Consider the following 57,671-nt stretch of genomic DNA (forward strand, 5'->3'; position numbering starts at 1 on the left):
GTTGCCTACGTGTTACTCACCCGTCCGCCGCTAACCTTCCCCGAAGGGAAGATCCGCTCGACTTGCATGTATTAGGCACGCCGCCAGCGTTCGTCCTGAGCCAGGATCAAACTCTCCATAAAAGTGGCCGAGCAAAGCTCGCCCATTTTCAGGGATGGCTTGTTAGCTCATCGCTGACTTGCTTCATTTTTAAACCTTTTGACAGGTCGCTCATTGTTCAGTTTTCAAGGAACAAATTCAGTTATTTTTCCCATCCGGCTTGCGGCCGGAATTAGAATATATCATAGTTCGAAACCGAATTGCAAGCATTATTTTTAAACTTGTTTTTCGTTTCGACCACAGCTTCGCGTTGCTCTCAGCGGCGGAATTACATAATAGCATACAGCTTATCGATGAATCTACTATTAAAATTTTCCAAAATGTTAGAGGCGTATTTAACCATTTCATATCCTTAAAAGTTTCTCAACATCAAATTGATCGGGAGTTTACATTGCCTATCTATGATGACAAAGTAATAGATTTTAAAAGGAGTGGAGTTAATGATTAGAAAAAAGACAGTATTAGCAACCGCAGCTGCCCTTATGATGTGTTCAGCACTACCCGCTTTTGCCTCAGAGAACGATTCACAGCTAAAGAGCTTCGGTCCTAAAGAGTTCGACCTGCAAGCGCACCGCGGCGGACTCGGACTCACCGTAGAATCAACGATCGCATCGTTCTCACACGCCCTCGAAGTCGGTGTAAGTACGCTTGAGCTTGACGTGCAGATCACCGAAGACCACTATGCTGTTATCACGCACGACCGCAAGATCTCAGCCTCCAAAGTCCGGGATACGGGACCGGCGTTCCCTGGTGACCCAGAGTATCCTTACGTTGGTAAGTACATTAAGGACCTTACCCTCGCCCAGATACGAACGCTCGATGTTGGCACGCAGACTTTGCCGCAATTCCCAGGACAACGTCCGAGCCCCGACGCAAAGATGCCATTACTTAGCGAGGTGTTTGACCTAGTCAAACTCTATAATGCGAAGAAGGTCTGGATGAACATTGAGACCAAAGTCGAAGCCGGCGCACCGGAACAGACTGCCCCCCGTGAAGAGTTCGTGCAAATCGTCGCCCGCGAGGTTCGTAAAGCCGATATGCTCGACCGGGTGTCGATCCAAAGCTTCGACTGGGGCGCACTCATGCGCATGCGCGAGGTTGAACCGAGCTTGCCCATCGTCGCACTGACCAATGGTCCACAGTTTCTCCAACCGGGACAACCGGGCGCCTCTCCGTGGCTCGGCGGCATTGATATAGACGACTTCGGTGGCGATCTCGTAGCCGCCGCCCATTCTTTTGGAGCGGACGCCATCTCCCCCGTGCATGGTTTCCCGCAGGACGGAAAAGTCACACAAGAGAACTACGTGCCTTACGTGACGAAGAGCATGGTAAATGATGCGCACAAGCTTGGCATGAAGGTCGTACCATGGACGATCGATGACGAGCCTACCATGACAAAGCTTATCGACGACGGCGTGGACGGGATCATAACCGATTACCCGGACCGTCTGCGTAATGTCATGGAGCAGCGCGGTTTTAAGCTTCCTAAGCGCTACACGGCTCCCGTGAAATGAGAAATCTAAGTTCAACAGCTCAATAACCAAGTAAAAACCCACCAGCTATGGTGGGTTTTGTTCGATCCATTTGTTTATTTTTGTCGGCCCCGTGCCGTTATGGGTATTGCCCATCGCACGCAACATTTTCGCAAGGTTAACTCGATGGACTTACGGATTCACTTAAAGCGGCGATCCGCTCCTGCGGGTACATCCATTTAGAAAGCAAAGATTGCCCGATTAGTATCAATCCGCCTATGCACCAATATAGCGGCAGCGCAGCAGGCGACGTGAAGGAGAAAATGCCCATCATGACCGGCGACAGGTACATAATCCAGCCCATCCCCTTCGTGCTTTCCGTTTGCGGCATCGAGGATTTGGCAATCAGGGCTTGAATCAGATAAACGCCTGCGGCCAGAAACGGAAGAATCAGATCCGAGGTGCCCAACTGGAACCAAAGAAAATTGTGGCTGGACATTTCCGGGTTAGATCGAATCGCGTAATATAAGCCGGTTAGCAGCGGGATCTGCAGTAGCATCGGCAAGCATCCCAGATTTAGCGGATTATACTTGTGCTTGCTGTACACCGCCATCGTTTCTTCCGTCAGTTTACGCTGTTTATCGGGATCGTTACTGTTCGCGTATTTTTCTTTAATGGCATTAATCTCAGGCTGCATGGCCGTCATTTTGATTCTCATGAGCTGCTGCTGCTTATATTGCTTGATCATGAAAGGCATAAGCGCCAGACGTACTAGGATCGTGATCGCGATCAACGCCAGCCCGAAACTGCCGCCGAACCACGCTGCGAAATGATCGATCAGCCAAGAAAACGGCGAGACAACATATTGATGAAATACTCCAACTTGAGCGTACATATTTAGCATGGTTAATAAAATCCTCCCTGTTGATTAAATGCTTAGTTCATCAACAGGGACATGCACGGGGATGAATCATCGTCAGGCGCTTCTTTGCGTTTCGTCTGCCGCGTTAGGCGGCGGCTCCGCGGTTCGTGCATACCGGATGTTTGGTTGTTTGCCGGTATTAGGTTATCGGCTTCGCGAACATGCGTCCGCCTCATAGCGACTGCTTCGGACGGAATCCAGACCAAGCATAAATAAGCCAACGAGACAAGCGTACAGATCGACATCACATAGAGAAGCGCATCATGAAGCTCAAACAATGAGATTCACCCCCTTTCCGTGGTTTAACTCAACTTTCGAAGCATGAATTTATCTTTGCCAAAGTTGAATTGATAAGTACATCCATTCTAGCTGATATTATACGACAATGGATCGGTCGCGCGACGGACACGATGCACCTAAGCCATTGGTAAATCACACCAGAGCCGGTATCTTGATCGTCGACATCGCTTGTTTCTTTTGATCGTCGTTCACATGCGTATAAATCATCGTCGTTTCAATGGACGAATGGCCAAGCAGTTCTTTGACAACCCGGATATCTACGCCGTTTCGAAGCAGCATCGTGGCAAACGTATGCCTGAGCTTGTGGCAAGACAGCCTCATATCGCTGAGCTCCGGATGTTCCGTTTTGAAGGCGGCGAAGGTTTGCTCTGCGATTTTCTGAATTTGACGAATCGACAGCCGCTTCCCTTTCTGGGAAACGAAGAAAGCCTCTTCCTTTTCCCGGTAGGGAACGATCCTCTCCCGTTCGACTTCGACTAGAACCGACATCAAGACATCAGGCACGGGTATCTCATTCCACTTTCTCCCTTTACCGAACACCTCGATCGTCCTTCTCGTTTTTCTGAGATCGTTTAAGTTCAAGCGATGTACTTCGCCGACTCGCAGACCGCAATAGCTCATTAGCAAAAATATCGCCAGATTCCGGTTTCGATAGCGGCCGTCAACAAACGCAAGGGTTCTGACGAGGTCCTCCTCCTCCAAATAGACCGGCTTCTTGTTTTTCTCCGTCTTGGATTTCTTTACTTCGGTCGCCGGATTCCGCGAGGACAGTTCGAAGTCAATTAACGCGGCATAAAAGGATCGTATTGCTGACAGCGTGCGGTTCCGGGTACGGTCATTGGTATTCTCTTGCTTGGCGACCAGAAACTCGATCACATTCAATTTCCCTGCCTCTTGGACATCGATGCCACTAAGGGATTGCAAATAGGCACTTGCTTCTCTTAGGTATTCCTTTTGAGTCGATGATGTGTATCCGGCTTGCTTCATCCAGAGCTTAAAGGCTTTCAGTTCTGTCTTGTATAGTTCTTCCAGTTCGCAGCTGTTCAGCATGAATCGATCACCTCAATCTTTAAATCCTAATGGATTATGAATAAAAGAAAGTCTGTTAAAAACGAAAGTGCGCAAAATATGTGTTTGGCGTACTTATTATAGCATGCTTGCTAGTAAAACATCATGCGCCATGAACGCGTAGCTTTGCTTGCAATGCGAGAGTACACGGTCTCAACCTCTTCTCCTCCAGTTCAAAAGGCTGCCGTTTAGCCTTTGAAGTCAGATAAATAATTTGCTGCGTGTTTGTCCGACCAATCCGCTCCATTCATTCGTGCATCGTTCGAACATGAATACAACTAAACAAGCCGAATCGATTCGATGCGGCTTGCGTGCTCATTTAAGAACTCCGTTGCTTTCAACCTTAACGTCTACTGACGGATTCATCTGGATATTCGGGTAGACCGTATCCCACTTGATGCTGCTCCATAAACCCGGATAAAAGGCTACGATATGCTCGGCTAGATCGAGCGCATCGCAATTCGCCTTCTGTATCGCTGTAATCACCTTCTTGATGTCTTCTAACAGCTGCTCGGAAGTTAACCGGCGCAACTCCGCATAGGTCGTATCCGTAAAATGGATCAAATTGGGATATTCAACCAAATCCGCTTGCGCGCGAAGGTGAAGGTCAACCGTAATGCGCTTGCCGCTGACATGAATGTTTTTGTCAATATGCGTGTCTTTTACAACCAAAGAGGCCATTCTGATCGTTCCGGTTTCGCGGCTGGGCAATTGAATATCATACGTAATGCCTTGCGTTCGTTTTCCTTGCAGCATGGAAAGGACATCCATTTGATTCATCGTAAGCTTAATGCCTGAATAAGCTCTGTTATGAAACAAGGCTGCGCCCCCGATCTGCAGTTTGCCGCCGGATTGCTCCATATAAGGCAATATAAAATCCTGTTCCGGTCCTGTCATTTCCGTAAGAAGTGATCTTACGTTTTCAGCAGGCAATCCCTTTTTCCGTTCCTCCATGGTTATTAATCGGACAAGGCTGCCCGTCAGTTTCTTGGCCTGTTTGGCATTTTTGGTTAGAGCTTGCAGTGCCGATCCTTTTACAACGGCAACTCTCGCCCCCATATTGGTGTTCACGTTTCGATAATGTACGTCGAACAGCGGGTAAATATCGTGCGATGCGACTTGTTCCCCAATAAGCAGCAAAGATGTTTTGCTCAATTCTATACTTCCTGTTCCTTGATAGGACATAAGCTCTCCTGCCCTTACGAGATTCCCGCTATTCGCCGTAAAAATGCGTGAATTGATTTCGAATTGTCCGCCGCCTTTTCCGGTCACGTCGATGGATGAAACGCCCACTATCAATTTGCCTTCTTCATTCTGATCGATTGAAACCCCGCTAATCATCAATTTATCTCTCAGAAGCTGTTGATCCCAGCAGCCTGAAAGAAAGATCATGGTTACTATCAGGAAAAGCACGCGAAGCCGGCTCATCGCCCTGCCTCCGCAATAGAACTCGCCTTAATCTTCGACAGCATGAGAAGGAGAAGCGGAAAACCTATTACTAAAGCATAGGAAGTCCAAGCCAGATACCGATTAAACGTCTTCAATGTGTCGTGACTGATCGGCAGAGTGACCGTCAAGGCGATCAAGACTGCTGCCCACAACGCAGGTTTCCGGTGGCTTTGAAGGCGAAAGAGAATTTTCAAACCTTGGGAGGAGATATAAATTTGAAGTGAAATGGAAACGATGACTACGCTCAGCCATATCGGGATAAACAACTGGTCTAATCGGTTCACCGTTTGCAAAGCTGTACCCTGCAGGATATACAGCCATGGGTATTCCATGAGCGTTACTTCAAGCTTGCTTAAACATAAGGTGATCGAACAAATAACGAGCATGAAAATTATAGCCGTGCCGAGCAGACTGAGCATGAGCGCTTTGAATGCGTTGCTTTTGCTTGGTTTTACGAACGGAAAAATAATCATTATGATCTGAAAGCCGAGCATATGGATGAACGCGGTTTGAATGGCTTTAGCGAGATCACGGACATCCGATTGAATAAACGGCATAAAACGCAACGGTTCAATCCCGTAGCGCATGTAATCTTTGAACGAGAGCAGTAGAAAGATAAGGAAGATCAAGACGGAAAAACACGTGACAATGGAACAAACACGGGCGATGGCCGAGATGGATTTCTCCCCCAGCAAATAGCATGTTATGCCGATGCAAAGGGATAGAAACCACTTGGGCGTCCATAAGAACATCCAGGATTTCAGCACTTCGCACAGTGACCAGAGCATCCAACCGCCGAATGTCAAAAAATAGATGACGTAGCATATCGTCAGGAATGTGCCGAATGTCCTTCCAGTCAGTATACTGCTGTATTCGTAGATCGACTGTCCGGGGAATTGTCTGGCGAGCATATACATAATGATCGCGCAAGCCGATGCTGCTCCCCATGCTACGATAACGGCCAACCATGCGGAGCCTTTGGCTGCCGTAAACAGCGGTGACGGCATGGCATATATACCGAGATTGAGCTGTGCCGCGAAGACCATGAAAAAAAATTGGATATTCGATATTTTGCCCGCCTTATCCAAATCGGCCACCCTTTCTTTTGCGAGTGTTCAGCTTCCGTGTTTTTGAGGTGGATTTCAGCTTCTGATACTGCTCCAGTCCCGGTAGGTGCAAGATATCTTTCAACGTAAAGTAAGGCACGCCCAGCACTTCGATCGCGCATAAATGAATGAGCATGATGATAAAAACCAGTGACACCCCAAGGAAGCCCGTTAGCGTCGCCGCCAGCATGAAGGTGAACCCCATCAACCGGGAGATGCTGCTCATTTCTGCGATCGGGATGCAAAAGGAGGCAAGAGCTGTAATCGCAATTACGATAATCATCGGCATCGAAACGAAATTAACCTCGACGATTGCGTTTCCGATGACAAGGCCTCCTACGACACCGATCGTGCTGGCTATGCTGGTCGGAAGGCGAATGGCCGCTTCGCGAAGAAGCTCAAGTATCACTTGCATCAATATGGCCTCGACAAGAGGATGGAATGGGACAAACTCCGTGCCTAATTTGAAGTTGTAAAGCACGCTGGCAGGTAAAATATCCGAATGAAATGCCACCACCGATATATATAAGGCAGGCAGCATGATCGAAATCAAAAATCCCAATACCCGTAAATGGTAAAAAAAGTTGCCGATATAGATATTGTTCATGAAATCTTCGGTAGACTCGAAAAAATTGAAGAACGAAACCGGCAGTATCGCGGCGGAAGGACTGCCGTTAAGGATGATGACAGCCTTTCCCTTCCCTAAATGATAAAGAACGCGATCCAACCGTTCCGTAATCATGATCTGCGGAAACGGCGAATAGCGCTTCTCCATGAACATGCGGCTAATCTGCTGGACGGTATTCAAGTCAGTGTCCTTGATATCGGCCAACAGGCTGGCGATCCGGCTTACCGTTTGCGAATCTGCCGCATGCTCCAAGTACAGCAGACCGCCTTGCGTATGTTTAAATTGACCGAAATCCGAGTATCTGACGGCCAGTTTATCGTTCACAATGTATTTGCGAATCAAGGCAATATTGGTTTCCAGCGATTCGACAAATCCGATATGACCGCCTGTAACGCTCTTTTCATTCTGCGGCTCATCCGGCGTTTTGTCCTCGTTAAACGGAACGGGAACCGCGTATGCGCAAGTGTCCCCTTCCAGCAAAATGATGGCATTGCCTTTGACCAACGAGGCCGCGGCATCGGTAAGAACCTCTTTCCGCTCGATTCCCGTTATGGGAATCGCCTGAAGCAGATCTGCCTTATCTTCCGCTTGAAGCAGAGGAGCGAGCAGGTTCTTATGCAGCGTCTTCTTATCGACAGTCGTTGCCAAAAAACAGAGCTGACATCTTCTGCCGCCAAAATCGAATTCATGCCACTTTAAATCATCCGCTTGATTAAACATCGACTTCAACGCTTGCTTATTATCGTTCATCGAGGTTGTAAATGTTGTCATGACCAGCACCCTGCGAATTATACTCGAACCATACGTCTTATAATTTGAGAAAAATAGGGATAATATTCCTTAGTCGGGTCATGTGGATCTCGCGATTGCTAGCCAGGGTACAGGCAATAAACATCTGTTCGACGAACGTTAGAGATTTTAAGAGAAATCAAAAGCCCCACAAAACTGCGATTCTGCAGTTTGTGGGGCTTTATACGAATGCAATTTCTGCGGATTAACCTGATCATCGCTACATCTGTTCACTCGATTGACTCGCAGAAAGTACGTTCAATAGAAACGGCAAATCCTCCGGAAAGCTAAGCGGCAATGCTCTTAATTCGTCAGCGGATTTCCAGGCAATGTCGTGGATCAACCCATCCGGGTCCTGAAAAGCCGGTTCTCCGCCGATAACATCGCAAGCAAAGTAGTGGACCGTGTACTTGATGCCATAAGATTCGCCGCTTTTCACATGAATCTGCTTGCCAACGGCAACCTTGTAGCCGGTTTCCTCCCAAGACTCCCGGAAGCAGCACTGCTCCAATGATTCTCCTTCCTCCATGCCGCCTGACGGAACCGACCAGCGCTTCTCCTCCTCCGGCTTCCCTTGCAAAACCATGAGCAGCTTGTTCTCCTCATTAATACAAACAGCCGCTGCACCTTTCCACATAGTCAACACCACTCCTTCCAATAGTCCCATTATAAGGGTTGGAAGGTTCATTCCCCGCATAACATTGTGGCGGAATAAAGGAATGTGATAACCGACATCACAGACGCTCGACCATGACCACCCAGTCGTAGCCGCATGTCCTGACCTGTGCCAAGTGCCTTATACTGATGTTACGGTAATGGGAGCATCATAGATTTTATTCAGTTCCTGTTTTCCGTTCTCCACGACAAAAGAAGCTCTAGTCGCAACGTGGGCACCCGGACGAGTGATATAAGGAACAACGCGGTAATCGGCCTGCCAATGATCCGGCGTGACGGTGCATCGTACATAACCGCGGTAGTTGTTATAAAACTTAATATGCGGGTTTTCCGCCAAAACCGCGGCGTTTCCGCTATCCGAGCCGTCACCTCCTGACGAAATCGAGGTTCCAACAAACTCAACGCCGATATTTGCCGAATTCGGATTTTTAAAATCCGCTTTCAGCTCATTCGCCCAGCTGTTATGCACATCTCCGGTGATGACAACGAAATTGGAGAGGTTCCGTTCTTGAATGAAGTTCAGAATTCGGTCCCGGTTGGCCGGATAGCCATCCCACGCATCCATACTGAGCTGCTCGCCGACTCCGCTCTTAAAATCCCGGACGGCAAAGAAGACCTGCTGCGCAAGCACATTCCAACGTGCTCTGGATTGGCCCAGCCCGTCCAGCAGCCAGCGCTCTTGCTCCGCCCCCATAAGGGAACGAGACGGATCCATGGATTCCGGAGTAGGCGGTTTTTTTCCATCCCCGTTTGCTTGATCATCGCGGTACTGCCTAGTGTCCAGAATATGAAAGTCAACCAAGTTGCCGTAGTTCAGTCTTCTGTACAACTGCATATTGGCCCCATACGGCAAGGAAGAACGGCGGAGCGGCATATGCTCGTAATAAGCCTGGTAGCCGGCAGCACGCTGCTTAATAAACTCTTCCAACGTATGCTTTTGATCCGGATGCAGGCCCGCATAGTTGTTTTCCACTTCATGATCGTCCATCGTAACGGCCCAAGGAAAAGCCGCGTGGGCCGCTTGCAGATGAACGTCGCTGCGGTAGAGGGCATGACGGTTGCGGTAATCCTCCAATGTTAGGATTTTCGGGCTGTTATGCTGACGAACGGCTGAGGTGTCGACGCCGCCCTCGTAGATGTAATCCCCCAAGTGGAATACCAAGTCAAGATCTTCTTTGGCCAAGTGCTCGTATGCGGTATAATATCCGGCTTGCCAGTTCTGGCAGGAAACGAAAGCAAACGACATCTTAGCTACATCGCTTGCAAAAGGAGGCAGCGTCTTTGTTCGGCCTACGGGACTGGTCTCCGGACCGGTTCTAAATCGATAGTAATAAACGGTATTCGGCTGCAGGCCTTCGACCTCCACGTGTACCGAATGTCCCAACTGGTTTCTTGCAAACTCAACGCCGTGTTTTACGATCTTATTGAAGTCTGCATCAAGCGCCATCTCCCATTTTACCGGAACGTCATAATGGGGCATGCCCCCGCCGTTTAGCGGATCCGGTGCCAGTCTTGTCCACAAAACAACGCCATCCGGCAGTGGATCTCCGGAGGCAACCCCTAGCGTAAACGGGTATGATTGGTGGTTGAAGGGGTTGGATTCCTCCGCAAAAGTTGGCTTGCCGCCCTTCAGGGTGCTTGCAATGGTCAAACCTAGCGAAAGTACCGCTGCCTTTCCGGACAGACGAAGAAATTCGAGGCGGTCCATTTCCTTCAAATTCAGACGGCTGGAATCCAATAGCTTTTCCAATGCTTTCAAATCTTGATCCTTGTCCACATCAGTTCTCTCCTCTCAGGGTTCATTCAATTGAAGTGTAGAGGAGATATGTTAAATCGGTGCAACTTGGAAACTAATATTTTGTAAAAAGCCCTGAAAAAACTAAGGTGTAGATATAAGGCTCTGCCTAACAGGGTCGACCTAAATCCCAATAACAGATACTGATCCTGGATGGTTTGATTCGAAATAAAACGTTAAAAAGCAGCGAAATCGCTGCTTTTTAATGTGAATGTTCAATTTTCTGCTCTCACCAAAGTTTCCTACATTCTAAGACCGGCAAGAACTCCGGCCAGTAAAGGCAAACAAGAAACAATCCCAATCGCCCAATCGATATCGATAAGGTCAGGCAATGTTGCCCATAAACAAAAATAAAAAGACTTGATCGCAACATGCAATCAAGTCTTTTCCTGAAACAACTCAAATCTATGCCTGGTGCCATACGATGTCTTCGAACATTTTGACGATGCGCGGGATGAATCCCTCTTCATATTCTACCGGATACTGAACGATCGCATGGTAGACACGGCCACCGTGTTGGAATATCGAGACGGTTCCCAAAATGGTCTCTCCGCTTCCGCTTTTGCCGGCAATATCGAACTCGCTCTCCGACCATTCAAAACGGTTTCGGCTCGGCTCAGTCCGCTCTCTGATCTCAAAACCGCTGTTCTTCACGACTTGCTCTGCGAACGCCTTTTGTTCTTCGATCGTCGTGATCGTTCCGGTGAAAATATGCACCTTTGCGTCCTCGTTCTTCTGCCCGGCGAAATTCGCATAGACGAGCATCGCGTCCCCCTCGCCGGAGCTAGCCTCTTCTGCAAGTAAGTCGTTCGCGATATACGTCGAGAATCCCAATGCCGCACTTTCATGCAACGTGAATTCGAAGGATTCCTTCATGCCTTCCAGCTCGATCGTATCGGTCTTCGTCGCCGGCAGGTTCTTCCACGGATCCGGTGTTCCAGCCGTCTCATCTGTCTGCGGATCGCCATTCGTTACAGAAGAATTCGTTGCGGCGGATTCTGACGGCGTCGTACCAGTTGTCGTTTCCATGCTCCCATCTGGATCTGATGTACAAGCGCTGAGTGCAGCAAGCAGGATGACGGCGGCCACGAGCCATGCAAGTTTTTTCATAAAACACCATCCTTGAAATCGTGATGCCCCAAAGACGATCTGGATTGTAAATAAGTTTCACTCGTCGCCGCCCAAATTGGAAAATGGGCTCCTAGAGCGATCGCCCATTAGTTCAACGAAGCGGAATTGTCTTGTTGATGAGTCGCCGTCAGACCAATTTGGTATCCTAAAACAATAAACCCGATCCCCTTAAAAATAGAACCGATCATGGTTATAAGCAGCTCCCCACTGCCGGCAATCGTTCCTAAAGCAAAAATAACGGTTCCCACCAGTAGCAGTGCCGCTCCCCAATAGGAAAGAACTTTATTTCTCAATATGGACAGGCTGACAAGAATCATTCCAAGAACAAACAACAGTGGTCCATAGGATTGTATAGGACCGTTTAGAGAAGCGGTCAATACTTGTTTCGTTTGGACACCTGTAACCGAAGCCATCTCTACAAATATAATGGCGGTCACGATCATTGAACCGATCACCCCAAGAATCAGCCCTAATGTGCCTAATACTCGATTTTTATCAGCCTGAGCCGCATGTATCCCGAAAAAAGCAAAAACAAGAACAATATGAGCAAGAAATACAATACCCTTCCCTGAAAGAGTCTCTTGACTTGCAAAATAATCAATCGAGTGTGCTGCTCCAAGCAAAATGCCGCCGATTATCGACATCCATCCGGAAAATTTCAATGAATTATTTGAACGATTCACCTCAAATCATCCTTTCTGTTTCTTGCTTATTCCTCTTTTTGAACAGTTTTTAAGTAGCAACCTCATGCTGCATGACTGTACTGCTTTCTAAAAAGTTGAACCGCTCCACTTGATACAAATCATAGATCTGTTCCGAGTGATTGATCGACTGATACAATTGCCTGTTCAAATCATTTGCTAATTTCGCGTACGGCAGTTTCTCAACCGCTTTCTTCGATCGGATATTTTGTTTTCGTATTTTCAAAAATACCGTTTCGATCTGATGTTCAAGAAACAATTCCGTAAAAAAGAGTTCCTTCGCTCGTCGGTTATAACCTTTTCCAAAATAAGGAGCACCAATCCAAGTAGCTAAAAAGCCCGTTTTATTTTCTATATCATACAGATGAATGGTACCGATAGGTTGTCCCATCTCGTTCAAAATCGTCCTAGAGATACAGGTTCCCTGTAATTCTGCAACGACCAACTGTTTGGTTAGGAATAAATATTCTTCATACGATTGGCACTTGTAACGGACGTAAGGAAAAACTGCAGGATCCATCATTAATTTGTGCAGAGAATGGCATTCATGCAAATCATGTTTTTTTAACATGTAAACTACCACCTTAGTCCATATGAGTCGCTTTTCAAGCAATTCAAGTATACAGAAGGACTTTGTGGAATTTATAAAATCTAGATTGTATTTGTGTAAACAATGAATCGGAATTGATAACTAAAAAAGCCCGCGGCTTCGCGGACTTCAATCGGACATTGGTGGCGTTAGCTGCGGGGGTCCATTTTCCAATCATGCAACCGGAACGCTGTTATGAACCAGCTTTCGAACGAGTTTCAATACCCACAACAGGATTAAATATAAGGGTGGATACATAATAGCAGAAAGCCAAAGCTTCCATTCATGGTGGTAAAAGTACCCGGCTTTAACGGCTAACCACTCGTAAACAACAGCGAAAACAGACCATCCCCCAATGTACCAGCATTTCATGGCTCTACTTTTCATCCACTGATAGTAATTTAGAAAAATAGCGTTTACTGCAGGGTATATACCTACGATGACTAGGAAGTACCACCACTGTACCCCTGGGGCGAAATAACCATACCAATCAAGTTTCAAGTCGAACGCAAGATCGACAATTTGTTGTAAAACCATAGCAAACATACAAGTAGAAAAAAACTCGATGGACGTCAGCCTTTTCGGCATAAATATGAATAACACATTAAATACGATAACAGTTACAAATAAAAGCCACATACTTGACCTCCTTTCGTTTTATTTTCCTCAAATAACCATTAACCTATACAACACATCTTATTCTAATACCGGGTCGCAGCGGTAACGTTTATAATGAAGGAAATGACTTCTATGAAGGAGAGGGTCGAGCTTATGAGGGAACCTGATTTAGCAGCCTTGCATCCGAAGGAGACACTGGAGGCCCTGCATGACTTCCGGTTTCCTCCTTATATCACGCTTGCCCACATCTTTCACGCGCCATCGGACTGGGGATTCGCTGACCGGCAGCTCAAGCAATATGCTCTGAATTATGTCATTGACGGCAGAGGCGAATTTACGGCCGAAGGCACGGTTTACCAGGTCGGCAAAGGCGATGTCTTCTTCTATCGGCCCTATGAAATGCATGGGCTTCGGTCGCTTCCGGGAGCCCCTTTTATCTCCATAACCGTCGTCTTCCATTTTGCCGATATGCCGTTTCAGGTGGATGAGCTGCTTGAAGGCGCTGCTATGCTGGGCTGCTACGAGGGCCATGCGATCGAACATCAATTCGCCGAGCTTGTCGCGCTGTATCGTCAGCCGGGTCTTGCGAATCGCATGCAATGTCAGTCTTTGCTTCTGTCCCTTCTGTCCGGGCTATCCCGCAGCTCCGGTGCCGCGAAGGCAGAATCCCGCAAAAATTTGGCGCGTCTGGTACTCATCAAAAATCAAATCGAGAATCATCTCGCTGAACCGCTCGACGTCCCTGAGATTGAACGGCTAAGCGGGTTGACTTGGAATTATATCATCGCGGAATTCAGACAGGCCTTCGGAATCACACCCATGCAGTTTCTGATTTGGGCCCGCATTACGAAGGCCAAGGAGCTTGCGCTCCAGACGCCGCTTTCGTTTAGCGAAATCGCGGAGCGAGTCGGCTACAACGATGTCCATGCTTTCGGAAAAATGTTCAAAAAGAAAACGGGCATGAGCTTAACGGAGTTCTGCTCCTCCCTCTATGAAACCGATCATCATATCGAACGTCCCGACCAAAAAAGATAATCGCTATTTTGGACACCCTTTCCATAATGCCGGCTACATACGTTTCCTTCGCCCGATTTTATAATAAACATAGAATCGTGGAAGGGATGATTTCCGTCATGACAAATGGTGTGCAGCATCGAATACTTACGCATGTAGGCAGCGGCATGAAGCTGGAGTGGGACTTGGACAAGGATAGGGCAGATTTATCGCCGATCGGTACCGAAACGGATTCGGGGCAAACTGACTTCCCTCCCGTGTGGACCGGCAGTTTGCTGCCGGCCTTTGTGATTGATTCGAAACTCTATATAAAAGCTGCGGCAGCTAACATCTCTTTCGGCTCGGACGGTGAATGGCGGATCTCGCTCGATTTAGGCGAATACGGCACCGGGCTTCTTCTATGCGATGCGCAACCTTGGGGATTCCGCGTGATGAAGCTTGAAGTGGAGTGGTCCAGGGATATACGCATTGAGTCCTTGCAGTTCGGCACGCGGCTGCTCACGGCTGAAGAGCGCAGACGAACACCGCGCGCGGATTGCGTATTCTGGCCGGACTGGGCCGCGGAGGGTTACTGTGTTCCGGCTGCAGGCTCCTCTCCCACCCATTCGTTCTGGCGCGCATGGGACATGGGGGACGCGCGGTTGCCGCTGGGCAGCTACGGCGATGCCATGGGTACGCCGTATGCCGCAGCTTTTCCAAGACCGATGTACGCTGCGGCGATGGGCGGCCGACATGGCTGGCTCGCTTTCGGCCCAGGCGAAGTGCCTGACGCACCGCTCTCTCTGCAGCTTCAGTCCGCTACGGCCAGCGTTCACTACTTGTATCGCGAGGATTTATGGGGTGCGCCTGACCCGCGCAGACGTTCTTGGACGGAGCCCCTTCGGCTTGCTTGGGGCGGCTCTGCCTATGACTCGCTTGCCGCGCTGTATGACTCCTTCGGACCCTTCGAGCCGAAATCTTCCCGCCATCTTCGCTCCTTCATATGCACATGGGGAGATTTTAAGGAGAAGCGTTACGACTTAAAGCAATTTACAAAACGGGTATCTGCCGCCACGCCCGCAGACATGGTCATTCTGGATGACTCCTGGGAGACGTTCAACGGCAGCGGAGAGCCGAACCTAGCGCTATTCCCGGACTTTGACGCGGATCTTGAAGGTATTCGGGATCATGGGTATGAGCTCGCCTTTTGGCAAAGCGTGGGCTGGACCGATGATCCTGCGGCGCAAGGCTTGACCGCGAATGATCTACTGTGCGGACCGGATGGCGAGCCGCGCCAGTGGAGCTGGTCGGGAAGTCCTTTCGGCAGCCGCGGCCACTACCTGCTGGATCCTAGCTCCGAACGGACCAGACAGCTGGTTCGCGAGCGGACTGTGCGGATCGTGGAACGTTGGCGTCCCGCCGCATTGAAGCTGGACTTCGGCTACGGGTTTCCGGGCCCGGACGCCTGCGCGCCCCGCAACCCCGCGTACCGCGGAGAACGGCTTGCTTTCACGTTGCTGAAGCTCATCTACGACGCTGCGAAGTCGGTTGACCCAGGTATTACAATCATCTATTACGGCATTCATCCGCTCATGCGAAGCGTGTCCGATCTGATCAATCTGGATGATCTCGGCGACGCCGGAGACAGCGCCGCGCATGAAGCTGCCGGGCACAATCAGCGCTGCTTATGGTCCTCTCTGGCCGCAAGGCACGGCATGGCGGTAAATACATCGACCGGCTACTATTGGGATACGCTCAGCGAGATTCTGCTCGATACGGCCGTCGTCGGCGTAAACGGGCTGACGCTTGGCGAAACCGATAACGACGGGAAGCGGATGACGCAAGCGGACATAACCAGGTGGACCGCGCTTCAAACGTGGCGCAGACGCACCTGCGGCTGGAAGCCGCTCTGGCTCGAAGCCGAGCTCGGAAGCAGCAAAGGCGAGCCGAAGCTCGTGTCATGGGGCCGGTTGGAGTCCGATGAGGCACCTGCAGCGGATGAGTCAGGCGGTGATTCAGCCCCGCGATTAACCGCTCTGGCTCTGCGGAACAACCGAACGGAACCGATCCAATATGCCGCCGTTGCCAGTTCAGTTACGTTCATGGGAAGTTGGGCGTTAATCGCTCAAGATGATGCCGATCTAGCGGTATCCGCATCATTCGTCTGCATTCCATTCTCCGCTGGCGAGCTTCGGTTAGAGCGCCCTTTTCAACAGGTTCACGCATACGCCGTAGTTGATGGCAAACTTTCCCGCGTGCGCACCATGAAGCCGGACGAATTGCCGGATGGGAAGCTTGTTGTGACAACGGCTAACGAGTTGTCTTCAATTGCCGGGTTTCTGATCGAATAACGCCAAAAAGCCGCATCATCCGCCAGTAGGGGGACGACGCGGCTTTAAATTGTTTAATTTTACGGACATGGATGACCGTTAGAGATACAAAATCGGATAATTTGGCTTCTAACGGACATAAATGACCGTTAAACTGATTTTTTGAGCTAAAAATGCTGATTTTTCAAGCTAACGGACATAAATGTCCGTTAGAGACACAAAATCGGAAAAACTGGCTTCTAACGGACATGGATGACCGTTACAGTTTTGAAGCCGCGTCATCCGCCAGTAGGCGGACAACGCGGCTTCTTTTCCGCTGGCTAGACCAAACTGCCGCCATCCCGGCAGCCGAATACGGCAAATCCGTACGCTCCCGGCTTTAAAGGCTGCTCGGCACGCGAAAGATCGTTACCGATGAACATCCCGGCTTCCTCGACTTGTTCAAAGTCGCCGAAGCGGATCGTGCCGGCCTTGGCGATGCTGTTGCGGATATTTACCTGCCGCCCGTTCGCAAGTCGGATTGCCGCGCCTTCCCCCTCAAGCTGAGGCTGACGCCCCTTGAAGCCATCGATCGTAACCTCCTCAAACGATTCAATTTCAAGGCCATTCCGCATAAATGTAGGCAAATCATCCGACCATTCGAGGTCAAAGCCGTGAATCGCCAAGCCTTTCACATGCTTGGCGTACAGTGCCGGGATGTCATGGCCGAATACCTTCAGCCGATCATCCAGCGCTGGACGGAAATCCAAATTTCCGCCGAACGACTCCTGGAGCGGACCGTTTTTTACAAGCATGCGAACATGCTCGAAGGTCACGTTCTCGATTGAACACTCTTCGCTTCCGTAGATCACGATGCCGTGTTCGCTTTTCACGGTGATGTTCGTGAACGTCACGTTGCGCACGCTGCCCGGCTCTCCGGAATGCGGGAAGCCCTTCACCGCGGAAATATGAATCGGCTCCGCCTTGCCCCACCATTTGCCTTTGTGAAGCCGCGTCTCGATCATGATGTTGGAGAACACGACGTTCTCAATCGACTCGCTCTCGCGCAGGAACAGGCCGATGCCGCGGTTGGAATCGCGAATCACGATGTTGTGGAACATGAAGTTGCGGAAGCCGTACGTATCCCAACCGATCCGAATGCCGGCGGAACGGGATTTGATCGTACAGTTCTGCACGACGACATTTTCGTTGCCTCCGCCGCCATACCCTTCCGCGCATGGACTGAAGGCTAGCCCGTCGTCGCCGGCTTCGATATTGCAATCGCTGATGCGTACGTTGCGGCTGCGGCTTACATCGATGCCGTCCGAATTCGGAATAAGCAGGCTGTTGCGGATATCGAGTCCATGAAGCAGCACGCCGTCGGCGCAGGCCACGTGCAGGCACCAATTCGGCGCATTCCGGATGCGAACCTGACTGACCTGTGCGTCTATGCCGTTCAAGATGAGAATCAGAATTCCGGGTCGCTCGTTCATGTCAACGGGACCGTCATCCGCTTGATCGTTCTCCCGGAAGTAATCGTTGCCCTGACGCGTGAACGACGCATCAAAATCGCGAAGAAGATCCGCCTGATCATAACGCGCGAACGAGTCGCCGTTGCCGTCGATGACCCCGCTGCCCTGAATGGCGATATGCGTCGCGCCTATGGAAGCGATGAGCGCCGTATTCCGAAATTCGCTCGTATAGGGAAGCTTCGGATAATCTTCCATATTCGGGCTTCCGAGAAGCACCGAACCGGCATCGAGATGCAAGGTCACGTTGCTCCGCATAAAAACGGTACCGCTCAGGTAGGTGCCGGAAGGCAGCCATACGGTACCGCCACCCAGCTCATGACAGTCCGCGATGGCCTGATTGATCGCCGCCGTGTCAAGGGTTTCGCCGTTACCAACCGCGCCGTAATCAAGCACGTTAAACACCAAGGAACTCATTGCCGTTGTCATCCGCTGGCCTCCCTACCAGAAAAATTCCGTTCTCCCTTTCAGTTTCAACACGGCTTCCGTAAAGAAATAGTCGCCATAGATGATCGGCACATCGACATAGGCATTTTTCTCGTAATAGCCCGTTGCATGCAGCAGCAGCCCCTGCTCCGACTGATCCCATGCCCCGTATTTTTCGTCCAGCGACCGGATGATTTCCGCTCCCGCCCTCCGGTAAAAGTCAGCGTCGGCGCCGGAGCAATGCGACGCGATCTCAAGCAGTCCGGATGCGGCGATCGCGGCGGCAGACGAATCCCGCGGCATTCCGGTTTGATCAGGAAGCAGGAAATCCCAATAGGGCACCTTGTCTTCCGGCAGTCGCGACACAAAATAATGCGCGGTCCGTTTCGCGGCTTGTAAATATCTCTCTTCTCCCGTATAACCGTAGCTGAGCGCAAACCCATACAGAGCCCAAGCCGTCCCGCGTGCCCATGCCGACTCGGCCGCATGCCCTTGTCCTGCCAGCGCGCCGGTACGTTCTCCTGTCTCGGGATCGAAGCAGACGATATGATAGACAGACCCGTCAGGCCGCATAAACTCCTTCAACGCCATATCCGCATGCCGCATGGCGAGATGTTTATACCTCGGGTCGCCAAGTTCATTCGAAGCCCAATAAAGCAGCGGCAAATTCATCATGCAGTCGATGATCGCCCAGCCGCTGTGGTCTTCGCCGTTCCAGTCGGGCCATGCCCGAATGAAGTCTCCCTGTATATTGAACCGGCCTGCCAGCAAATTGGCCGCCATTAGACCGTGCCTTTTGGCAACCGGGTCCTCCGTCAATTTATACTGTGCCACGCTGCTTAAGCTGAACATGAAACCAACGTCATGATGGAGCTCATCATAGGACGTCAACGTTACGCTAAGTTTGACCTCCAACGCTTCGGCCGTCATCCTAAGCAGCTCGTCCCCGGTCTCACGGTATCCTAACCATAATAGTCCGGGCCAGAAGCCTGCCCCCCAGTCATGCGCGGGGCATGAATTGTACGCGCCGTTGAGCGATGCATGAGGGAATTTCACCCCGATTTCGGATGCGTTGCGGGTTATTTTCGCCGCGGTTCGTTCCCAGACATCATCGATCCATTCGTTTCGATCCAATTGCGTCATCGTCTCTGCTCCCTTCTAATCGATATCGTTCGGGTACCGGCCTCTAGGGCCATCCGTTCGTGAAGCACGATGCGGTACATGCGTTCGCCCCAATTCCGCTTCAGCCTCGACTCCATCTTGTCGATCGGTTCGACGACCGCGTCCAGCACGGCGTGGTCGAACGTCAGCACGGCCCATCGGTCCGGCGCATATTCGAATCGCAGCGCTCCGTCCGCCGCCGGAATCGGCTCGCAAGGCGTCACTAAACTATAAAATATAGCGTTCGTTGCTTCCTTCACCCGAAATTGATCGGTCACCTCGACGTATGGCTCGTCCCCGCGGCATAGCATGAACGAACGCCTCCATTCAGCAATGCCGGCTGCGTCCGGATACGCATCCGCAATATCGAGGGAAAGTCTCGATACTTCGAGCGACTTCGCATACTCGGCATCTTTTGCCCGGAACTGGCCGCCGTTCTGCTGCAGCACGCCGCGCACCGTCGGCAGATTGTGATATTGGGACTGCAAGTACCACAGCTCATACCGGTCCGGCCCGAACGTCTGCGCTTTGTATTCCTCGGTGCCGAGATCGATGAAGAGGGGATAGCCATCGACGAACACGATGAAGCTGCCCACGTCGTTATGATTATGGGATTCGAGATTATGACCGCCTTTCGCGGCCAAAAATAACCCTTCCTCGCTTCCTTCGCTTTCCCGTGCAGCCATCACTTGCGTTGCAGGCAGCCAGGCATCGCGGACATAAGGAGCCTTAGCCCCGGACTCAAGACGCTCGCGCTCCAGGAACAGCGCCTGCAGCTGCGCGTACATTTCAAACCAAATATGGATGACCGGTTCTCCCTCCGGCAGGCTGGCGCCAAGACGCTGCAGGTCTGGATCGCCTATGCTTCGGCCATAGCGGTACATCACGTCTCCGCCGATCAGCGGCATCGCGTCGCCGTCCGCGAAATTCACGAAGTACCGGCCGTGGATATGCGCTTTGTAGATGTAATTGCCGATGTCCTGGATCAGCGGTTCTTGGAAAATATCGATTACACCGTTCGTGGCCGTTGCCAGCAGCTCGAGCGCAACATACAGACCGCCTCCGGAGGGCCCCCAATAACCGGGACCCTCGTCGCAGCATCCGTCTGATGGGTACGTGCCTATGAACACATCCAAGCTGCGCATGATCTTGCGCACCGCTTCCGCACGTCGCTCCGAGTCTTCCTCTATCATCAGAAAGCCCATTAGCGCGCTGCTATTGCACCATGGATTCCAGTTGTTGACGCGGATCCCCTCGTTGAAGCCCATCCACCAGTAATCGTCACGTTTCAAATAGGGATCGAGAAGCCGGTCCCGGACTTCCTTCTCGATTCGCCTGTTAATGCGAACGCTCGCCTCGTCCAACCATGTTTGCATCGTATACCGGATCCAAATGAGGAGATCGTCCGTCGCGCACGTCACAAGCTCCACGATATGATCCGATGCATCCGGCATGCATTCCAGCATGTTCTCTTTGGCATGCAGACGATGCAAAGGAGGAACCCAAGTCGTTTCTTCGCAGATGACGTATATGCCGTTGATGACTTGATCCATGAATCTCCCTTGCCCTTCGATGCATTCCGCGATCGCCAAAATACCGAGCACGCTGCGTCGCTCGAATATCGCTCTTGTCCGCGTATGCAGTTCACCGCTTCGCCAATAATCCCGGTAATGCTCGACCTTCAAGGCCGGCCACTCGTAATCGATATACGTCTCGGCCAAGGCGATCCATCTGTTTCGGGTTTCCGGAAGCAGCGCCTCCCAAGCTGCGCGGTCTTCCGCCTTCGGAAATGGCAGAATCCGCTCCCGCGGCAGAAGCGCCGCCTTCAAATCCAACTGTTCAAAACGGTCATGCAGCATGCCTGGCTCTCCTCTCATCATCAAACCGGTCTTGACCGTATTATAGATCCGGGCGCTCGCGGAACATATAGTAAATATCGCGTTTTCGTTGTCCTTTGTTATCCAGTTTGAAAAAGGGGCGGCATAAGCGCAAAAAAGGTCAACCCGCTTTTCCAGGTTGACCTCGTACAAGCTAACCCCTGGCTGCGCCGGCTTCCAGCGCTTCGCGGAACGCCCACTTCCCCATCCAGCGTTCGCCTGCCGCGATAGGGATCGGCGTGCTTTCCGTCACGCGGCGAAGCAGGTCGATGCGCTCCAAAGGCAGCGGTTCTTCCACGAACAGCAGCCCCGAAGGCTCCATGCGCTTCACGAGGCTGAGCGCACGGCTCATATGCGTGTTATGAATATCGACCGCGATATCGATCGAACGGCCGACGGTCCGGCGAACCGATTCCACGCAGGCGACGATGTCCTCGAGGTCGGCAGCGACCGCCAGCGAATCCGACGGGCCGAAATGCAGCTTCAAGCACTTGAAGCCCCACTCCGCGAGCGTTTCTGCGGATCGCGCCATCCGTTCCTGGGCGGAAGCTCCCTCGCCAGCGCCAGTGCCGGTTAACGCAGCCAATGGACCGGGCCGATAAGGCATGCCGGGTTCAACGGTATACGGCGGCTCGTCGTGACAAGCCCGGTAGACCTTGATCCGGTCTTGATAAGGGCCGCCCAGCAGCTTGTGAACGGGCACCCCGTATGCTTTGCCGGTAATATCCCACAGCGCCATATCGATTCCGCTAATGGCGCTCATTTTCACGGGACCGCCGCGATAGCCGTTTCCTGACTCATACATTTTGCGCCATAACCGTTCCACCTGGGTCGGGTCTTCCCCGATCAGCAACGGCTCGAGCCGCTTTACTTCCGCAATGACCACCTCCGGGTGATCCTCGAGGTACGGTTCGCCTAAACCGCTGATGCCCCGGTCCGTGTCGATCCTCACCCAAACCCAAGACGGCGGCACTTTTAAAATCGTCAACCCGGTAATTTTCATCGCAATCCCCCGACTCGCATCAGCGTCACTCGAACGTAAATCCGCTCACCGCTTCACCCAGCCACACGGCCGTTTTCTGCCGCCCTGTGCCAGTATCCTCGATGCGATTGCCGATAAAGACGTTGTCCGCCGCCGCGCCAATCGCATAGATGCCGAAGCCGCCTTCTTCGAAACTGCCGTTATCCTCGATGACATTCCGGAGCCAGCGGTTGCCGTTCGAGCTGTTCCCCTGCTTTTCTCCCCGGAACTGGATACCGCTGTTTCCGTTCTCGGAAATGACATTATCGGTGAAGAGGTTATACGAATCCTTATGGCCGATCGAAATCCCGCAGCTGCCGTTGCCGCACATGCGGTTGCGGCTGAACTCGCCATGCCGGACGCGCCAGCAAATGAACAAGCCCGCCAAACCGTTGCGTTCGAGGGTGCAGTCCGCCACAACCGAGCGAACCGATCCGGCCCCCGGATGGAGTCCGGAGCCGGTGCATCCCGTCACGGTACAGTTGCGCACTTCGATATCCTCGGTAATTTGCCAGGAAATGCCGTCGCCATGAAAGCCGCGGACTTCAACATCGCGAATCCGGCAGCTTCCCGCTTTGTATAAATAAATCCCGCCGGCTCTGCAGCCGCCGATCGGATAATTGCGGTCGCCGTTGCCATCCACGACAAGATCCATAATGCGTACGTTGCGAGCTTCGAGCACCTCGATGATCGAGCACGCATTCGTCACCGTGCCGCCATCCTCCGAGATGTAATCTCTTTCAAGATGGCGGTCGAAGAAAAGCGTATTTCCTGCGATCCGCGTAATCGTGGCCGTACTTTCGTTAAACCCCCATTTTTGCGGCTCGTCGTACAGCTGCATGCCCATGCCGGGCTCGAATCCGGAAGGATCTTCTACCTCGGCCTGAAGCTCGCCCGTGTCGGCATCCCTCGTAAAACGCGTCTTGATCCCGTCGGACTTGCGCAAAATCGTCTTCGGGCCTTTGCCTGCTAACGTCATCCCGTCATATAGCCGTACTTGTCCGGTCACGCGGTACGCGCCTTCGTCGAGTTGAATCGTCCCGCTTCCGCCGCTGCGCAGCAGCTCCCCTACCGCCTGCTGAATGGCAGCGGAAGTGAATCCTTCGATGTCGCATCCGGCTCCGCCCACCGTAATCGTACGGCCGGTTTCCTTCAACATGGACGCACCTCTCATGCCTGCTCCCCCTTTACCCCTATCGAACCGCTTATCCTAAATCGTTCCAGCAACTCGCCGTGATGCGCCTTCATTCTCAAATAGCTTTCCGCCGCCGCGCCGTTGCCCCAATCGAAGATCGTAAACACGCCGATCCCGAGACCATTGTCGTTCACGACTCCGTCGTGGCCGTAATTTTCCATCATGAAGCCGTAATCCTTCTCGTTGAAGAACGGATGGGCTTTCTCCCACTGCGCTTTCGACGTCGGGTTTTCCGGACAATACATCATGACGAACGAGCAGCGAAGAGCGGCGAGCCCGCGTTCGATATACTCCTCCCGATTCAGCGCATGGCCATAGTCGATGATCAGCTCGGCATACAAGCTTTGGCGCGCATCGTTCCATTCGCCGTCGCAGTTCATGACTCCGAAGCCGCCCAACGCGCTGACATAAATATACGGCGGCTGCCAGGAGGCCTGCGTCATGAGCAGCTCATCGAGACAACGCTCGCCGAGCGCTAAATAAGACGCATCGCCGGTTTGCCGGTAGCAGGCCAGAAACGCTTCCGCGCTCCAGAACATGGAGAAATTGCACTGCTTGAACATGTTGTTGCGTTCCACTTTGCGGCCCACTAGCTCCTTGCTTCCGTAACGGCAGCAGGACCAGTAGGTTTCAAAGTCCTCCCAGCGTCCCGTCGGAACGATCTCGACGGCAATCACATCCGCAGCTTTCAACGCGGACTGCAAATAAGCTTCCGTTCCGGTAAGCGCATACAATTTCAGCAGGAAGGTGACCGACATGGCGGTTTCCGGCGAATCGTCCAAAATCCCGAGCGGCTCAAGCGTCTCGTGATCCAGCCAAGCAGGGAAAAAACCTCGCTCGTCCTGCAGTCCGAGCAGCGCATCCGCATAACGAACCGCATAATCATAAAGACGCTCGTCCTTTTCGAGCTCCTCGTACCAGCGCAGCATCAGGAGTGCCGTCCAGCTCATATCAAGCACATGATAAGGCGCCGTGCGAACCGGATGAACATCGCTCACGGGATTTCGGTTCGAATTGCCCCAGTAGGCCGTCTCCCATCCTTTGGACCGGTTGACCTCCACGCCATCCACCGATAGACGCTCCATTTCCGTGGCGATGACGGTCGGAAACAATCCGCCGCGCTGCGGGGCAGCGAGCGCCAATTCTTTGGTCAAACGCGCGCGCTCCAGCATTTGCGGGTCATTCGTTTCCAGCCCGTACCGGAACACGCCCTGAGCGGAACGCAGCGAGCTGAACCAAGCCTGGTTCCAAATGGAGCGGAACTCCCGTTCATTAACCGGGCCCGGATAATTCGGGCTCTGCGTCACATTCACGATAAAGGCCGCCGCTCCGACTTTCACGCCATCCAGCTCGAACTCCTGCCATACGGCGTCCTTCCAGCTATCAAACGCCCATTTATAGGTATGGCTCACCAGCCGGTCGAGAGGCAATTCCTCCGGCGCTCCCCCGTGGAACAACGGGCTGCCCCATCGCTCCCACAGCAATTCCAGCACCGGCCGCCAAGGGTTGTTCAGCGCTTCTTCATCCTCGAAGGTCATTAAGTAGAAGCCCGCTTGAACGGTGCCAGCCGAATATTGCGCACCCGCCTTCCGCTCGTACAAGACATGCTCGGTCACTTGATACTCGCTCATGCCGAGCGTCAGCCGGTTGCGCAGCGCGTCATTGTCCATATACCAGCGGACAGGCGTTCCTTCGCGCATCAGATCAAGATCCGGCACGAGGATCAGCAGTTTCTTGCCATCCATGGCGATCAGCGCCGGCGACCGGAAGCTGTGCTGGTCGATGATATGCCGATCCGTTGGCGTCAGATGCGGAGCCCAGTGGAACGTAGGAGTGAACGATGGCTCGATGGTAAGCTGCCAATCGTCCTGCTGCACCGCTGTATCAAGCTGAAACGCCAGATTGTATCTGACTGTATGCTCGTTGATCCATTGGCTCGTCACTTCGGGTTTTACCGACCCGATGGTATCGCACGTCATGCTTCGAATAAATCGGCCCATCACACGATTTATATGAAATGCATACGTTTCCATTTTTTCCATCCCTCCCCCTTAAAGTTTTCGGACTCCGTCTCTAAATTCCTGCGGGGTATGGCCGGTCATTTTTTTGAAGCATCTTGCAAAATAGGCGGCAGACTCGAAGCCGACCGCTCTGCCGATCTTATGAATTTTCAACTGCTCTGGAGCAGCTGCTCCTTTGCCTTCTGCACGCGGGTTTCGATGATAAAGTCGGTCAAGCTTGCCCCTGTCTCCTGCTTGTACAATTTGGACAAATACGAAGGAGACAGATAAACGAACTCCGCCAGCCGAGTCAGCGATAAATCGCCGCCTAGATTATGTTTGACATACTCCTGGACGCTGCGGATGACTTCGTTCGTCTGCTGCTCGTTCTCGTTAGATTTCTCGTCGAACAGCACGTTTGCCAGCTTCATGAATTGTGCGGCCGCATCCCGCCAGGTCGCATGCTCTTCAATGCTGAACAGCTTGCTGATGTTGAAGTGCTCGGAGACCGTCTTCATGAGCCCCCAACGGTTAATGTACGAGATAAACATCGAGACGACGGAATAAAACACTTCGACCGCCGTCCCTGTTTTGGCGACTGATGTTCCGCTAATCGTCCCCATAAACGAATGGAACAGCTCCATAAACTCCTCTTTCTGCCCTTTGTCGAGAAAATCGGAAAGCAGCTGCACCGTACGCATCATCGTTCTGCCGTCCTGCCGTTCTTCAAAGGCTTCGAACAACTGCTGATCCGACAACAAGATTTCCTGTCTCGTCCCGAGACCGCGCGCGAACAGAAAGGAAAGCGTATCGAACCGCTGTGATATTTGATCCCATTCGAACGGCTCGCTGACAAGCATGAAGGAGCATGGGATCTTCAAGCAGCTGCTGCAGGAGGATTGGATGAGCTCCATATAACCGTTTAACATATGAATCGGCCGTGTCCGTTCCTCGCCAATCGCCGCCGAATCGGAATCCTTGGACTGCAGCAGCCAAACGAACCGGTCCTGGCCGTATTTGATTTGAATTAAATGAAATGCATCAGCCAAGTATTCTTCCGCGATATTATGAACCGCATAGAGGAACAGCATTTTGTCGGACTGACTCATCTCTTCCCGCCAAGCGTCGACGCGGCCCATGACCATGAGCAGCGGCCGATCAGCCTGCAGCGGGATTTTCAGCTCCCGCAGCTGCGCGTTGCAGGCTTTATTATCCGCCGCGGCCATGGTGCCGCCCAGCAGCTCCAGTAAATATTCGCGCTGCATCAGCGGAAGCGCCTGCGTCATCTGGCTTTCGGCTTTGCGCACCAAATGCTCGAGCGCAAGCTCGGATTCCAGCTGCTCCACCGCCTTGCGGACTGCTCCGAGTATTTGCGCGTCGCCTTCGGTCTTGAGGACATAATCGGTTGCGCCGTTGCGGCTCGAGGTATGAATGTAGTCGAAGTCGTTGTACCCCGTCAGAAAGATCACTTTGCATCTCGGCCACCGCTGGATGATTTCCTTCTGCAGGGCAAGACCGTTCATGCCGGGCATCTCAATGTCGGACAGCACAATATCAATACGCGTAGAACGCAATATATTCATTGCGTTCTGCGCGGAATAAGCATGATAGAGCTCCAGCTCGGGAAATTCGCTCAAATCGGAGAAAAAATCGATCAGTCCGTCAACGATGATCGGCTCGTCATCTACAATCAATAATCGATACAATCGAATTCCCCCTTCTTACTTGTGTTACTGATCGGCTCGAACCGGGCCCTTTTCCTTGTCAATCAGAAGGTCGGCAAGCCGCTGCTCGCGATCGGGAAGCTTAGGGAATGTACGGCTCGGCACGGTCTGATACCAGTATGCGACGGAGCTGTAATCATCGCTGCGTTCATGCAGGCAGTTCTCTATCCCGTTGCCGGCTGCCGGATAACAGACAGCTTGCTCGCCATAGGCAAGCGTTGCGGATTCCCGAGGTCCATACCCGATCTGCTGCACGGTCACCTTCAGCGACTCGCGGAAATAGATCGGATCTTTGCCGTGGAACCGGTACATGGAGAAGAGCGCGTTCGGGTAGTCCACCATCGGGGCCCCCTGCTGAGGCGTGACGACCTCCCGCAAGCCCCATGCGCTTCCTATATAATCTTCGAGCCCCGTACCGCAAATCGTGGGATAGGCTTTATCTTCATCAATGAAAAACTTGACTTCGCCCTCGCCAAACCAGGTTTTCTCCTGGAGGATGCTTCGGACGCCGATCACCGTGCCGAGATAGACCCCGGTCCCTTCGACGCCGTCAAGAATGACGTAATCCTCAAACAGCGGGCACAGATTTTGCCGTCTGAACTGCGCGTGAAAATAACCGGCTTCCTCGTCCAGCTTGTCGCCAAGCGTGAAGTCAACCTGATAGAAGAGCATTTCGACATCGATCCCCGCGTCATTCTCGATCGTGATGCGGGCATGCGTGCGGAACGGCATCGGAATCCAGCAATTGAATCCCCGCTCGTCCTGCATCGAGACATAATCCGTGATCATATGGCGCTGTCTGCCGTGCGCAACGCCGAAGAAATCGCCAAGCGGCACTTCAACGCTCGGCTGCTCGTTATTGTCCCAGTACATCCGTACGATCAGATTGCGCATGTGCGTTACGTTACCGGGCGGAATCGTGCACCAAATATGTCTGACGATGCCCGTTCCATCCACGTCGAGCAGCGTATGGATGGCGCCGGCTTTGAATGGCGACACGCAGGCCGAGCCTTTGCGCCCGTTATTGGCCTGGCCGCCTGCGCCTCTTTCGGACTTCATATTTTCCGCGGTAGCGGCGTAGGATCGAACCGTTGTCGGACAATTGAACAACATCGTTGATGACCTCCCTATTATTCTTTGACGCTTCCCATCACGATACCTGTCATAAAGTAACGCTGAAGAAACGGATACAAAAGCAATATCGGCAAAGCGCCGAGGAAAATCTGCGCCGCTTTGACGTTGCGGTCGGATAAATTTTTGAGCGATACGAGTTCGCTTTCCGATAGATTCGTCATGTCGCGCGCGACGATGATCGTCTGCATATAGCTTTGGAGCGGATATTTTTCAGGAGAATTCATATAAATGATGCCGTCGAACCAGGAATTCCAGTGGAAAACGGTTGCAAACAGCGTTATGGTCGCGATTGCGGGAAGCGAAATCGGAATGACGACTTTCCACAGCGTATGCCAATGATTGGCCCCGTCCATATGCGATGCCTCCATCAACTCCTTCGGAATGTTGCGGAAGAAATTGAGCAGCAGGATGACGTTAAAGATCGGCACGGCCACGGGAAGCACCAAAGCCCAGATAGAGTTCAGCAAATGAAGCTCTTTTACGACCAGATACGTCGGAATCATGCCGCCGCTGAAGAGCATCGTGAACACGAATATCCACACATAAAGCGTTCTAAAGCGGAATTGGGACGATTCTTTTGATAACGGATAGGCGATCAGCACGACGAGAAACATGTTGACGGCCGTTCCCAGTACGACCCGTTCCACCGTCACGAGCAGCGACCGCAGAAACTCCGGTTTATCGGCTACATATTTGTAGGCGTCGAGCGTAAATTCTACCGGCCAGAACGTAACGGCGCCTCTGGCGGCCGCATGGCTGGAGCTGAATGAAATGGCGAGTACTTGAAGCATGGGAAACAAACAAAGAAAGGCGAGCAATGCGAGAAATACGAGGTTGCCATATTGAAACAGGTAACGGCCAAAGCTGTTGTTGCGTACCATATCGTCCCCTCCTTGCGGCTATGCTTAATGATGAGCAGCTTGTCAGAAAATGCGGTAATTCGCAAAACGGTAAGCCAAGAAATACGATGCGGAGATCAAGATGAACGAAACGACGGACTTGAACAACCCGACGGCCGTCGCGATGCCGAATTGGAAGTTGATCAATCCAAGCCGATAGACATAGGTATCGATGATGTCGCCGGTCTCATATACGACGGGGCTATAGAGGTTAAACACTTGGTCGAAGCCGGCATTGAGAATGTTGCCTAGGCTAAGCGTAGCCAAAAGAATGACGATCGGCGCCATGCCGGGCAGCGTGATATGCCAGGTCTGCTTCCATCTTCCGGCGCCGTCCATTTCGGCGGCTTCATAGAGCGCAGGATTGATGCTGGTCAGCGCGGCTAAGTAAACGATCGTACTGAACCCGAACTCTTTCCAAACATCCGATACGATTAAGGAAGGCCGGAACCATTCCGGCGTACCGAGAAAGAAGATCGGCTTTACGCCGAAAATCGATAGAAACTGGTTCACGATCCCATTCGACGGAGACAGCACATCGATCAAAATGCCGGAGAGGATAATCCAAGACAAGAAATGTGGCAGGTAAATAATCGTTTGAATGACTCTTTTGTAGACCGCTTTGACGACTTCATTCAGAAGCAGCGCGACAATGATCGGCACGATGAGGCCTGCGATCATTTTGAGCACCGCGATGATGATCGTATTGCGGATAACGGTCGTCGTGTCCGGCATTGTAAACACATACTCGAAATTATCGAATCCGATCCAATCTGAACCGAACAAGCCTTTGGTCGGAATGAAGTTCTGAAAGCCGATCGATAAGCCGGCCATCGGCAAATAGCTGAACAAAACAATCATCACGAGCCCGGGCAAAATCATGAGGTGTAAGCCCCAGTCCGGAATTTTGTTTCTGGTTCTCATCGCTGCACCCCTTATAAGTAAGGAAGAAGGGAAGGAACCCTTCCCTTCTTCCTTCAAGATTTATTGATTGTTGGCCGCGTACCAATCGTTAAGCTCTTTCGTAATTTGGTCGCCGCCGGATGCCTTCCAGTTTTCCACGAACGTGTCGAAGGAATCGACCGACTCGCCCAGAATGATCTTCGTAATCATCTGCTTCTCCATGTCCATCAGGATAGAGCCTTTCTGCGCCATCGTCGGCGTTGGAGCGCCGATAAACTCGTTCGTCAGCATCAATTTGTTATCCGTGTAATTGGCGATGACGGAGTACGAACCTTCAGGACCCCAGGTGCGGTCTGCTCCCCAGTTCGTCACGTCCTTATCCTTCACGTATTTCATATAGGCGTCATAGTACTGCTTTTGTTCAGGATTCAGATTGGACGTATCCTCGCTCTTGAACGCATCCTGCAGCAAACGCCATGCGTTCAGATTCTTCTGGGGGACTTGACCGTCAACCGGCGAGAACGGGAAAATGCCATAGTTTTCGCCGTCGATGATTTGCGTGTGATAGACGGACGGCTCGGATGTTTCTCCATAAAGCTTCTCGTAGTACAGATTCAGCATTTTCACGAGCGCTTCCGGATGCTTGTACCCTTTCTTCACCGCATAAAACCACGTGGATTGCGGTTGAACGACCGCTACTTGCGCAGGCTTATCGTCCACCGAGACGATCGGGTAAGGCTTCCACTCCATGTTCGGATTTTTCTGTTTGTCGGTTGGATCGATCGGCCAGCCGATGTTCCAGAAGTGTCCGAAATGAACGCCGGTCTTCTCGTTCTTCTCGTTCTCGGCCGATTTCGGGCCGTCATAGACGACGAATTGCGGATCGATGGCGCCGGCTTTGTATATCTCCTGCAGTTTCGCCAAGGCCGCTTTCATTTCCGGCTGAATGGAGCCGTACACAAGCTTGCCGTCCTTGTCTTTAATCCACATCGAGGTCGATTCATTGCTGTACGGGTAAGCATGGAATCCGTTAAACCAGCCGCGAAGGCCGGAGTAGCCGTCCCACAGCGTTTTGTTCAGGTTTAGACCGTACGTATCTTTCTTGCCATTGCCATCCGGATCGTCGTTTGCGAACGCCAGAATGATCTTCACGAGATCGTCCATCGTCTTCGGCTCCGGCAGTCCTAGCTTGATTCGCCAGTCTTCGCGAATCCAGATCATATCTACATCGTCGTTGCCGCGGACATAGCCCGGAATCGCCATCAATTTGCCGTCGTACGAAGCCGACTTCTTAGGCAGTCCGTTATTTGCCGCCATCGTTTCTTTCAGCATGGGGGAAGCATATTTCTCGAACACTTCCGTCATATCCTCGATCATGTCGCCCTGCACCAGCGTTTGCAGCTGCTTCGCGTTGACCGGGATCAAATCCGGCAAGTCGCCGGAAACGATGGACACGTTCATCTTCTGATCGAATTGGGCATTGGATACGTTCCAATTGTTTTTGATTTTGATGCCTAAAAATTCTTCGTATGCTCGTGACCAGGTGTTATTGTCCCAGGAGTCGCCTTTCGGAAACTTCGTGCCATCGAGCGTGCTGCGGACAGTGGTAAGGTCGATTGGAGGATCATATTTGCCTAATGGATCGATCGATTCTTCTGCGGTATTCGAGCTCGACGCTGAATTCGTGCCAGCGCTGTTCGAACCTGCGTCATTCGAGCCGGCGGTGTTCGCGCCGCCCGAATTGTTGGAGCTGCAAGCTGAAACGAGTATCATGGAAACCAGACTAGTGACTAGCAACAAGTTAGTCCTTCTTTTGCCCATTTGATTGACTCCTCCGCTATCTATTTGTTTACAATTTCATTATAGAGGCGGATGTTTCGGTCAAAATATACTAAAAATCCGTCATCCGTTGAAGTTTCTTATCCTCTTCATGCATTTGCGGCCGCATGATGACGAGTTCCACTCGGAGCCCTCCGTTCTCTCCGTGACCGAGCACGATGCCGCTTTCCTTGCCGAATTGCAGCTGCAGCCGGCGATGCACGTTCCGAATCCCGGTAATCTCCTCGCCGTCCATAGCCGATCCAAGCTCGGATTGCATCTTTTGCAGGCTAACCTCGTCCATTCCCGCTCCATTGTCCTCTATTATAATCCGGACCGTTTCCGGGTTTGATGCAATCCTGACCGAGATAAGCCCGTCGTCGCTCATGCGCTCGACCCCGTATTTATAGGCGTTCTCGATAATCGGCTGCACGATGAGCTTCGGTACGAGCACGTCCTTGCAGTCATCCGGCAGCGGATCGAATTCCGCGTCAATCCGGTTCGAGAAGCGGATCTGCTGAATGTCCACATATAAGCGGGCATGCTTGAGCTCCTGCTCCAGCGGAATTTCGGATGCGCCGTTGCGCGTTATAAATTGGAAATATTCACCCAGGTACTGGCTGAAAAGAATGACGCTCTCGTTGTCGTTCATCTTGGCAAGCCGGTGCAGGATGAAATAGGTATTGTACAGAAAATGCGGATTGATCTGCGACTGCAGCTGCTTCAGCTCTGAATTTTTGGCTCTCATATCCTGTTCGTACAGCTTGTGGATGAGGTCTTTCAGCTTCGATACCATCGAATTGAAATGCTCATAGAGATAACGGAACTCGTCCTGGCCTTTGGGAAGAGCAGCCGGCTCGAGATAGCCGTCTTCCACTTTGCGGAACAGGAACACCAGCTTGGTAAGCGGCTTGTGGATTAGCCGGTAAACCCAAAGCGCGAATACGGCAATGATCAGCATCGATATGACCGACAGCAGCCAAAACCAGATGCGATAGGAGCTGAGGTCGCCGAGCACCTGCTTCTCCGGTATATAAACTAGCAGCGCCATGTGCGTGCTTGGATCCATTTGATAGGAAACGAGATAGTCCGTCGTACCCGATCGAAACGATTTGATTTCCGGCTCCTTGTCGGACCGGACCTGGATGTTGTCCAACATGGATGCGATAAAGGTACGGTCCTGCTCATTCGTTATGGTCCACCCTTGCTGGAGGTCGGCCAGTACGGCGCCCGCGCCTTCATAATCTTTCGTAAAGGTGGCAAGCGCCTTGCGGAGCTCGCTTACGGAAAGCTCGATAAAAACGACGTAATCCGGCTTGAGCTGCGTCAGGATCGCGTCCGGATAAATGTAGCCTAGCAGCAGCCTGTCCTGGTAGTACATGAGTGGGGAGCCGGTTGCGTGAAATTGCTTGACGAACGCGTCCACCGCATCCCGGTCGACGGTGCCGATCGCGTTGTCGTTGGAGACGACTTTGCCGGTCTCCAGCATTTGAGCGGAAACATTTTTGATATATGTGCTGGACGTTTTAATGATTTGCATTTTCTCCTGCGCCCTTAGAATCGTCTCGCCCCACTCGTATTTGCCAAGCGTATTGTACAGATAAACCAACCTTTGCAAGTCGCGGTCGAAAATGAATTCTTTCTGGTGCTGAATCATCCGGTTCAGTTCCACGGTGAGCAATCCGGAGAAATAAGCGGTTCGCGCACCCAGCGATTTGTCGATTTCCCGTCTGACAGCCGACTCGCCCTTCGAATTGATAAATAGGCTGAGTACGCACAGAGGTGCAATAACGCACATGAAAACGATGATTATTTTGGAGAAAATCGATTTGGAATTGAACACCTCTAGCGCTCTCTGCTGCATCTAACGATAACCTCCTATTTGAATGCAATGCGGGCTATTCTGCCATTATGGGTATTTATACGTACGCTTTTATATATAAACATTCTATCTTTCTTGTCTTCTCATGTCTTCTTAGTAATTGTTGGCAGGAAATGCGGTTGCCTTCTAGTACTACTGAGTGAGATTCGCATATTCGCATACTCAGCAGAAGGAGTGTTCGTAGTGGAGGAAAATAAAGCCTGGCGGGCAAAGTGGATTTGGCTGCCGGAGAACGTTGGCTCGGCGGATGCGTCGAGTCATGATATTGTCTATTTCAGACGCTCCTTTCATGTTCCGGAAGGCAAGGCATGCCGGTTGTCGATCGATGTTTCCGCGGATAGCCGGTACCGGTTGTTACTGAACGGGGAATCCGTTTCCGTTGGTCCATGCAAAGGCGACGGCTCCGCCTACTTTTACGAGACGATTGATTTATCCTACCGGTTGAGGTCCGGAAACAATGTGCTTGCCGCTAAGGTTGTGCATTTTCCGTATGTCATGAACAGTAGAAATGCAGTCAGCAGCCCGGCTTCCGTGTGGCGGTCCGATCGCGGGGCCTTTCTATTAAATGGCGAGCTCGAAGACTCGGATGGCAGCGTCATAGAGCCGCTGCATACCGGATCAGGTTCGTGGCTCGCGCTTCGAGACCGTTCCGTGCGATACCAGAAAGAAACATTTACGTTGTTCGTCGGCGGCCCCGAGACGGTTGATGGTGCCTTAGTCCCCCACGGCTGGGAGCGAGCCGGGTTTGACGATGGCGGCTGGTCAGCTGCCGAGACGGTCAGCGATACGCATGACGGGATGTGGGGCGCGCAAATGCCTTGGCAATTGACGGCTCGGACGATACCTGCTTTATATGAGACGGAACGAAAGTTCAGGCGGATCATGCGGTCGGGAGTTGTTCGCGGCGGTGTGGAGACGGTTCGCAACGAGGTAAACGAGGAGCCGTTCTCCGGAGTCGGGGTTGATCTGTCAGAGTATGCGGTTTCCGCGGGAGAGACGCATTGGTTCGAGCTCGACGCCGGCGCGCTCAGTACCGGGTATCTGCAGCTTCGGTTAGCCGGCGGGTCCGGTTCCGAGGTTCGGCTTCTCTGCTCGGAGTGCTATGAATATCCCTCGGCGCCCGGCGGGAAGCGCGATAAAGGAATTCGTGACGAATGGAAGGAAGGTAAAGCGCTGTATGGTCCAGCGGACATCTATGCGGCAGCTGGAACGGGAGTTGCGGGAAATCCCGAATATTACGAGCCTTTCTGGTTCCGCGGATTTCGTTTTGTACGGCTTGAAGTGACGGCAAAGTCAGATCCGCTCACCGTGATCGGCCTCACGTACCGCGATACAGGCTACCCGCTTGAAGTAACGGGGCACTTCGCTTGCTCGGACGAATCGTTTAGCCCGCTTTGGGACATCAGCTTGAACACGCTTGCCCGCTGCATGCATGAGACCTATGAAGATACGCCGTATTATGAGCAAATGCAATATACGATGGATACTCGGCTGCAGATTCTTTACACCTATATGGTCAGCTGCGATGATCGGCTAGCCCGCAAAGCCATCCATGATTTTCACAGTTCCCTTCTTCCCTGCGGTCTGCTTCAAGCGCGTTATCCGTCCGTCATCCCGCAAGTAATCACCGGCTTCTCCTTCTTCTGGATTCTGATGGTGCACGACCATTATATCCATTTTTCCGATGCTGCCCTGGTTGCGCGTTACCGGCCGACGATCGACGCCATTCTGGAATGGTTCGCCCGGCGCGTTGGTGCGGATGGCCTGGTCGGGCAGCTGCCGGAAAGCTATTGGCAGATGATCGACTGGGTCGAAGAATGGAAAGAACTGTACGGCGCGCCTCCGGCAAGCCGCGTCGGGCCGCTGACCGTCATCAATCTGATGTATGCGGATGCGCTTCAGAAAGCGGCCGACCTCAATGCGTATACGGGCCGCGGCTGCGTGGCCGCCGAGTATCGGGAACGAGTGGCACGCATCAACGCCGCGGTTCGTGCGTCATGCTACTCATCGGATCGCGGCCTGTTCCGGGACGGTCCCTCCGTCCAGCAATACAGCCAACATCCGCAAATTTGGGCTGTAGTATCCGGCGCTGTAACTGGTAAGGAAGCTGAGGTACTGATGCGGAGCATGCTTGCCGATCCCGGACTTCCGAAGGCTTCCATCGCGTACGTCCATTTCCTCTTCCGCGCGCTGTCGCAAACCGGCCTTTATGGCCAGACCGCATCGTTGTGGGATATATGGCGCGAACAAGTCGACCTCCACTTGACCGCTTGGGTCGAAGACCCCGTATGGCAGCGCAGCGATTGCCATGGCTGGGGGGCTGCTCCTTTGTATGAATTTCCAGCGGAAATACTGGGCATTACGCCGGCTGAACCGGGCTTTGCCCGCATTGCCGTAGCTCCCCGCCCGGGAACGCTTCAATGGGCATCCGGGGCCGTGCCTACCTCGGCAGGGATGGTCTATGTCTCTTGGCGATATGATGACAACAACGCATTCTGCTTACAGATCGATGCTCCGCCGGGCGTGCCCGTGACGGTATCGCTCCCTGACGGATCGGTTACCGAACTGCCGGAGGCGGTAGGCTCTGAATTGAAATGCATCGTAAATGCGTTGAATTGATCCATTTTGAAAAAAAGGGCCTGAAAGTACCATGGTTCAGGTACTTTCAGGCCCTGATTTTATTTATAGAACGTTACAAAGACCTCGCGATTCGAAAGCCGAGATCGTCAATCCGAAATGTCGGATGACTGCGGCGGCGGCACGTTGCTCCGCAGCCCCGGGGTTCCTCCGCCCAGCTGCCGCCACGGAAAACTCGGTAGGAACCATATACGTTTGCGTCGTATACATCCCAGCACCATTCCCAGACGTTGCCCAGCATGTCATAAAGGCCCCACGCATTGGGGTCCTTACTCCCTGCTTCTCGGACGTAGCCTTCCGAATTATCGCGGTACCAAGCGATGGTATCCAGTTCGCCGTACCTGTAACCGTTAGTTCCCGCTTTGCACGCGTATTGCCACTCCGCCTCGGTTGGGAGACGATATCCGTCAGCCTCGGTGTTCCAAATGACCTCACCATCGCCGCCTATAGAGTAGCACTCCTTTAGACCACTGTGCCTGGAAAACAAATTACAAAAGTTGATTGCGTCCTGCCATGACACATCTGTAACAGGGGTCTGCGCGGCATGAGGAGGACAGGCTTCTTGTCGCGTGATTAAGCTGTATAATGCCTTTGTAACCGGTATCGGCGCAAGCCGAAAAGCATCTACCTGAACCGTCCAAGATTTCTTGATTCGATCATCCCTTAGTTGCGCGATGCCCGTTGGTATGTATACCATCGGATAATCTGAATCTTTAAACGCGTCACCCATGTCGAATTCCCCCTCGCATGCTGACCCTTCACAATAGCTTAGAATAAATAGATTTTAACTCATTCCATGCAAGCTAGCGAAAAAAAACAGCCGTTCGTCGATAACGGCTGCATTGTTATTTACTCTTGAACCAACTGCACAATCAATGGATGTGGCCGGCTTTTTCGTTTTCTGCATCAGATGCGGATATTTCCTCAGGCAGATGTCCGAATGACATGCCGGGCACCTCGCGCGGCTTGTACTCGATGACGTCGGAGGAATAGATAGCCACGAACAATTTGCCGGGAACCGCCTGAGCTCGAATGAGGATCGGCTGATTGTAGAGGTTCTGAAAGACAAAATCGGGACCGTCCCAGCTGACTGTCGCGTCGCGCCCCGGCCTCACATACGGCACGTTTCGGCTGTGCGAATAACGCTTCACGATACGCAGCCCCGCACGGTCGGTCGCATTGAACAGCGTTGAAGAGACTTGGCAAATCCCGCCGCCGATCCCCTCCGATAATTCGCCTCTGACGATGACCGGAGCTTCCAGGTAGCCTTTTTCTTTCGTACGCTTGCCGACGACCTTGTTGAAAGAGAACGTTTCTCCAGGGAAAATGACCGTATTATTAATCGCCTTTGCTGCCAGCTTGATGTTATGCGAACGGTTTTTATTGCGGCTGTTATAGTAGGTCGCATATTGGCCGATCGGCTTTTCCTTAATATTCGCCAGCAGCTCGCGGTCAACCCGCGGATAGACGTCGACAAGCGGCGCATCGATAACGGATGAACCTGTGCCGTAAAAGAACTCGAAAAACTTTTCGGTAAACACCCTCTGATCGAGTCTGTGCCCATTCTCTTCGGGTATGATTCCCCCTTGATCGTTAATGGCCGCGTTGCGAGGGGCTTCATAGCTTTGTTGCTCCAAGGTTTTTACAAGCCGGTCGAATTTGTCCAAATCCACCATCGTGAAACCGGGTGATGCGTAATCCGCGCGGTTGATCACGACGGGGGATCGCCCCTGAAGCGTCACGGATAATTGCTCTTCACTGACGCCCTGCTGAAGAAGCCACAATATGCCCGTCATCCAGAGCCAATTCATAAGGCGTTCTCCACATGTTCGATTTTCCAGGCCTGCAAGACGGAGCTTCTGCGTAATTGAAAGACAAGCGACTTCTCCGCCTTCCGGAAACCGTCGCGATAAATAACCGCCGTGGCCGGTATATCGATGGCAAGCAGATCGGATGCTTCGCTCTCCGCGAAATCGGACATTCTGCGGATGGCAATAATGCCGGCCGCCTCCTGCTTCAGGCGCGCCAATTGCTCATGGTTGCGATATGGGAATATCGCGGTCATGATTTCGGGGTCCCGCTGATTGATCGAGATAAAAAACAGCTCCACAACATCGTTTGGCGAAGCATGCTGCACATACCGCGTTAGCTTGCCGGCCGCCTTTTGTACCATCGTCTGGTGATCCGGATCTACGCTCCCGGTTTTATGCGTGCTGCTACCCAGGAAATGGATGCAAAAATGTCCGTTAAAGTCGTTATCCGGAATGCCGTCTCCCCCGTGAGGCATGCCGTGCATGGAAGCGGCGATCGTATTGCCGTCTTTCTCAACAAGGATGGCCCTTCTTCTCCAACTCCACTTTCCTTGATAAATCTCCTTCATAATCTCCGTGTCGCGCTTCGTTAACGGCTGAACGTCGGCATGCGTGCTGCCCGCTCTCCGCTGCACCTCAAACCTCAGGCCGGTTTCCAGATCGACAACGGTGACCATCGATTTCATCGTAATGATTTGCTTGGCTTCAGGCCACGATAACAATCTTCCGTAATGCTTCGATTTCAGAGCCGATACATGGGTTTTAAGCTGTTGCTTCATGTTGCCGCTGAGCTGAATCGCCAGGGAGTGCGCCGTATCGTACAACTGATAGGCCAGATCGATGCTATAGGCTTTATCGTTGATCGACAAATAGGTATCGGTGATAGGAGCATATTCTGTTTTTTGTGTTGTGCCTTCCGCAACCGCATTGACCCAAACTTCTGGATCGAGCGTCATTTTGGATGCAAAGGCCGCATTGGGCGAGGTTTTGACGATCAACTGGACGGAAGGTTGTTCCGATTTGAGCGCCAAAGTCTGCGCCGGATCGCAAATCAACGCAATGAAGGCTGCGCCGATCAGGAACAACCGATGAATACCTTGACCTTTCATCCTGTCTTCTCCTTTCTGAATAACATTTTTCCCCATTTTTTGGAAGTATTATGCCCGCTTTTCATAAAACTATGTTGCCCGTTCATGAAATGAAAAAAAGAGCGGTTGCCTTCGGCAAACTGCTCCAGTATACGAATGCTATTTATTCGTAAATTTTTGCCGCATATAAAATATCGGCAAACGTCTTCCATGTCGGTTGCTTTGGAACGAGCTGGTTTGTGTTGATATAGTAAGCATCCGAATCCGTAATCCAGGCTTCCATGGCCTCGAGGTACCTAGCTAAGGTTGGGTTTTCCCAGTCTTCATCATTCGTGCTTAAGTCATTCCTAAGAGCTGTGAGAAATTTGAGAAAATCCTCTTTTGACTTTATATCGTTTATCAATTCGTGTGGCTGCATTGCAGTCCTCCTAAAAAAAAATCCGCGGAGACCGCGGATCTTCATATCCGGAATATGGATCACCGACTACCGGACGTCCGGCAGTTACGCTCCTAAATTTTCGATTCGGTTCATCAAGCTCGTTATTTCGTTGATTGTTTTTATGATCGGTGAGTTCTGAAGCTGATCCAGTGCAAGATGGCCTTCTGCCAACACTTTATTGATCTCTTGCAATAATACGTTATTTTTATCGATCAATTGTTGATGTAAATCTTTTGCGATCGCAGGGGCTTCGGTCAGATTAAATTGTTCGATTTCCTTTTTTAATGCCTTTAGCTGGTCTTCTAGCTTTTGCTTGGTTTCAGGATTAGTAGCGGCATCTTGGATCATTTGCGGTGCTTGTTCCGCAAAATCAGCCAATTTATTGATATGTTCCTGAGCTTGATCTACGTACTGTAAGGATTGGTCTGCTTTTTCTATAAGAGAGCATGCACTTAGCGTCATGGTTGAAAGAACGAATAAAAGCATCATCAGCTTTCTCATACCAGTATCTCTTCCTTCCGTTGATTTTTATTATGTTTTTTTACGTATGTCGGTAAAAAGGGTTTCATTAACCTAGCTTCTGCAACGCGATAGTATCCAGCTTTTCCTCAAGTACCGACCAATAATCGAATTGTAAAATAATCCTAAAAGTGATATCATCACTATATCATAATGATATTCAGGAAAGCGAGAGGTGTCGCCAATGATCGAAAGGAAAGCCTGGTACGTAAATGGATTCATTGCATTGTTACTGTTCGCTGTAATAGCGGCAGGCGCCGTAATTTGTTTAGTTTACGGAGTAGGCGCAAACCCGAGCGGGCTGCTTATTTCGTGTTCCGCCGTACTAATGTTGCTTTTACTAATCGGATTGAGTTCGCTTGTCATCATTCATCCGAACCAAAGCAAGGTCATCACCTTCTTTGGAAAGTATGTCGGCACCGTGCTTGAAAGCGGCTTTTGGATGGTTATGCCTTTTGCTGCGCAACGAACCGTGTCGCTGAAGGTGCGAAACTTTAACAGCCAGCAGCTTAAAGTTAACGATGCCGAAGGGAATCCGGTGGAAATCGCCGCCGTTGTGGTCTTCAAGGTCGTCGATACGGCGAAAGCCACCTTCGACGTGGACCAGTACGAGAAGTTCGTTGAAATTCAAAGCGAGACGGCCGTCAGGCATATCGCCGCCCAATATCCTTACGACAACTTCGCGGATCATGGTTCCTTCACGCTGCGTGGCAACGCTGACGAGGTCGCGCATGAATTGATGTCCGATCTGCAGAACAGGTTGTCCATTGCCGGCGTGCAGATTTTAGAAACCCGCCTTACCCACTTGGCCTATGCCCAGGAGATCGCAAGCGCCATGCTGCAGCGTCAACAAGCATCAGCCATCGTAGCGGCTCGGCATCTCATCGTAGAAGGCGCGGTCGGCATGGTCGAGATGGCCTTGCGCCGACTTGAGGAGAACGGCATCGCGCTCGACAGCGAACGGCGCGCAGCGATGACGAACAACCTGATGGTAGCAATCGTATCGGATAAAGGCGCAACTCCCGTCATTAACACGGGCACGCTGTATACGTAAGGTGTGATGACATATCGCGACCGATAAGAAAGCATTTCCGCTTCGTCTCGATCCTGACATCTACCGAGCGCTGGAGCAATGGGCCAACGATGAATTCCGCAGCGTAAACGGACATCTCGAATTTATTATTCGCGAGGCGTTGAAGCAGGCGAACCGCCTGCCCGGGCAGCCGAAACGGCCGTCATCGCCTGAATCTGCGCCATAACGCCAAAAAGCTAACCACCACGTTCATGGAACGTGGTGGTTTTTGTTTGTCAATCGATGCCAATGTTTCTCCCCATAGCTTCATCGCATCCGGATAAGCCCCTCCTAATAATGTTAATCCCATGAATATTCAATATCATAAATAATTAACGATATTAAAAAAGCAAACTAGATGAACGCAGCCTGCCATTTATCCAATTCCCGTACAATGCGCAATGCAAATTCTACTTCATCAAGCATTCCCGACGCATGCCGCCGTGCTGCTTCCTCATCATCCAGCAAGGCAATCCACCCGCCGATGGACCAAAGCGGTTGCCGTGCGATCGCGAGCGGGAGAGCCATTCGTTCTATGATTGACAAGCGCTCGGACAACCCCTCATTATATGCGTCGATAAGATTTCGTAATCTGCTCAAACGCTTCTTCGAGACTGGTTCATTGGCACAATCGAAGAAGTACAGTGTCAATGCAAGATCGTCGATTCGTGCACGTTCGCCCATGAAGTCAAAGTCGGCAACGAGTACGATGCGATCATTACGGATGAATACATTCGTATCCCAGTAATCACCATGCACCACCTGCCGCGGAAGCATTGGGACAAGCTTTTGTTCACCCTCAAAGACCAAGTGAGCCAGTTCCTCTGCAGCCTCTGCGAGTCTGAGATGATTTGAGCTTTTCCATTCACGGATTCGTTCAGTGCCTCGCAGTGTCATGTCTATCGCTTTTTGCGGCTCGATGTGATTTGCAAATAGCGGGCTCCTTCCTGCCGCGCTAAATTGTACTTCCTTAAGTATCGTATGAATCTGACCTAGCACTGGAAGTCCGAGCATTAAGTTGTCATATACAGCCATGCGGGCATCTTTCTCTACGTATTTCTCGACTTCTACAAGTCGCTCGTCAAACGTAATCCATTGGTGACCGTTCCGTGTTAAGATCACTTCCGATGTTGGTACGCCGTTTACTTTAAGCGCTTGACGAGCGAGCTGGATGTCCGACAGTCTGGCTTCGGTAACGTACGGACGGTATACACGAACTACATAGCGGTTCTGGATATCTGTAACTAGCAAGTTCAAGGTATCTGATCCACCGAGGTCGGTGCCGTCTTCTAGGATATGCAGCCCAAAATAGTGACGCACTGCCTGAAACAGCTCTGCCGATGGTTGTGCGCGAAGACCGCGGACACCGCCTCCTGCATTATCCGTCACTGCTTTTTGGATATCTTTTCCGATTTCATGATCCGTCAACGCACATTCATCCCCTTTATCCATCTCATTGCGATCATGAACGTATCATTTATAAAGTCGCAATTTGCTTGAATGCGGAAAACGGTTCCCCCTCTTCGAGGCGCAGGCGTATTTTACCAGCACATTCTTCTGGACTTTGAACCGAGGTGTCGACTTCCAAGTCGTATATACCTGGCGTATGGACGGCATCCTGCCACAACCTCACCGGATAAGGGACGGTTCCATCCTTTTCGTAACCGGCCTTCCACGTTGCAATCCGCCGCTGCATCACAACCTCTATCGGGCACCTCACGCCCACAAACAAAACGGGAAGCCCGCTGAGAATTCGGGCACAATTGGGAAGAATCCCAAGCGGCGCAGAATATTCATCGTGATGACCAACATCAACGACAACATTCAATCCAAGCCGGCTGTGCGCAGCAATGGACTCATACATGGCAACATACAGATTCGCAATAAGCGGCTCAAGGTCGGGGCGTTCTCCGCCAGGTCGTAGTCCGATTCCCGGCCGGAAGCGTTCGGGTGTCATCTGCATGAACAGATCCACCCCCATGTTCATCCACACCCCATCAAATCCATTTTGAATGACAGCGGCGATACTTGACTTGCCGGATCTTGGCGTTCCGTTTAAAATAACGATTTGACCAAGCGCTTTTTCTTTGCACATCAGTTTATCCTCCTTCGCCTCGATATCAAAAAAGTCCATATCTTGTACGGATAATTCACATTGAAACCGTTACCATTTCAGCATTATAATCTGCTTAACATCTTAGACTCTCACTAGTATTAACTATAATTGGGTGATTTTCAATTTTGGAAGGGGTCGAGTGGGCAATGAAGAAGACATGGAAGCTGACAGCCGGATCGATTGCAATTCTATCGATGACTCTCGCTGGATGTAGCAACTCTGGCGGATCCGATGGAGAAGTCATTACCCTGAAATGGAGCACATGGGGCAACCCCGGAGAATTGAAGCGCTTCTACGAATTGACGGATCAGTATAACAAAGATCACCCGAACGTAAAAGTGGAGCTCGTAGCCGTTCCTAATGACGGGTACGAGGAAAAGATCATTACGCAGCTTCAGGGCGGTACGGCACCTGATGTTTTCTACGCAGGCGACCAGACGGTCGTCAAGCTGATCGCTAACGGCACGATTTCCGAGCTGACTCAAATGATGGACCAGCCGAGCAGCCCGATCAAAGCTTCTGATTTTGCCGATGGATTATGGGGCGGCGCCAAGAAGGGCGATCAAATCTTCGGCGTAACCGTCGACTGTAACCCGCTTGTCATGTACTACAATAAAAAAGTATTGGCGGATGCAGGCATTACCGAAGATCCGAACCAGCTGTATGAAGCGGGCCAGTGGAACTGGGCGAAGCTCTCCGAGTTGACCGCGAAAATTAAAGCGGCCGGCAAATACGGCCTCGTACTGGAAGATTGGTCTTCCCCGATCTATTCCTGGGTAACGACGAACGGCGGTAAAGTGTACGATCAAGAACAAGGCGGCCAATTCGTCGGCGATAAGGATCCAAAGACGATTGAGGCGTTCCAATACTTAGCCGACAACGTGAAGAACGAAAACTTCGTCTTCTCCGGCTCCCTGCCGAAGGGTCAAGGTCCGGATGCGATGTTTATGTCCAACCAAGTCGGTTTCGGCATCGCCGGCCGTTGGTGGGTACCGCAGTTCAATGCTAACACGGCGCTGCAGTATGATATCGTTCCGCTGCCTACGAATACCGGCAATAAAATGGAGCCAGCCGGCATCCCTACCGCTTATATGGTCATGAATAAAAAGACAGCTCATCCTGAGGAAGCCTATGCGTTCCTCTCCTACTTCGTATCCAAGGAAGGCCAACAGTTCCGTCTGAAAGGCGGCAATGCCGTTCCTTCCGTATCCGGAGTCGATGATCTGGTTCTCGATAAAGATGCACAGCCTGCGCATGCGCAATACTTCCTCGACGCTCGTGAAATCGGCTATGCGCTCTGGCCGTCGGAATCCGGCGTACCAGGCGCATCGGATGTCGTGAAGGATAACTACGACCTGCTCCTTCTCGGCAAGCAGGACGCAGAAACGACGCTGAAGAAGATGGCTGAAGGCGTGAATAAGAAAATCGCCGAAGCGGGCGGTAAATAACGGACTAATAACCATTGCTGAAGGGGAGGAATTCATTCCGCCCCTTCTCTACTATTCAATCCATGTATTCAGGAGGGCCACCATGAATCCTAAACGATCGAATGCGATTTGGGGATTTGTCTTTATTGCACCGCAGCTGATTGGGCTTCTAGCGTTCTCACTAATCCCGCTCATTGCGGCCTTCGTGCTCAGCACGCTGGATTGGGACGGGTTTGGCGCAGCAGCTTTCATCGGAATCGACAACTTTACCTATGCTTTCAAAAATCCTGATTTTCAGAAAGCAATGACGAATACGTTGTATTTCTCCGTATTGACGGTTCCTATGGGCATCTTCCTCTCCTTGCTGACGGCTGTTGCCCTGAACAATGTGCGCATGCGCGTCGTCTATCGCTTGTTCTTCTTCATGCCCGTCGTGACGAGCTCCGTCGCGGTAGCCATCGTTTGGATGTGGCTGTTGAACGGAGATTTCGGCATCATCAATGTCCTGCTTAAGCTCACCTTTGGCATACAAGGACCGCAATGGCTGACCGATCTGCATCTTGTCCTCCCATCGCTGGCCATCGTGAGCATTTGGAAAGGCATCGGTTTTAATATGGTGCTGTTCCTCGCAGGTCTGCAGGGCATTTCCAAAGATTACTACGAGGCGTCGATGATCGACGGCGCGACTAAGAACCAACAATTTTGGCGCATTACCCTGCCGCTTCTGTCGCCGACAACCCTGTTCGTGACCATCATTGCCGTCATCGACTCGTTTAAAGTGTTCGATACTGCTTTTGTTATGACGAGCGGAGGCCCGGCAAAAGCAAGCTATACGATGGTCTACCATCTCTACGAGCTGGCCTTCAAAAATTTCCAATTCGGCAAGAGCTCGGCTGCTGCAGTCGTTCTGTTCGTCATTATACTGTTCTTCACGCTGCTGCAAACTCATTTGTCCCGCAAATGGGTACATTACGCTGACTAAGGAGGGTGGATGCTAATGAATACGGTTAAGACGGAGCCGGTTCAAGCGCTTCAGAAGCGTACCCAGCACCGCGCTCCTCATTTGAAGCTGGATATCTCTAAACTCGTACTCCACCTTGTGTTGATCATCGTCTCGACCATTATGATTGCGCCATTTTTATGGATGGTGTTCAGCGGTTTGAAGGATATATCCCAAATCTTCATCGTCCCGCCTACCCTGTTCCCGCATCCGTGGTACTGGGAAAACATCCATCGTTCGTTAACGGCGATGCCATTCGACAAAGCTTATTTCAACAGTGCATACATCTCGGTATCGATCGTCATCGGACAGCTGCTCACCTGCTCCATGGCCGCATACGCGTTTGCCAAAATCAACTTTCCGATGCGCAACCTTCTGTTCATCGTCTTCCTGTCCATGTTGATGGTGCCTGAGCAGGTTACAATCGTGCCGCTTTATATCATTCTTAAAAACCTCGGCTGGCTGGATACGCATCTTTCGCTGATCGTTCCCGATTCGTTGTTCAGCGCGTTCGGCGTATTTTTGCTTCGTCAGTTCTTTCTTGGCATTCCGCGCGACTTGTCCGAGTCCGCTTATGTGGATGGGGCCAATATGTGGACGATCTACTGGCGCATTATGATTCCGCTCGTCAAGCCGGCATTGGCCGCTCTTGCCATCATCGCTTTTCTTGGTACGTGGAACAATTTCTTTAGACCGGTTATTTTCCTTAGCACGACGGACAATTATACCGTTCCGCTCATGCTGAGCACGTTCAAAGGCTTGTACGTTACCGACTGGACGCTTATGATGTCTGGCTCAACGATTGCCGTGCTGCCTGTCCTTCTGGTTTACCTGCTTCTTCAACGCTATATTATTGAAGGCATTACGATGACGGGCATTAAGGGTTAACGTAAATGTATGTATTGATGGGGTATTTCTCGTCAATGCTCTCTTCGTACACGATATGATTGTCGCTCGGAGTCGCGTATTTGCCTCTGTAAGCGGAAGCGGAAATTCCGAAATAAGCGGCGAATGTTCGGGAGAAGTAATGATTTTCGGAGTATCCGCACTGAGCGGCAATCTCATTAATGCTAAGCGTGCTGTGCCGCAAGCTGTACGCCGCGCGCTCAAGCCTCATCTGTGTAATCATTTGGCGAACCGGAATGCCTACTTCCTTTGCAAACAACCGCGATAAGTGCTCGGGCGACAGCTTGCAATGCTTTGCGATATCCGACACTGTAATGGGACTGACCAAATGGTTACGCATATATTTGAGTGCCTTGCTCACAATCAGGGAATAAGAGGAACCGGCAACGGTTTCTTTTTGTTTGTTGTTCAACTGATTCAGCTCATGCAGCAGTGCAGCGAGCAGGATGCTGCTCCGGCCTCTGTCTTTGTCCCAATAAGATACTTCTAACAAATGACGAATGAGCTGCTCTTGAAAGCCGCCTTCGCGGATTGGAATCATGTCCGGTCCATTCTCGCTTAACAGCTCCAAGCTGAACGACCCGTCGACGCTAAAGTGAAGAAACTGATGCCTAGTGGCGGATGTTTCACTGAATAGATAGCTATGCGTCACACCTGCCCTCGTAATAATCCAACAAGGACGGTCAATGGTATAGGATCGATCAGCAATTCGGTAGATTGTTCCTGTTCCTAACGGAAAAAAAACGAGTTCATGCTGCTCTAATACACGCTTATCCAGCTTCCAGCTGCGCCTAACAACGAAATCACCGCAAAGATGAAGCAAAGGCAGATTCATCCTGACATCAACTCCTATTCGTCAATTAGCCCTTCCAGTAATGTAATTGTAAGCGATTTCGCTAAAAGTTTAAATATAGTGACAGAACTATATATGAAATGCGAAAATTCGACAAAATAAACAAGCCTCCCCCGGTATGCAGCCGGAGGAGGCTTGTTTCAGAGATCGTCCAAGCATGTCCTGCTAGACTTGAATAAATTAACAGATGAGTAAGCGTTTATTCAACGTAGAGGAGTGATTCTATTGGACAATCCGCTTATCCAACATGCTGTTAAAAATAACTTTTACCTAAAAAGCGGTTATAAATCCAGAAAAGAACCTGCCTATTATTATGGGACTGGGGAAAACGGTATTTCTCAGCCTCAGGTTTATGTTTTAGCACACTATTTAGGAATGAAGCTAGGCTGTAAGTATGTTATCGATATTGGCTGCAGCACGGCTATAAAATTAATACAATTATATCCCGATTTCCGTATTATCGGCATCGATTATGGTGAAAATCTGCAGATCTGCACGAACAGTTATCCATACGGAACATGGATTGAACATAATCTTGACCGTCCTCAGAAGCTGCAAATACAAGATTCGATCTTAAAAGATTCGATTATTATTTGCGCAGATGTGATTGAACATTTGGTTAATCCGGCTTATTTGTTATGGAATCTCAAAAAGATGATGGAGTTCTCTCCCGTATGTCTGCTGTCGACTCCGGAAAGAGACATTGTACGAGGAATGGATGAGTTTGGTCCGCCTAAAAACTCCTGCCATGTACGAGAATGGAATCTATCTGAACTCAACCATTTATTTCATTCCTTGGAATTTAATATTAAATATACGGGGTTAACCGTATCCGTTAATTGGAGTGACGCCAGAAGAACATCATTACTTGTACTGGGAAATAACGATCCCTCGGATTCTAGATCGGCAATGCTTGATTCTTCGGAAGTTCGGGCTAATATGGATAGCATCATTTAAGCGTTTAAAAAGAAGCCCCGCCCAAACACTTGTATAGGCGGGGTTATCTCATGGAATGGCCGAAATGGCACTCTCGTCTATGCGGCCACGTCTCTTCGGGTGAAGACCGCCCATGCAACCAAATTAAATAAGAGGTAATAAACAGCCAGCACCTTGATGGAGAATGCGAGCGTCATCCCTTCCTGATAAGGCCTTCCGCTCAGGTACTGCGATAAACTGATATTGGCAAACAGCATATATTTGCTCCAATCGTAAGACTGCAGCAGCTCCATCAGAATGGAACCTGCGAACAAGGCAAAGATGGAGAAGCCGATCGCCATTGTGCTGCTGCGGAATGCGGAAGAGATCATGAATGCCATGGTGACGAATATGATCGTGGAGACCCCATTGAGCAAATACGTTTGCCATAAGTTCGCGACCATGTTCTTCTGGACGATTTGCCCTTCAGAGTTAACGGTCAATAGAGGCAAATCCATATTCCCGAACTGGTAAAGCAGTCCGTTCACGAGTATAGATACGATGAACAATATAATGAGCAGCGCGAAACCGAACATGATCATGGATATATATTTAGACACTAGAATTTTGAACCGGTTTGCCGGCCGAATGAGCAGCAGCTTGATCGTACCGGTGGCGAACTCGCCTGCCAAGCTGTCACCTGCAATAATAACCGTAAATAATGTAATCAAGATGACCAGCTGCGCGGAACCGTTAATGCCTTCCCACATCGTGCTATCCGTGGGGCGAATCTGATGCTCTAACCGATAATCATTCACCATCTTAGCTTCTTCGAAATACGCTTTGCTTTCCGGATCCAGATCCGGATCGCTCAGTCTCTTATCAAAGACTTGGTTTTCCTCCGTCACCTGCTGCTGCCATGTGGTCGTTTTCGCTTCTTTGCCGTCGTAATACCATTCGACGAAGCTGCCGATGAGGACCGCAATGACCATAAGCCCGATCATAATCCAAGTCCGCGGGCGGCGGTATACCTTCATATTTTCATTGAGAACCAAATTAACCAATTTGCTCGCCCCCTGTCATTTCCAAGAATCGATCTTCCAGCGATTGGCGTACGGCGCGGGCACCATAAATACTGATATTGAGCTTCATCAGATGCGTTAAAATGTCCGGTATCCGGTCACGCTCGGTGATGACCTCCATCCCCTCCGGAACGGCTTTCGCATCCTTGACGCCGGCCATGCTCCGAATGCCCTCAATAATCTCTTCGTCCGGCGAGGCTTCAATGAGGTAAGTCTGCGTACGATCGTTTGATCCGATGAAATCTTCGATCAATTTCACATCCACCAGCTTGCCTTGCTTCAGAATCGCCACCCGGTCGCACATCAGCTCCATCTCGGATAATAAATGACTGGAAACGATAACGGTAATCCCCTCTGTCCGGGTCAAATAGCGCAGGTAGTCGCGCAGCTCGCGAATGCCCGCCGGGTCAAGCCCGTTTGTCGGCTCATCCAGGATCAGCAGCGAAGGTCTGTGCAGCAGTGCCTGGGCGACACCCAGACGCTGGCGCATGCCCAGCGAGTATTTCTTCACTTTATCGTGAATCCGATTCTCCAGCTTGACCAGCCTTACCACTTCATCGATCCGTTCTTTGGTCACCCCCGGCACCATGCGAGCGTAATGGATTAAATTGCGATAACCGCTCAAAAACTTGTACATTTCCGGATTTTCTACAATGGCTCCGACATGGCGGATGGCTTGCTCAAACTCACTCTTAATATTTTTCCCTTTAATGATAATCTCGCCTTTGGTAATCGACATCAAACCGACCATCATGCGGATCGTCGTCGTCTTCCCCGCTCCGTTCGGACCCAAAAATCCGAAGATTTCTCCTTGCGGTACGTCAAAAGTTAGATTGTCGATAATCGTTGTACGTCCGATACGCTTCGTCACATTTCGTAAGCTTACGACCGATTCATTGCTCATGCGTCGCATCTCCCTTTTTTTCACTAAAAATTTTAATTTATTTGGAATTGATGACGATATCGCCGGAAATAGCCTCTACTTCTACCCTCCATGTACCGTCGCCGACTACGCCGTTCAGCAGCGACACGTTGTCGTCGTTCTGATCTTGCTCGATTGGAATGGGAAGATGCGTTTGAATGCTGCCTCCGCTTGTTTTCGCATGCAGCGCGTAGCCTTCGTCTTCAGCTAAGATCAATTTGGTTTGGCCGGAATGAGACGTGATATGGGTATCGCCCTGGATCTGATCCGACTGAATATTCGAGTACTTGCTTTGCAGCTTTACGGGACCAGTAATCTCCCGCAAATAAACAGGCCCGTCCACCGTTCCTCCTGAAACCCCGCCCTTAATCCGTGAAATAAAATTGCGGCTAGAATCGGCGTCAAGCGTGATCTGACCTGTAATTTGGTCCAAGTTTGCATCCCCGGATCTGTTGACCAAGCCAATATTCCCCGAAATATCGGACAAGTAGGCACTGCTGTAAGTCGACGTTACGGAGATCTTTCCGGTTACATGGACCATCTCCAGCATCCCGCTGACCGCAGCGACATCGACATCCCCTCTTATCCCATCGATCAGTACGGAACCATATTCGCTGGCAATGGAGAGCTTCATCTCATCCGGGATGAGAAGCACGTAATCGATAGCTTCGGAATGGGGGTCGATCGGCTTCCCATCCGCCGTGGAAACGAACGATAGCCTCCCATCTGCGAACTCCTCCTCCACCTTGACCGCATCTCGTTCTCGATTTGCGTCATCCTGATTGCTGGCGGAAACCGTAACCGTATATTGCAAGCGCACCTCGGGATCCGATGACCGTTTTACCGAGATCGTTCCACCTGCACCGGAAAGCGATATCTGATCAATATCCTTCCGCTTGACCACAAGTTCCCGAGAGGCCGTAGCCGTGACGTCCGGGTGTGCCGCATCGTATTCCCGCATCTTCTGCTCATTCACGAATTGATTGGCGAACTTCTCGAACAGCTGCACCTGTCTCGTCCAAATATCCGCGATGAAGAGGAAAACCAAAACGGCGACCGAGGTTAGAAGAAGCGTCCTTTTCTTACGAAACATCCCCTTCACACCTCCACTTCTTTTTCAAAAATGTAGCCATTCAGCCAAACTAAACCCGCGCCTAGAAGCACTAAACCGATGAAAGGCCCCGAGTGCAAATACAGGATATCGGCATCATCGCTCACTATGAATAGATCGGGCGTCCACAGAAGGAGTCCCGATAGCATGGGACTTAGGCGCAGCAACAGCCATAAAGCTCCCAAAAACGCGCCGAGAATGACAAGCCACTTCAGCTTGGCGACCAGCTGCCCGCACAAAAATGCGAATTGGACGACAATTAGCAGGAAAGCGACCGTAAAACAGTACAGCAAAAAGCCGGATGCCGTTACATGTAAGAGCGTTGGGAACAGCTCAGGCAGCTCCTCGCTCGCCCTCCAATCATCCCAATCGGCCAACATCAGCACGAGGATGAAACTCCCTCCGATCCATAAGCTCGTCAGGATCAACAGGGAAAGCGCGGCAGTCAATTTCGCCGTCAACACCTTCCACCCGCGTACAGGCAAGGACAGGAGAAGATAAATCGAGTTCGTTCTCCACTCCGAATGAAGCTGATAATAGCCGGTTCCGATCGTGATTAAGGCCGCAAACAAATACGGGATGAATAAGGAAAGAATCATCACGATTTCATCGCCCCAAACGCCGCTCTTGAACAAAACCAGAACATGCAGCAAGAGCACAGCCGCGGAAAAAACGCCGTACATAGGCAGAATGCTTCTCCATTCCTTCAGGAACAATTTCCGGAATGCCATCTATGCATACACCTTCTCCCATATATTCTCAAGCGAGCAGCCGAACTCCGATCGCAAGTTTTCCGCAGAGTCATGGATTTTGATTCGACCGTTCTGCAGGAAGATGACGTCATCGAACATGGGCTCGGATTCCTTGACCGAATGCGTGGATAACAGGATTGTTTGCTCATCTGCTTGAAATTCGCTGATAATCGAGTGAATGATTTTTGCGCGCGACATCGGATCGATGCCCGAGAACGGCTCATCCAGCAGAACCAGCGGAACCTTTCGAGCTAATGCAGCGATCAGCTTCAATCTGGCCCTCATACCTTTAGAGAGATTCCGGACCTTCTGCCGCTCGTCTAGCTCCATCGCATGCAGCAAAAGGGAGGCCTTATCCACCTGCCAATCGCTATAAAATGCCGAGATGAACTGCAGGGTCTCCTTGACCGTCATCCAGCTGTATAAGCTGTCGATTTCGGGCAAGTAGGCAATCTGTTGTTTGTTTCGAACATCGGGCTCTCTTCCGTTAACAAGGATGGTGCCTGAGGTAGGGTAGATCAAACCGGCCATCATTTTGAGCAAGGTCGATTTTCCGCTTCCGTTAGGACCTAACAGGCCGACGATGCTGCCTTTCTTGATCTGAAGGTCGATACCATTCAGAGCCTGCTTTAACAAATAACGCTTATGTACGCCCTTTATTTCAATCATGGTCGGACTTTGATCAATCGCGGTCACGAGCTATCCCTCCTTGCTCTCATCGTATAATTGACTGCGAAGCAAGCGCTCCGTCTCTCCCGGCTCGATGCCGAGTCCTTGCATTTCTTCGATGAAAAGCTTGACTGCGGCCAGCGCCATTTCAGACCGGATCGTCTGCAGCAATGCCGGATCGTTGCGGATGAACGTGCCTTGGCCGCGAAGCGTTTCCGTCAGCCCTTCCCGCTCCATCTCTTGATAAGCCCGCTGCACCGTATTGGGGTTAACTTGCGACATTTGAGCCCTCTCTTTATGTGAAGGAATTTTATCTCCCGGCGAGAGTTCTCCTCTGGCCAGAGCCTTCTTGACTTCATCTACCATCTGCATATAAATCGGTTTGGGATTGTTAAAGTTCAGCTGCACGTTCGATCCTCCTTTAGACCGCGAACCAGTGCACTATTAAACTAGTGCACTAATAGATTATTTGCATTTGCAACGAATGTCAATGCTTTTTTCGCAATCGTCGGATTCGGCGCAAAAACAAAACCCCACCATTGTTGGTGGGGTTCTGTTATGGATATTCAGCTAATGGACCTGCAATATGGACAGCTTCTCTGGCGCCAAAAAATTAAAAAAGGCGCATTTGCATGCGCCTTTTTTGTTTATCTCCAGTTTTGCGAGCTGCCGCCAAGGCTTTGTTCTGCGATTTGAACCAGTCTGCGCGTGATTGAGCCACCGATCTTACCTGCATGGTAAGTCGTTAAATTACCGTTATACCCATCTGGAGAAAGCTGAATACCGAGTTCCTGTGCAACCTCAAACTTGAGCATATCAAGTGCTTGAGACGCTTGTGGTACCACTAATGTTTTACTTGCCATTTGTTGTTTATCCTCCTTTTTTTGGGATGATGTTACTTTCTCCAAATCCTCCAATAATATTCAGAATATTCGTCTAAAAAATCCGCGAAAATCGTCCGGCTAGGCATTCTGCGATTTTCGTATTTCATGGACCTTTACGGTTTGTTTACTGTCGACGGTTGCTAAGATCACATTGTTGATGGACAGCGGTTCGATCTGGGATTGAAGCCATTTATGATCTTTGCCGATTTCATGCAGCAGCGCATGCTTCATATGCCCGTCGGTAATAATCGGCTTCGTCAGATTGAATGGCTTCGTCGGCAGTTTCATGTCCGTTGGCGTTACCGGCTGATAGTCGGTTTCTAGGAAGACCGATAATGTACCGCCCGGCTCCCAGGCTGCAAAAGCAACCTTCGATATATCTTCAACATCGGATTTGCGCAGTTCGGCAAATAGGAATTCGATGGTGAGCTTCGCTTTCGCAAGATTGCGGAAATCGAGCCTTCCGTTTTGGATAAGCGTAATAGGCGGCGGATCGAAGAACTGCTTGAGCATCGGGATTTTCAGGTGTAACCAAATTGCGGTCATATATAGAATTACGAGCGTAACGGTTGTAATCATGGAGCCCTTCAGCCCAAGACGCTCATCCGATAACGGATGGGCAATAATGTTTCCGAGCGTCAGCGCGATAATGAAATCAAGAAACCGAAGCTGCGAAATGGAGCGCTGGCCCATCATTTTGGCGACAATCATCAGAAATACAAATCCGATTATGCTGCGCAGTATCCACTCGATTGCGGTTAACGACTCCTGGCCTTTGAAAAAATCCATTCCATGGCCCTCCGATCCTAACTTTTTCCAGCCATAGGTTATCCCGCCAGTTTCTAAACCATGCATCTCCCGCAAGAAATAAAGATCCGCGGAAACCGCGGATCTTCATGAATGGATTCATTAGAACTCCAATACGACCATCTGGTGAATATGAAGCTCAGGAACGGTCGTTTCCGCCGTTCCTTCATGCCAGGTCCATGTCAGCTCCGTCCCCGAAGGAGCAAGCGTAATCCGTTTCGGCTTTGCTGGAGGACGCACGGCATTGAACTGCTGATGTTTGCGTACGGACAAATACTGCTCCCATTCGGTCAGCGTCGCATTCCCGAACGTATCCCAAACCGTATCCGCCAGCAGGAAAAACGGAGCCGCTCCCTTGCAAATCAAGTTCTTTGACTCATTGACCGTAAGTCCCATCGCCTGTTTCCTCCTCATATTATTTTGCTATATCGCCTTATTCCTATCGGCTACGTTAAAGAAGCCTTCTGCCTGGCAGTTTTGATAAAATCAACGATTGGCTGCGGATCCTCCAAGCTATGCGGGTGGTGCTCTCTGCCTTCTATCAAGATTACTTCAATCGTCCCGCCCAACTCCCGATATTTCCGCTCGAGAACGGCGCCGTTCTCGCGGTACGGCACGACCATATCGCTGTCACCGGCTACAACGATAATCGGAATGCCTGCTGCCGCTGCATGGTGAGCAACATCCAGCGGATTCTGATCGAAAGCGTCAGCCTCTTCATCGGTTATTTGATAGACGGCCAGACATGCTTGCCAATCCGCGGGCGAGCCAATCCCCTCGCCTTTTCCTCCCGGCCAGCTTCTGATATCCAGGACGGGAGCGTCCAGATAAAGTGCCGTGACCCGATCGGGATATGCAGCCGCATAGTTAAAGGCGTACAATCCGCCGCGGCTGAAGCCGAACAAAACCGCCTTCGGCTCCAGTGAAAATTCGTCGACAATATATTCGCGGAACGTCTCCATTTGCCGGACGGCTGATGGACAACCGAACATATCGCTCAGCTGATAATAGGCGATATGCCATCCCAGCTCCAGCAGGGCGTTATCGGCGTAATCGAACGCGTGCAGAAATTCGGCTCTCCATACCCAGGGCTTGCCGAATGCGGCCGTTTTCGGACATATCATAATCCCTTTGCGTCCATTCAGCTCAAATTCCACTTGCTCGCAGCCGTTTCGTTCGTTCCCCATATCGGTTCTCTGATCTCCTTTCCCAGCGCAGCTTGTCCGACATTGTTCGCTTGACGCAAAAAAAGAAAAACCGCCCCAATGCTAAGACGGTTAGTTGATCTATGGTGTCTAGTAAATCATGAATGAAGAAGACTTATGAGCAAATAATTCCATTTCGAAACAATCGCCACATTATCAACCGCAATTTTGGCAAGTAAATTCTGATAATAGCCTGTAGGCATGGCCGCCAGAATGCTGCCTGCTTGCTCAATCATCCTCCATTTTGTATATAATGCCTGCTTCAAAGCTCCCTCATAGGATGTAGCCTCATTATACACCGAAATCGGTACGGACACCTGAACTTCTTTGCCTGTAAAGGCCAAGTAAATTTCCCGCAAAATTTGCAAATGTCTCCGTTCGTCATCCCGGATGGATGAAATGATGGTACGTTCTTCCTCGGACGGCGCTAATTCTAGAAGCCTCCGATAAAATGCTTCCGCATTGCTTTCCCCAGCCGCCGTGTCATGTATGATTCTCATCGATTCCTGTAGAGCAGAATAAGGCAATGGCATGCCCGTTTGGCGAAAACTCCAATCAGCTCTGTAATAAGGATATGGGCTGTAATACAAATGGATTTCCCCATTTCATATCGATTTCCTTCATGATATGCGGATACCCAGTTACAGAGTGATTGGAGTACGAGCCTCTGTTGCTAAATTTACCAATTATTAGATGACTTCATCGCCAGCGCAGAAGCGGTACGATTTGAACAGCAAAAAGGAGCAGCTGCCTAGGGCAGCCTGCTCCTTTTTCATTCCACTATCGTACACCGTTCGCGTGAACCGCTATCGCATTCTTCCCGCTTCTTTTGACGCGGTACATCGCTTCATCGGCCTTTATCAGCAGAGTCGTCATGTCGGAGGCATGATCGGGATGCACGCTGATCCCGGCACTGAATGAGACCGGAATCATCGTTTGTCTGACATAAAAGGGACTCGCCGCGATCGAATCGAAGCGCTCCTTGACATCCAGATAAACTTGTTTCTCGCTCCGCCGATAAGGGATAAGCAGCACGAACTCATCCCCTCCAAGTCTACCTAGTATATCTCCGGGCTTGGCATTCTGTTTCAGCTTCGATGCGATATGCTGCAAATATTGATCGCCGATCAAGTGACCGAACGTATCATTGACGGACTTGAAATTATCCAAGTCAATCAGAACGAGGGAGAACCGCTCCCCCGCTGCGATCTTGCCGCGCACCTGCTCCTGAATGGCCATCCGA

Annotated in this window: 54 protein-coding genes and 1 rRNA gene (1 of these 55 running past the window's edge); 9 read left to right on the forward strand and 46 right to left on the reverse strand. The window is 51.0% G+C overall.

Annotated elements, in window-relative coordinates; genetic code table 11:
* Window positions 1–122 (reverse strand): 16S ribosomal RNA (locus DL346_RS09210); the annotation flags it as partial.
* A 417-nt stretch (window positions 123–539) separates the two neighbouring features.
* Here DL346_RS09210 and DL346_RS09215 point away from each other — a divergent pair.
* Window positions 540–1,613 (forward strand): glycerophosphodiester phosphodiesterase family protein, encoded by a 1,074-nt coding sequence (locus DL346_RS09215; RefSeq protein WP_112881857.1) that lies wholly within the window; start codon window positions 540–542, stop codon window positions 1,611–1,613.
* A 136-nt stretch (window positions 1,614–1,749) separates the two neighbouring features.
* Here DL346_RS09215 and yidC read toward each other — a convergent pair whose 3' ends face one another.
* From yidC to DL346_RS09275, 12 genes are all read right to left on the reverse strand, one after another.
* A complete protein-coding gene (gene yidC / locus DL346_RS09220) occupies window positions 1,750–2,475 on the reverse strand; it encodes a membrane protein insertase YidC (protein WP_112881858.1) in 726 nt (241 codons plus the stop codon).
* Window positions 2,476–2,507: 32 nt separating this feature from the next.
* Entirely contained in the window at window positions 2,508–2,771 is a 264-nt protein-coding gene (locus DL346_RS09225) for a hypothetical protein (RefSeq protein ID WP_112881859.1), read from the reverse strand.
* Between the two features lie 154 nt (window positions 2,772–2,925).
* The gene (locus DL346_RS09230) at window positions 2,926–3,843 is read right to left on the reverse strand and encodes a tyrosine-type recombinase/integrase (RefSeq protein WP_112881860.1); all 918 of its coding nucleotides are present in this window, start codon (window positions 3,841–3,843) and stop codon (window positions 2,926–2,928) included.
* Window positions 3,844–4,176: 333 nt separating this feature from the next.
* Window positions 4,177–5,289, reverse strand: a complete 1,113-nt coding sequence (locus DL346_RS09235; protein ID WP_112881861.1) for a Ger(x)C family spore germination protein — start codon at window positions 5,287–5,289, stop codon at window positions 4,177–4,179.
* Window positions 5,286–6,398 (reverse strand): GerAB/ArcD/ProY family transporter, encoded by a 1,113-nt coding sequence (locus DL346_RS09240; protein WP_112881862.1) that lies wholly within the window; start codon window positions 6,396–6,398, stop codon window positions 5,286–5,288. The genes DL346_RS09235 and DL346_RS09240 overlap by 4 nt, the downstream gene beginning before the upstream one ends.
* Complete coding sequence (locus DL346_RS09245) at window positions 6,391–7,815, reverse strand: spore germination protein (RefSeq protein WP_112881863.1); 1,425 nt, start codon at window positions 7,813–7,815, stop codon at window positions 6,391–6,393. Before DL346_RS09245 ends, DL346_RS09240 begins: the two co-directional genes overlap by 8 nt.
* 238 nt (window positions 7,816–8,053) lie before the next feature.
* Window positions 8,054–8,476 (reverse strand): NUDIX hydrolase, encoded by a 423-nt coding sequence (locus DL346_RS09250; protein ID WP_420849540.1) that lies wholly within the window; start codon window positions 8,474–8,476, stop codon window positions 8,054–8,056.
* A 153-nt stretch (window positions 8,477–8,629) separates the two neighbouring features.
* A complete protein-coding gene (locus tag DL346_RS09255) occupies window positions 8,630–10,285 on the reverse strand; it encodes an alkaline phosphatase D family protein (protein WP_420849541.1) in 1,656 nt (551 codons plus the stop codon).
* 423 nt (window positions 10,286–10,708) lie between these two features.
* Window positions 10,709–11,413: a hypothetical protein gene (locus DL346_RS09260; protein ID WP_112881865.1), complete on the reverse strand. Its 705-nt coding sequence runs from the start codon at window positions 11,411–11,413 to the stop codon at window positions 10,709–10,711.
* A 107-nt stretch (window positions 11,414–11,520) separates the two neighbouring features.
* Window positions 11,521–12,117, reverse strand: a complete 597-nt coding sequence (locus DL346_RS09265) for a hypothetical protein (RefSeq protein WP_240633106.1) — start codon at window positions 12,115–12,117, stop codon at window positions 11,521–11,523.
* Between the two features lie 49 nt (window positions 12,118–12,166).
* Window positions 12,167–12,706, reverse strand: coding sequence for a GNAT family N-acetyltransferase (locus DL346_RS09270; RefSeq protein ID WP_112881866.1), 540 nt, complete (start codon window positions 12,704–12,706; stop codon window positions 12,167–12,169).
* Window positions 12,707–12,898: 192 nt separating this feature from the next.
* A complete protein-coding gene (locus DL346_RS09275; RefSeq protein ID WP_112881867.1) occupies window positions 12,899–13,363 on the reverse strand; it encodes a CBO0543 family protein in 465 nt (154 codons plus the stop codon).
* 132 nt (window positions 13,364–13,495) lie between these two features.
* Between DL346_RS09275 and DL346_RS09280 the strand changes: the two genes are divergently transcribed.
* Together DL346_RS09280 and DL346_RS09285 are read left to right on the forward strand one after the other, a co-directional pair.
* Complete coding sequence (locus DL346_RS09280; protein ID WP_165822439.1) at window positions 13,496–14,377, forward strand: helix-turn-helix transcriptional regulator; 882 nt, start codon at window positions 13,496–13,498, stop codon at window positions 14,375–14,377.
* 98 nt (window positions 14,378–14,475) lie between these two features.
* Window positions 14,476–16,686 (forward strand): alpha-amylase family protein, encoded by a 2,211-nt coding sequence (locus DL346_RS09285; protein WP_133257504.1) that lies wholly within the window; start codon window positions 14,476–14,478, stop codon window positions 16,684–16,686.
* 299 nt (window positions 16,687–16,985) lie between these two features.
* On the opposite strand, the gene DL346_RS09290 is transcribed toward DL346_RS09285, so the two are convergent.
* The 13 genes from DL346_RS09290 to DL346_RS09350 all read right to left on the reverse strand — a co-directional run bounded on the left by DL346_RS09290 (window position 16,986) and on the right by DL346_RS09350 (window position 34,195).
* Window positions 16,986–18,602, reverse strand: coding sequence for a glycoside hydrolase family 28 protein (locus DL346_RS09290; protein WP_112881870.1), 1,617 nt, complete (start codon window positions 18,600–18,602; stop codon window positions 16,986–16,988).
* A 12-nt stretch (window positions 18,603–18,614) separates the two neighbouring features.
* Window positions 18,615–19,742, reverse strand: a complete 1,128-nt coding sequence (locus tag DL346_RS09295; protein ID WP_112881871.1) for a glycoside hydrolase family 88 protein — start codon at window positions 19,740–19,742, stop codon at window positions 18,615–18,617.
* A complete protein-coding gene (locus tag DL346_RS09300; protein WP_165822440.1) occupies window positions 19,739–21,619 on the reverse strand; it encodes a heparinase II/III domain-containing protein in 1,881 nt (626 codons plus the stop codon). Before DL346_RS09300 ends, DL346_RS09295 begins: the two co-directional genes overlap by 4 nt.
* A 172-nt stretch (window positions 21,620–21,791) precedes the next feature.
* Window positions 21,792–22,640 (reverse strand): enolase C-terminal domain-like protein, encoded by an 849-nt coding sequence (locus DL346_RS09305; RefSeq protein ID WP_112881873.1) that lies wholly within the window; start codon window positions 22,638–22,640, stop codon window positions 21,792–21,794.
* Between the two features lie 25 nt (window positions 22,641–22,665).
* Window positions 22,666–23,832, reverse strand: a complete 1,167-nt coding sequence (locus DL346_RS09310; RefSeq protein WP_112881874.1) for a right-handed parallel beta-helix repeat-containing protein — start codon at window positions 23,830–23,832, stop codon at window positions 22,666–22,668.
* Complete coding sequence (locus tag DL346_RS09315; protein ID WP_112881875.1) at window positions 23,829–25,886, reverse strand: hypothetical protein; 2,058 nt, start codon at window positions 25,884–25,886, stop codon at window positions 23,829–23,831. Before DL346_RS09315 ends, DL346_RS09310 begins: the two co-directional genes overlap by 4 nt.
* A gap of 18 nt (window positions 25,887–25,904) precedes the next feature.
* Entirely contained in the window at window positions 25,905–26,027 is a 123-nt protein-coding gene (locus DL346_RS29875) for a helix-turn-helix domain-containing protein (RefSeq protein WP_165822441.1), read from the reverse strand.
* Window positions 26,024–27,559, reverse strand: coding sequence for a response regulator (locus DL346_RS09325; RefSeq protein ID WP_112881877.1), 1,536 nt, complete (start codon window positions 27,557–27,559; stop codon window positions 26,024–26,026). Before DL346_RS09325 ends, DL346_RS29875 begins: the two co-directional genes overlap by 4 nt.
* A 24-nt stretch (window positions 27,560–27,583) precedes the next feature.
* A complete protein-coding gene (locus tag DL346_RS09330) occupies window positions 27,584–28,690 on the reverse strand; it encodes a glycoside hydrolase family 172 protein (protein WP_112881878.1) in 1,107 nt (368 codons plus the stop codon).
* 17 nt (window positions 28,691–28,707) lie between these two features.
* The gene (locus DL346_RS09335; protein ID WP_112881879.1) at window positions 28,708–29,592 is read right to left on the reverse strand and encodes a carbohydrate ABC transporter permease; all 885 of its coding nucleotides are present in this window, start codon (window positions 29,590–29,592) and stop codon (window positions 28,708–28,710) included.
* Between the two features lie 42 nt (window positions 29,593–29,634).
* On the reverse strand, window positions 29,635–30,534 hold the full coding sequence (locus DL346_RS09340) for an ABC transporter permease (RefSeq protein ID WP_112881880.1): 900 nt from the start codon (window positions 30,532–30,534) through the stop codon (window positions 29,635–29,637).
* Between the two features lie 60 nt (window positions 30,535–30,594).
* Window positions 30,595–32,334, reverse strand: a complete 1,740-nt coding sequence (locus tag DL346_RS09345) for an extracellular solute-binding protein (protein WP_133257506.1) — start codon at window positions 32,332–32,334, stop codon at window positions 30,595–30,597.
* Window positions 32,335–32,404: 70 nt separating this feature from the next.
* Complete coding sequence (locus tag DL346_RS09350; protein WP_112881882.1) at window positions 32,405–34,195, reverse strand: sensor histidine kinase; 1,791 nt, start codon at window positions 34,193–34,195, stop codon at window positions 32,405–32,407.
* Window positions 34,196–34,396: 201 nt separating this feature from the next.
* On the opposite strand from DL346_RS09350, the gene DL346_RS09355 reads away from it, so the two are divergent.
* On the forward strand, window positions 34,397–36,832 hold the full coding sequence (locus DL346_RS09355; protein ID WP_165822442.1) for an alpha-L-rhamnosidase-related protein: 2,436 nt from the start codon (window positions 34,397–34,399) through the stop codon (window positions 36,830–36,832).
* Between the two features lie 73 nt (window positions 36,833–36,905).
* Here DL346_RS09355 and DL346_RS09360 read toward each other — a convergent pair whose 3' ends face one another.
* From DL346_RS09360 to DL346_RS09380, 5 genes are all read right to left on the reverse strand, one after another.
* Complete coding sequence (locus DL346_RS09360) at window positions 36,906–37,580, reverse strand: formylglycine-generating enzyme family protein (RefSeq protein ID WP_240633107.1); 675 nt, start codon at window positions 37,578–37,580, stop codon at window positions 36,906–36,908.
* A gap of 142 nt (window positions 37,581–37,722) precedes the next feature.
* Window positions 37,723–38,661: a VanW family protein gene (locus tag DL346_RS09365; RefSeq protein WP_112881884.1), complete on the reverse strand. Its 939-nt coding sequence runs from the start codon at window positions 38,659–38,661 to the stop codon at window positions 37,723–37,725.
* Window positions 38,658–39,770 (reverse strand): hypothetical protein, encoded by a 1,113-nt coding sequence (locus DL346_RS09370; protein WP_112881885.1) that lies wholly within the window; start codon window positions 39,768–39,770, stop codon window positions 38,658–38,660. The genes DL346_RS09365 and DL346_RS09370 overlap by 4 nt, the downstream gene beginning before the upstream one ends.
* Before the next feature lie 142 nt (window positions 39,771–39,912).
* Window positions 39,913–40,167: a DUF7660 family protein gene (locus DL346_RS09375; protein ID WP_112881886.1), complete on the reverse strand. Its 255-nt coding sequence runs from the start codon at window positions 40,165–40,167 to the stop codon at window positions 39,913–39,915.
* Between the two features lie 84 nt (window positions 40,168–40,251).
* Complete coding sequence (locus DL346_RS09380; RefSeq protein WP_112881887.1) at window positions 40,252–40,689, reverse strand: DUF6376 family protein; 438 nt, start codon at window positions 40,687–40,689, stop codon at window positions 40,252–40,254.
* 202 nt (window positions 40,690–40,891) lie between these two features.
* Here DL346_RS09380 and DL346_RS09385 point away from each other — a divergent pair, with 202 nt between their 5' ends.
* A complete protein-coding gene (locus DL346_RS09385) occupies window positions 40,892–41,761 on the forward strand; it encodes an SPFH domain-containing protein (protein ID WP_112881888.1) in 870 nt (289 codons plus the stop codon).
* Window positions 41,762–42,133: 372 nt separating this feature from the next.
* On the opposite strand, the gene DL346_RS09395 is transcribed toward DL346_RS09385, so the two are convergent.
* Together DL346_RS09395 and DL346_RS09400 are read right to left on the reverse strand one after the other, a co-directional pair.
* Window positions 42,134–43,207: a phosphotransferase gene (locus DL346_RS09395; protein ID WP_165822443.1), complete on the reverse strand. Its 1,074-nt coding sequence runs from the start codon at window positions 43,205–43,207 to the stop codon at window positions 42,134–42,136.
* 49 nt (window positions 43,208–43,256) lie between these two features.
* Window positions 43,257–43,874 carry a chloramphenicol phosphotransferase CPT family protein gene (locus DL346_RS09400; RefSeq protein WP_112881890.1) on the reverse strand — a complete coding sequence of 206 codons (618 nt, stop codon included), beginning with the start codon at window positions 43,872–43,874 and terminating at the stop codon, window positions 43,257–43,259.
* Between the two features lie 167 nt (window positions 43,875–44,041).
* Between DL346_RS09400 and DL346_RS09405 the strand changes: the two genes are divergently transcribed.
* The 3 genes from DL346_RS09405 to DL346_RS09415 all read left to right on the forward strand — a co-directional run bounded on the left by DL346_RS09405 (window position 44,042) and on the right by DL346_RS09415 (window position 47,210).
* The gene (locus DL346_RS09405) at window positions 44,042–45,343 is read left to right on the forward strand and encodes an ABC transporter substrate-binding protein (RefSeq protein ID WP_112881891.1); all 1,302 of its coding nucleotides are present in this window, start codon (window positions 44,042–44,044) and stop codon (window positions 45,341–45,343) included.
* 82 nt (window positions 45,344–45,425) lie between these two features.
* Window positions 45,426–46,304, forward strand: a complete 879-nt coding sequence (locus DL346_RS09410; protein WP_112881892.1) for a carbohydrate ABC transporter permease — start codon at window positions 45,426–45,428, stop codon at window positions 46,302–46,304.
* A 15-nt stretch (window positions 46,305–46,319) separates the two neighbouring features.
* Entirely contained in the window at window positions 46,320–47,210 is an 891-nt protein-coding gene (locus DL346_RS09415) for a carbohydrate ABC transporter permease (protein WP_112881893.1), read from the forward strand.
* On the opposite strand, the gene DL346_RS09420 is transcribed toward DL346_RS09415, so the two are convergent.
* The gene (locus DL346_RS09420) at window positions 47,200–47,880 is read right to left on the reverse strand and encodes a helix-turn-helix domain-containing protein (protein WP_165822444.1); all 681 of its coding nucleotides are present in this window, start codon (window positions 47,878–47,880) and stop codon (window positions 47,200–47,202) included. The two genes, DL346_RS09415 and DL346_RS09420, sit on opposite strands and share 11 nt — an antisense overlap.
* A gap of 426 nt (window positions 47,881–48,306) precedes the next feature.
* Here DL346_RS09420 and DL346_RS09425 point away from each other — a divergent pair, with 426 nt between their 5' ends.
* Window positions 48,307–49,038: a class I SAM-dependent methyltransferase gene (locus tag DL346_RS09425; protein WP_112881895.1), complete on the forward strand. Its 732-nt coding sequence runs from the start codon at window positions 48,307–48,309 to the stop codon at window positions 49,036–49,038.
* 77 nt (window positions 49,039–49,115) lie between these two features.
* Here the strand turns inward: DL346_RS09425 and DL346_RS09430 are convergent, their stop codons facing one another.
* The 12 genes from DL346_RS09430 to DL346_RS09485 form a co-directional block, all read right to left on the reverse strand.
* Window positions 49,116–50,060, reverse strand: coding sequence for an ABC transporter permease (locus tag DL346_RS09430; RefSeq protein ID WP_112881896.1), 945 nt, complete (start codon window positions 50,058–50,060; stop codon window positions 49,116–49,118).
* Entirely contained in the window at window positions 50,053–50,982 is a 930-nt protein-coding gene (locus tag DL346_RS09435; protein ID WP_112881897.1) for an ABC transporter ATP-binding protein, read from the reverse strand. Before DL346_RS09435 ends, DL346_RS09430 begins: the two co-directional genes overlap by 8 nt.
* A gap of 37 nt (window positions 50,983–51,019) precedes the next feature.
* A complete protein-coding gene (locus DL346_RS09440) occupies window positions 51,020–52,093 on the reverse strand; it encodes a DUF4097 family beta strand repeat-containing protein (RefSeq protein ID WP_112881898.1) in 1,074 nt (357 codons plus the stop codon).
* A 5-nt stretch (window positions 52,094–52,098) separates the two neighbouring features.
* Window positions 52,099–52,842, reverse strand: a complete 744-nt coding sequence (locus tag DL346_RS09445; RefSeq protein WP_112881899.1) for a hypothetical protein — start codon at window positions 52,840–52,842, stop codon at window positions 52,099–52,101.
* The gene (locus DL346_RS09450) at window positions 52,843–53,559 is read right to left on the reverse strand and encodes an ABC transporter ATP-binding protein (protein ID WP_112881900.1); all 717 of its coding nucleotides are present in this window, start codon (window positions 53,557–53,559) and stop codon (window positions 52,843–52,845) included.
* A gap of 3 nt (window positions 53,560–53,562) precedes the next feature.
* The gene (locus DL346_RS09455; protein ID WP_240633108.1) at window positions 53,563–53,940 is read right to left on the reverse strand and encodes a GntR family transcriptional regulator; all 378 of its coding nucleotides are present in this window, start codon (window positions 53,938–53,940) and stop codon (window positions 53,563–53,565) included.
* A 239-nt stretch (window positions 53,941–54,179) separates the two neighbouring features.
* Window positions 54,180–54,395, reverse strand: a complete 216-nt coding sequence (locus DL346_RS09460; protein ID WP_112881901.1) for an alpha/beta-type small acid-soluble spore protein — start codon at window positions 54,393–54,395, stop codon at window positions 54,180–54,182.
* Between the two features lie 99 nt (window positions 54,396–54,494).
* Complete coding sequence (locus tag DL346_RS09465; RefSeq protein WP_112881902.1) at window positions 54,495–55,205, reverse strand: DUF421 domain-containing protein; 711 nt, start codon at window positions 55,203–55,205, stop codon at window positions 54,495–54,497.
* Window positions 55,206–55,325: 120 nt separating this feature from the next.
* Window positions 55,326–55,619 carry an apiosidase-like domain-containing protein gene (locus DL346_RS09470; protein WP_112881903.1) on the reverse strand — a complete coding sequence of 98 codons (294 nt, stop codon included), beginning with the start codon at window positions 55,617–55,619 and terminating at the stop codon, window positions 55,326–55,328.
* A 50-nt stretch (window positions 55,620–55,669) separates the two neighbouring features.
* Complete coding sequence (locus DL346_RS09475) at window positions 55,670–56,410, reverse strand: alpha/beta fold hydrolase (RefSeq protein ID WP_112881904.1); 741 nt, start codon at window positions 56,408–56,410, stop codon at window positions 55,670–55,672.
* Between the two features lie 116 nt (window positions 56,411–56,526).
* Window positions 56,527–57,018 (reverse strand): ferritin-like domain-containing protein, encoded by a 492-nt coding sequence (locus tag DL346_RS09480; protein WP_133257508.1) that lies wholly within the window; start codon window positions 57,016–57,018, stop codon window positions 56,527–56,529.
* Window positions 57,019–57,208: 190 nt separating this feature from the next.
* Window positions 57,209–57,671, reverse strand: the 3' end of a protein-coding gene (locus DL346_RS09485) for a sensor domain-containing diguanylate cyclase (protein ID WP_112881906.1). 1,133 nt of this gene lie beyond the right edge of the window; only the last 463 of its 1,596 coding nucleotides appear in the window; the start codon falls outside the window, past its right edge; it ends in the stop codon at window positions 57,209–57,211.

Origin of the sequence: Paenibacillus montanisoli (genome assembly GCF_003268025.1) — a bacterium.
GTDB classification, from domain to species: domain Bacteria; phylum Bacillota; class Bacilli; order Paenibacillales; family Paenibacillaceae; genus Paenibacillus_Z; species Paenibacillus_Z montanisoli.

Excerpts from the sequence above, each read along its gene's own strand:
- DL346_RS09340 (WP_112881880.1), bottom strand. The coding sequence starts at position 30,534 with ATGAGAACCAGAAACAAAATTCCGGACTGGGGCTTACACCTCATGATT.
- DL346_RS09310 (WP_112881874.1), bottom strand. The coding sequence starts at position 23,832 with ATGAGAGGTGCGTCCATGTTGAAGGAAACCGGCCGTACGATTACGGTG.
- DL346_RS09315 (WP_112881875.1), bottom strand. The coding sequence starts at position 25,886 with ATGGAAACGTATGCATTTCATATAAATCGTGTGATGGGCCGATTTATT.
- DL346_RS09385 (WP_112881888.1), top strand. The coding sequence starts at position 40,892 with ATGATCGAAAGGAAAGCCTGGTACGTAAATGGATTCATTGCATTGTTA.
- DL346_RS09330 (WP_112881878.1), bottom strand. The coding sequence starts at position 28,690 with ATGTTGTTCAATTGTCCGACAACGGTTCGATCCTACGCCGCTACCGCG.
- DL346_RS09375 (WP_112881886.1), bottom strand. The coding sequence starts at position 40,167 with ATGCAGCCACACGAATTGATAAACGATATAAAGTCAAAAGAGGATTTT.
- DL346_RS09275 (WP_112881867.1), bottom strand. The coding sequence starts at position 13,363 with ATGTGGCTTTTATTTGTAACTGTTATCGTATTTAATGTGTTATTCATA.
- DL346_RS09445 (WP_112881899.1), bottom strand. The coding sequence starts at position 52,842 with ATGGCATTCCGGAAATTGTTCCTGAAGGAATGGAGAAGCATTCTGCCT.
- DL346_RS09465 (WP_112881902.1), bottom strand. The coding sequence starts at position 55,205 with ATGGATTTTTTCAAAGGCCAGGAGTCGTTAACCGCAATCGAGTGGATA.
- DL346_RS09440 (WP_112881898.1), bottom strand. The coding sequence starts at position 52,093 with ATGTTTCGTAAGAAAAGGACGCTTCTTCTAACCTCGGTCGCCGTTTTG.
- DL346_RS09260 (WP_112881865.1), bottom strand. The coding sequence starts at position 11,413 with ATGAAAAAACTTGCATGGCTCGTGGCCGCCGTCATCCTGCTTGCTGCA.
- DL346_RS09350 (WP_112881882.1), bottom strand. The coding sequence starts at position 34,195 with ATGCAGCAGAGAGCGCTAGAGGTGTTCAATTCCAAATCGATTTTCTCC.
- DL346_RS09380 (WP_112881887.1), bottom strand. The coding sequence starts at position 40,689 with ATGAGAAAGCTGATGATGCTTTTATTCGTTCTTTCAACCATGACGCTA.
- DL346_RS09475 (WP_112881904.1), bottom strand. The coding sequence starts at position 56,410 with ATGGGGAACGAACGAAACGGCTGCGAGCAAGTGGAATTTGAGCTGAAT.
- DL346_RS09405 (WP_112881891.1), top strand. The coding sequence starts at position 44,042 with ATGAAGAAGACATGGAAGCTGACAGCCGGATCGATTGCAATTCTATCG.
- DL346_RS09290 (WP_112881870.1), bottom strand. The coding sequence starts at position 18,602 with ATGACAACGGCAATGAGTTCCTTGGTGTTTAACGTGCTTGATTACGGC.
- DL346_RS09400 (WP_112881890.1), bottom strand. The coding sequence starts at position 43,874 with ATGTGCAAAGAAAAAGCGCTTGGTCAAATCGTTATTTTAAACGGAACG.
- DL346_RS09300 (WP_165822440.1), bottom strand. The coding sequence starts at position 21,619 with ATGCTGCATGACCGTTTTGAACAGTTGGATTTGAAGGCGGCGCTTCTG.
- DL346_RS09365 (WP_112881884.1), bottom strand. The coding sequence starts at position 38,661 with ATGAATTGGCTCTGGATGACGGGCATATTGTGGCTTCTTCAGCAGGGC.
- DL346_RS09460 (WP_112881901.1), bottom strand. The coding sequence starts at position 54,395 with ATGGCAAGTAAAACATTAGTGGTACCACAAGCGTCTCAAGCACTTGAT.
- DL346_RS09345 (WP_133257506.1), bottom strand. The coding sequence starts at position 32,334 with ATGGGCAAAAGAAGGACTAACTTGTTGCTAGTCACTAGTCTGGTTTCC.
- DL346_RS09215 (WP_112881857.1), top strand. The coding sequence starts at position 540 with ATGATTAGAAAAAAGACAGTATTAGCAACCGCAGCTGCCCTTATGATG.
- DL346_RS09230 (WP_112881860.1), bottom strand. The coding sequence starts at position 3,843 with ATGCTGAACAGCTGCGAACTGGAAGAACTATACAAGACAGAACTGAAA.
- DL346_RS09245 (WP_112881863.1), bottom strand. The coding sequence starts at position 7,815 with ATGACAACATTTACAACCTCGATGAACGATAATAAGCAAGCGTTGAAG.
- DL346_RS09295 (WP_112881871.1), bottom strand. The coding sequence starts at position 19,742 with ATGACGCAATTGGATCGAAACGAATGGATCGATGATGTCTGGGAACGA.
- DL346_RS09270 (WP_112881866.1), bottom strand. The coding sequence starts at position 12,706 with ATGTTAAAAAAACATGATTTGCATGAATGCCATTCTCTGCACAAATTA.
- DL346_RS09235 (WP_112881861.1), bottom strand. The coding sequence starts at position 5,289 with ATGAGCCGGCTTCGCGTGCTTTTCCTGATAGTAACCATGATCTTTCTT.
- DL346_RS09285 (WP_133257504.1), top strand. The coding sequence starts at position 14,476 with ATGACAAATGGTGTGCAGCATCGAATACTTACGCATGTAGGCAGCGGC.
- DL346_RS09305 (WP_112881873.1), bottom strand. The coding sequence starts at position 22,640 with ATGAAAATTACCGGGTTGACGATTTTAAAAGTGCCGCCGTCTTGGGTT.
- DL346_RS09435 (WP_112881897.1), bottom strand. The coding sequence starts at position 50,982 with ATGAGCAATGAATCGGTCGTAAGCTTACGAAATGTGACGAAGCGTATC.
- DL346_RS09415 (WP_112881893.1), top strand. The coding sequence starts at position 46,320 with ATGAATACGGTTAAGACGGAGCCGGTTCAAGCGCTTCAGAAGCGTACC.
- DL346_RS09360 (WP_240633107.1), bottom strand. The coding sequence starts at position 37,580 with ATGGGTGACGCGTTTAAAGATTCAGATTATCCGATGGTATACATACCA.
- yidC (WP_112881858.1), bottom strand. The coding sequence starts at position 2,475 with ATGCTAAATATGTACGCTCAAGTTGGAGTATTTCATCAATATGTTGTC.
- DL346_RS09335 (WP_112881879.1), bottom strand. The coding sequence starts at position 29,592 with ATGGTACGCAACAACAGCTTTGGCCGTTACCTGTTTCAATATGGCAAC.
- DL346_RS09470 (WP_112881903.1), bottom strand. The coding sequence starts at position 55,619 with ATGGGACTTACGGTCAATGAGTCAAAGAACTTGATTTGCAAGGGAGCG.
- DL346_RS09280 (WP_165822439.1), top strand. The coding sequence starts at position 13,496 with ATGAGGGAACCTGATTTAGCAGCCTTGCATCCGAAGGAGACACTGGAG.
- DL346_RS09410 (WP_112881892.1), top strand. The coding sequence starts at position 45,426 with ATGAATCCTAAACGATCGAATGCGATTTGGGGATTTGTCTTTATTGCA.
- DL346_RS09370 (WP_112881885.1), bottom strand. The coding sequence starts at position 39,770 with ATGAAAGGTCAAGGTATTCATCGGTTGTTCCTGATCGGCGCAGCCTTC.